The 56,380-nt window shown below is 65.9% G+C and carries 51 protein-coding genes and 1 tRNA gene (2 of these 52 only partly in view); 13 read left to right on the top strand and 39 right to left on the bottom strand.

What is annotated here, in order from left to right; translation table 11 throughout:
• The 7 genes from ACOQOU_RS00895 to ACOQOU_RS00865 form a co-directional block, all read right to left on the bottom strand.
• Positions 1-533, bottom strand: partial view of a TatD family hydrolase gene (locus tag ACOQOU_RS00895; RefSeq protein WP_306025590.1) — the 5' portion only. 265 nt of this gene lie to the left of the window's left edge; only the first 533 of its 798 coding nucleotides appear in the window; the start codon lies at positions 531-533; the stop codon falls past the left edge of the window.
• Positions 533-2,074: a methionine--tRNA ligase gene (gene metG, locus ACOQOU_RS00890; protein WP_306025589.1), complete on the bottom strand. Its 1,542-nt coding sequence runs from the start codon at positions 2,072-2,074 to the stop codon at positions 533-535. The genes ACOQOU_RS00895 and metG overlap by 1 nt, the downstream gene beginning before the upstream one ends.
• A gap of 93 nt (positions 2,075-2,167) precedes the next feature.
• Complete coding sequence (locus tag ACOQOU_RS00885; protein WP_306025588.1) at positions 2,168-3,214, bottom strand: DNA polymerase III subunit delta'; 1,047 nt, start codon at positions 3,212-3,214, stop codon at positions 2,168-2,170.
• Entirely contained in the window at positions 3,211-3,930 is a 720-nt protein-coding gene (gene tmk, locus ACOQOU_RS00880) for a dTMP kinase (RefSeq protein ID WP_306025587.1), read from the bottom strand. The genes ACOQOU_RS00885 and tmk overlap by 4 nt, the downstream gene beginning before the upstream one ends.
• Positions 3,915-5,042 carry a D-alanyl-D-alanine carboxypeptidase family protein gene (locus ACOQOU_RS00875; protein WP_306025586.1) on the bottom strand — a complete coding sequence of 376 codons (1,128 nt, stop codon included), beginning with the start codon at positions 5,040-5,042 and terminating at the stop codon, positions 3,915-3,917. The genes tmk and ACOQOU_RS00875 overlap by 16 nt, the downstream gene beginning before the upstream one ends.
• A gap of 158 nt (positions 5,043-5,200) precedes the next feature.
• Positions 5,201-6,151, bottom strand: a complete 951-nt coding sequence (locus ACOQOU_RS00870) for a septal ring lytic transglycosylase RlpA family protein (RefSeq protein WP_375567664.1) — start codon at positions 6,149-6,151, stop codon at positions 5,201-5,203.
• Between the two features lie 142 nt (positions 6,152-6,293).
• The gene (locus ACOQOU_RS00865) at positions 6,294-6,710 is read right to left on the bottom strand and encodes a hypothetical protein (RefSeq protein ID WP_245412730.1); all 417 of its coding nucleotides are present in this window, start codon (positions 6,708-6,710) and stop codon (positions 6,294-6,296) included.
• 189 nt (positions 6,711-6,899) lie between these two features.
• Here ACOQOU_RS00865 and ACOQOU_RS00860 point away from each other — a divergent pair.
• Positions 6,900-6,989: transfer RNA gene (locus ACOQOU_RS00860), tRNA-Ser, on the top strand.
• A 578-nt stretch (positions 6,990-7,567) separates the two neighbouring features.
• Positions 7,568-8,575: a sodium-dependent bicarbonate transport family permease gene (locus tag ACOQOU_RS00855; protein WP_306025585.1), complete on the top strand. Its 1,008-nt coding sequence runs from the start codon at positions 7,568-7,570 to the stop codon at positions 8,573-8,575.
• 16 nt (positions 8,576-8,591) lie between these two features.
• On the opposite strand, the gene ACOQOU_RS00850 is transcribed toward ACOQOU_RS00855, so the two are convergent.
• Positions 8,592-8,906 (bottom strand): P-II family nitrogen regulator, encoded by a 315-nt coding sequence (locus ACOQOU_RS00850; RefSeq protein WP_306025584.1) that lies wholly within the window; start codon positions 8,904-8,906, stop codon positions 8,592-8,594.
• 161 nt (positions 8,907-9,067) lie between these two features.
• On the opposite strand from ACOQOU_RS00850, the gene ACOQOU_RS00845 reads away from it, so the two are divergent.
• Complete coding sequence (locus ACOQOU_RS00845) at positions 9,068-10,303, top strand: glycosyltransferase family 87 protein (protein ID WP_306025583.1); 1,236 nt, start codon at positions 9,068-9,070, stop codon at positions 10,301-10,303.
• A 59-nt stretch (positions 10,304-10,362) separates the two neighbouring features.
• Here ACOQOU_RS00845 and ACOQOU_RS00840 read toward each other — a convergent pair whose 3' ends face one another.
• The 4 genes from ACOQOU_RS00840 to ACOQOU_RS00825 form a co-directional block, all read right to left on the bottom strand.
• Positions 10,363-11,433 carry a BMP family ABC transporter substrate-binding protein gene (locus tag ACOQOU_RS00840; RefSeq protein WP_109767137.1) on the bottom strand — a complete coding sequence of 357 codons (1,071 nt, stop codon included), beginning with the start codon at positions 11,431-11,433 and terminating at the stop codon, positions 10,363-10,365.
• An 86-nt stretch (positions 11,434-11,519) separates the two neighbouring features.
• Positions 11,520-12,446 carry an ABC transporter permease gene (locus ACOQOU_RS00835; RefSeq protein ID WP_109767138.1) on the bottom strand — a complete coding sequence of 309 codons (927 nt, stop codon included), beginning with the start codon at positions 12,444-12,446 and terminating at the stop codon, positions 11,520-11,522.
• Entirely contained in the window at positions 12,443-13,540 is a 1,098-nt protein-coding gene (locus tag ACOQOU_RS00830; RefSeq protein ID WP_306025582.1) for an ABC transporter permease, read from the bottom strand. The genes ACOQOU_RS00835 and ACOQOU_RS00830 overlap by 4 nt, the downstream gene beginning before the upstream one ends.
• Positions 13,537-15,123, bottom strand: a complete 1,587-nt coding sequence (locus ACOQOU_RS00825) for an ABC transporter ATP-binding protein (protein ID WP_306025581.1) — start codon at positions 15,121-15,123, stop codon at positions 13,537-13,539. Before ACOQOU_RS00825 ends, ACOQOU_RS00830 begins: the two co-directional genes overlap by 4 nt.
• A 183-nt stretch (positions 15,124-15,306) precedes the next feature.
• Here ACOQOU_RS00825 and ACOQOU_RS00820 point away from each other — a divergent pair, with 183 nt between their 5' ends.
• Complete coding sequence (locus ACOQOU_RS00820; RefSeq protein WP_306025580.1) at positions 15,307-16,542, top strand: UbiH/UbiF family hydroxylase; 1,236 nt, start codon at positions 15,307-15,309, stop codon at positions 16,540-16,542.
• On the opposite strand, the gene ACOQOU_RS00815 is transcribed toward ACOQOU_RS00820, so the two are convergent.
• On the bottom strand, positions 16,517-17,482 hold the full coding sequence (locus ACOQOU_RS00815; RefSeq protein WP_109767140.1) for an AEC family transporter: 966 nt from the start codon (positions 17,480-17,482) through the stop codon (positions 16,517-16,519). The genes ACOQOU_RS00820 and ACOQOU_RS00815 overlap by 26 nt on opposite strands.
• 136 nt (positions 17,483-17,618) lie before the next feature.
• Between ACOQOU_RS00815 and hspQ the strand changes: the two genes are divergently transcribed.
• On the top strand, positions 17,619-17,945 hold the full coding sequence (gene hspQ, locus ACOQOU_RS00810; RefSeq protein ID WP_109767141.1) for a heat shock protein HspQ: 327 nt from the start codon (positions 17,619-17,621) through the stop codon (positions 17,943-17,945).
• Between the two features lie 15 nt (positions 17,946-17,960).
• Here hspQ and ACOQOU_RS00805 read toward each other — a convergent pair whose 3' ends face one another.
• Together ACOQOU_RS00805 and ACOQOU_RS00800 are read right to left on the bottom strand one after the other, a co-directional pair.
• Positions 17,961-18,632, bottom strand: a complete 672-nt coding sequence (locus tag ACOQOU_RS00805) for a DsbA family oxidoreductase (RefSeq protein ID WP_420578763.1) — start codon at positions 18,630-18,632, stop codon at positions 17,961-17,963.
• 22 nt (positions 18,633-18,654) lie between these two features.
• Positions 18,655-20,463 (bottom strand): extracellular solute-binding protein, encoded by a 1,809-nt coding sequence (locus ACOQOU_RS00800; RefSeq protein ID WP_306025669.1) that lies wholly within the window; start codon positions 20,461-20,463, stop codon positions 18,655-18,657.
• A 229-nt stretch (positions 20,464-20,692) separates the two neighbouring features.
• Between ACOQOU_RS00800 and ACOQOU_RS00795 the strand changes: the two genes are divergently transcribed.
• On the top strand, positions 20,693-21,325 hold the full coding sequence (locus ACOQOU_RS00795; protein ID WP_306025578.1) for an invasion associated locus B family protein: 633 nt from the start codon (positions 20,693-20,695) through the stop codon (positions 21,323-21,325).
• 63 nt (positions 21,326-21,388) lie between these two features.
• Here ACOQOU_RS00795 and mfd read toward each other — a convergent pair whose 3' ends face one another.
• Together mfd and ACOQOU_RS00785 are read right to left on the bottom strand one after the other, a co-directional pair.
• Positions 21,389-24,895 carry a transcription-repair coupling factor gene (gene mfd, locus ACOQOU_RS00790; protein WP_306025577.1) on the bottom strand — a complete coding sequence of 1,169 codons (3,507 nt, stop codon included), beginning with the start codon at positions 24,893-24,895 and terminating at the stop codon, positions 21,389-21,391.
• A gap of 2 nt (positions 24,896-24,897) precedes the next feature.
• Entirely contained in the window at positions 24,898-25,173 is a 276-nt protein-coding gene (locus ACOQOU_RS00785; protein ID WP_306025576.1) for a succinate dehydrogenase assembly factor 2, read from the bottom strand.
• 101 nt (positions 25,174-25,274) lie between these two features.
• Here ACOQOU_RS00785 and recG point away from each other — a divergent pair, with 101 nt between their 5' ends.
• A complete protein-coding gene (gene recG, locus ACOQOU_RS00780) occupies positions 25,275-27,383 on the top strand; it encodes an ATP-dependent DNA helicase RecG (protein WP_306025575.1) in 2,109 nt (702 codons plus the stop codon).
• On the opposite strand, the gene glmU is transcribed toward recG, so the two are convergent.
• Positions 27,380-28,738 (bottom strand): bifunctional UDP-N-acetylglucosamine diphosphorylase/glucosamine-1-phosphate N-acetyltransferase GlmU, encoded by a 1,359-nt coding sequence (glmU, locus tag ACOQOU_RS00775; RefSeq protein ID WP_306025574.1) that lies wholly within the window; start codon positions 28,736-28,738, stop codon positions 27,380-27,382. The two genes, recG and glmU, sit on opposite strands and share 4 nt — an antisense overlap.
• A gap of 105 nt (positions 28,739-28,843) precedes the next feature.
• On the opposite strand from glmU, the gene ACOQOU_RS00770 reads away from it, so the two are divergent.
• Positions 28,844-29,773: a DMT family transporter gene (locus ACOQOU_RS00770; protein ID WP_306025573.1), complete on the top strand. Its 930-nt coding sequence runs from the start codon at positions 28,844-28,846 to the stop codon at positions 29,771-29,773.
• A gap of 6 nt (positions 29,774-29,779) precedes the next feature.
• On the opposite strand, the gene tgt is transcribed toward ACOQOU_RS00770, so the two are convergent.
• The 6 genes from tgt to ACOQOU_RS00740 all read right to left on the bottom strand — a co-directional run bounded on the left by tgt (position 29,780) and on the right by ACOQOU_RS00740 (position 34,203).
• The gene (gene tgt / locus ACOQOU_RS00765) at positions 29,780-30,907 is read right to left on the bottom strand and encodes a tRNA guanosine(34) transglycosylase Tgt (protein WP_306025572.1); all 1,128 of its coding nucleotides are present in this window, start codon (positions 30,905-30,907) and stop codon (positions 29,780-29,782) included.
• On the bottom strand, positions 30,900-31,979 hold the full coding sequence (gene queA, locus ACOQOU_RS00760) for a tRNA preQ1(34) S-adenosylmethionine ribosyltransferase-isomerase QueA (RefSeq protein ID WP_306025571.1): 1,080 nt from the start codon (positions 31,977-31,979) through the stop codon (positions 30,900-30,902). The genes tgt and queA overlap by 8 nt, the downstream gene beginning before the upstream one ends.
• 67 nt (positions 31,980-32,046) lie before the next feature.
• Entirely contained in the window at positions 32,047-32,553 is a 507-nt protein-coding gene (locus tag ACOQOU_RS00755) for a peptidylprolyl isomerase (protein WP_306025570.1), read from the bottom strand.
• Between the two features lie 29 nt (positions 32,554-32,582).
• A complete protein-coding gene (locus ACOQOU_RS00750; RefSeq protein WP_109767150.1) occupies positions 32,583-33,173 on the bottom strand; it encodes a peptidylprolyl isomerase in 591 nt (196 codons plus the stop codon).
• 30 nt (positions 33,174-33,203) lie between these two features.
• Positions 33,204-33,701 (bottom strand): pantetheine-phosphate adenylyltransferase, encoded by a 498-nt coding sequence (coaD, locus tag ACOQOU_RS00745; RefSeq protein WP_306025569.1) that lies wholly within the window; start codon positions 33,699-33,701, stop codon positions 33,204-33,206.
• An 85-nt stretch (positions 33,702-33,786) separates the two neighbouring features.
• A complete protein-coding gene (locus ACOQOU_RS00740; protein ID WP_420578762.1) occupies positions 33,787-34,203 on the bottom strand; it encodes a hypothetical protein in 417 nt (138 codons plus the stop codon).
• A gap of 337 nt (positions 34,204-34,540) precedes the next feature.
• On the opposite strand from ACOQOU_RS00740, the gene lexA reads away from it, so the two are divergent.
• The gene (gene lexA, locus ACOQOU_RS00735; RefSeq protein WP_109767213.1) at positions 34,541-35,263 is read left to right on the top strand and encodes a transcriptional repressor LexA; all 723 of its coding nucleotides are present in this window, start codon (positions 34,541-34,543) and stop codon (positions 35,261-35,263) included.
• 96 nt (positions 35,264-35,359) lie between these two features.
• Here lexA and ACOQOU_RS00730 read toward each other — a convergent pair whose 3' ends face one another.
• A complete protein-coding gene (locus tag ACOQOU_RS00730) occupies positions 35,360-37,798 on the bottom strand; it encodes a ComEC/Rec2 family competence protein (protein WP_306025567.1) in 2,439 nt (812 codons plus the stop codon).
• Positions 37,799-37,965: 167 nt separating this feature from the next.
• Between ACOQOU_RS00730 and gltX the strand changes: the two genes are divergently transcribed.
• Positions 37,966-39,390 (top strand): glutamate--tRNA ligase, encoded by a 1,425-nt coding sequence (gltX, locus tag ACOQOU_RS00725; protein WP_306025566.1) that lies wholly within the window; start codon positions 37,966-37,968, stop codon positions 39,388-39,390.
• Positions 39,391-39,558: 168 nt separating this feature from the next.
• A complete protein-coding gene (gene gltA, locus ACOQOU_RS00720; RefSeq protein ID WP_109767155.1) occupies positions 39,559-40,848 on the top strand; it encodes a citrate synthase in 1,290 nt (429 codons plus the stop codon).
• A 53-nt stretch (positions 40,849-40,901) separates the two neighbouring features.
• Here gltA and lpxB read toward each other — a convergent pair whose 3' ends face one another.
• From lpxB to ACOQOU_RS00650, 14 genes are all read right to left on the bottom strand, one after another.
• Positions 40,902-42,092 (bottom strand): lipid-A-disaccharide synthase, encoded by a 1,191-nt coding sequence (gene lpxB / locus ACOQOU_RS00715; protein WP_306025565.1) that lies wholly within the window; start codon positions 42,090-42,092, stop codon positions 40,902-40,904.
• Positions 42,089-42,985 carry an LpxI family protein gene (locus ACOQOU_RS00710; RefSeq protein ID WP_306025564.1) on the bottom strand — a complete coding sequence of 299 codons (897 nt, stop codon included), beginning with the start codon at positions 42,983-42,985 and terminating at the stop codon, positions 42,089-42,091. Before ACOQOU_RS00710 ends, lpxB begins: the two co-directional genes overlap by 4 nt.
• Before the next feature lie 3 nt (positions 42,986-42,988).
• Positions 42,989-43,828, bottom strand: coding sequence for an acyl-ACP--UDP-N-acetylglucosamine O-acyltransferase (lpxA, locus tag ACOQOU_RS00705; protein ID WP_306025563.1), 840 nt, complete (start codon positions 43,826-43,828; stop codon positions 42,989-42,991).
• 1 nt (position 43,829) lies between these two features.
• A complete protein-coding gene (gene fabZ / locus ACOQOU_RS00700; RefSeq protein WP_306025562.1) occupies positions 43,830-44,318 on the bottom strand; it encodes a 3-hydroxyacyl-ACP dehydratase FabZ in 489 nt (162 codons plus the stop codon).
• Between the two features lie 23 nt (positions 44,319-44,341).
• A complete protein-coding gene (gene lpxD, locus ACOQOU_RS00695; protein ID WP_306025561.1) occupies positions 44,342-45,412 on the bottom strand; it encodes a UDP-3-O-(3-hydroxymyristoyl)glucosamine N-acyltransferase in 1,071 nt (356 codons plus the stop codon).
• Positions 45,413-45,473: 61 nt separating this feature from the next.
• Positions 45,474-47,828, bottom strand: coding sequence for an outer membrane protein assembly factor BamA (bamA, locus tag ACOQOU_RS00690; protein WP_109767160.1), 2,355 nt, complete (start codon positions 47,826-47,828; stop codon positions 45,474-45,476).
• A 226-nt stretch (positions 47,829-48,054) separates the two neighbouring features.
• Positions 48,055-49,203 carry an RIP metalloprotease RseP gene (gene rseP, locus ACOQOU_RS00685; protein WP_109767161.1) on the bottom strand — a complete coding sequence of 383 codons (1,149 nt, stop codon included), beginning with the start codon at positions 49,201-49,203 and terminating at the stop codon, positions 48,055-48,057.
• 17 nt (positions 49,204-49,220) lie between these two features.
• Entirely contained in the window at positions 49,221-50,030 is an 810-nt protein-coding gene (locus ACOQOU_RS00680) for a phosphatidate cytidylyltransferase (RefSeq protein ID WP_109767162.1), read from the bottom strand.
• Positions 50,027-50,782: an isoprenyl transferase gene (locus tag ACOQOU_RS00675; RefSeq protein ID WP_420578761.1), complete on the bottom strand. Its 756-nt coding sequence runs from the start codon at positions 50,780-50,782 to the stop codon at positions 50,027-50,029. Before ACOQOU_RS00675 ends, ACOQOU_RS00680 begins: the two co-directional genes overlap by 4 nt.
• Positions 50,783-50,833: 51 nt before the next feature.
• Positions 50,834-51,391 (bottom strand): ribosome recycling factor, encoded by a 558-nt coding sequence (gene frr / locus ACOQOU_RS00670; protein WP_109767163.1) that lies wholly within the window; start codon positions 51,389-51,391, stop codon positions 50,834-50,836.
• 31 nt (positions 51,392-51,422) lie between these two features.
• The gene (pyrH, locus tag ACOQOU_RS00665; protein ID WP_109767164.1) at positions 51,423-52,145 is read right to left on the bottom strand and encodes a UMP kinase; all 723 of its coding nucleotides are present in this window, start codon (positions 52,143-52,145) and stop codon (positions 51,423-51,425) included.
• A gap of 120 nt (positions 52,146-52,265) precedes the next feature.
• Positions 52,266-53,189, bottom strand: a complete 924-nt coding sequence (gene tsf / locus ACOQOU_RS00660; protein WP_306025560.1) for a translation elongation factor Ts — start codon at positions 53,187-53,189, stop codon at positions 52,266-52,268.
• A 139-nt stretch (positions 53,190-53,328) separates the two neighbouring features.
• On the bottom strand, positions 53,329-54,174 hold the full coding sequence (rpsB, locus tag ACOQOU_RS00655; protein ID WP_109767165.1) for a 30S ribosomal protein S2: 846 nt from the start codon (positions 54,172-54,174) through the stop codon (positions 53,329-53,331).
• A 163-nt stretch (positions 54,175-54,337) separates the two neighbouring features.
• The gene (locus ACOQOU_RS00650; protein WP_109767166.1) at positions 54,338-55,159 is read right to left on the bottom strand and encodes a cell envelope integrity EipB family protein; all 822 of its coding nucleotides are present in this window, start codon (positions 55,157-55,159) and stop codon (positions 54,338-54,340) included.
• 92 nt (positions 55,160-55,251) lie between these two features.
• Between ACOQOU_RS00650 and ACOQOU_RS00645 the strand changes: the two genes are divergently transcribed.
• Together ACOQOU_RS00645 and ACOQOU_RS00640 are read left to right on the top strand one after the other, a co-directional pair.
• On the top strand, positions 55,252-55,716 hold the full coding sequence (locus tag ACOQOU_RS00645) for a RidA family protein (RefSeq protein WP_306025559.1): 465 nt from the start codon (positions 55,252-55,254) through the stop codon (positions 55,714-55,716).
• Positions 55,713-56,380, top strand: the 5' portion of a protein-coding gene (locus tag ACOQOU_RS00640; protein WP_306025558.1) for a glycerophosphodiester phosphodiesterase family protein. The gene runs 49 nt beyond the window's last position; the window shows 668 of its 717 coding nt (coding positions 1-668); its start codon is at positions 55,713-55,715; its stop codon lies off the right edge, out of view. The genes ACOQOU_RS00645 and ACOQOU_RS00640 overlap by 4 nt, the downstream gene beginning before the upstream one ends.

The following is a 56,380-nucleotide window of genomic DNA, read 5'->3' as shown; positions in this document are numbered from 1 at the left end:
GACACATAACCGCCCAGGGCTACACCGGTTTCGGCAAGGGCGCGGCCCGACGAAAAGCAGTGCAGCACGAATGGAAACGCCCCCTTCCCTTCGGTCTCTTCGGTCAGAATCTGTGCCATGTCGTCATCGGCGTCGCGCGAATGGATCACCAGCGGCAGTCCGGTCTCCCGCGCCGCGGCGATATGGCGGCGGAAGCCTTCGGCCTGCGCCTCACGCGGGCTGTTGTCGTAGAAATAGTCGAGCCCCGCCTCGCCGATCGCCATGACCTTCTCGTGGTCCGACAGCCGCACCAGATCGTCGGCGGTGACGTCCAGTTCCTTGTCGGCATGGTGCGGATGGGTGCCGACCGAGCAGAACACATCGTCATAGCGCTCGGCGATCGGCAGGATGCGCTCGGCAAACAGGTGCACTTTTGTCGAGATCGTCACCATGCGCACGAGTCCCGCCGCCCGCGCACGGTCGACGACGGCGTCCAGCTCCGGCGCGAACGTGTCGAAATCAAGATGGCAGTGGCTGTCGACGAGGGTCGGCATCAGGCGTCCTGCGCCTCGTCCTCCACATAGCGCGGAAACACGCCCTGCGGCTTGGGCAGTTCGGTGCCCGGCACCAGCCGCGCCTCGAAATCGGCAAATGTGCGCTTGCGGACGGGCACCGCGACGAGATCGAGCAGCCTGGCCGACGCATCGGGCATGAACGGCTGCGTCATCAGCGCGATGCGCCGCACGGTTTCGGCCATCGTGTAGAGCACCGCCTTCATGCGTTCGGGATCGGTCTTGCGCAGCGTCCAGGGCGCCTGGGCGTCGATATAGCGGTCGGCCTCGGCAACGACGGCGAAGATCGCTTCGAGCGCCTTGTGGATCGCCTGTTCGGCCATTGCCGTGCGCGCGGTCTCCAGCGCCGGGCCGGTCGCCGCGATCAGCGCCTCATCGTCGTCCGTCAGTCCGCCATTGTCGGGCACCCTGCCCTCGCAGTTCTTGGCGATCATCGACAGCGAGCGCTGCGCCAGGTTGCCAATCCCGTTGGCGAGATCGGCATTGGTGCGCGCGACGATAGCCTCGTGGCTGTAGCTGCCGTCATTGCCGAACGGCACCTCGCGCATGAAGAAGTAGCGCACCTGGTCGAGCCCGTACCGGTCGCGCAGCTCGAACGGGTCGACCACATTGCCGACCGACTTGGACATCTTCTCACCGCGATTGTTCAGAAAGCCGTGCGCGAACACCCGCTCGGGCAATGCGACGCCAGCCGACATCAGGAAAGCCGGCCAGTAGACGGCGTGGAAGCGGATGATGTCCTTGCCGATAATGTGCGTCGCCGGCCAGTAGCGCCATTCCTCGGCGCCGGTGTCGGGGAAACCGGCCGCCGTGATGTAGTTGGTCAGCGCGTCGACCCACACATACATCACATGGGCGTCGTTGCCGGGCACAGGGATGCCCCAGTCGAAGGTGGTGCGCGAAATCGACAGATCCTTGAGGCCGGATTTGACGAAGGAGATCACCTCGTTGCGCCGCTCATTGGGCGCGATGAAGCCGGGATTGTCCTCGTAATGGGCCAGCAGCCGGTCGCCATAGGCCGACAGGCGGAAATAATAGCTCTCCTCCTCGACCCATTCCACTTCCGAGCCCAGCGGCTCGCGCCGCACGCCATCGTCGCCGACTTCCGTCTCGCTCTCGTCGAAATAGGCTTCCTGGCGCACCGAGTACCAGCCGCCATAGGTGTCCAGATAGATGTCGCCATTGGCTTCCATGCGGCGCCACAGTTCCTGGCAGGCGGCGGCATGACGCGGCTCGGTGGTGCGGATGAAATCGTCGTTGGAGCAGCCAAACTCCTCCACCATCGACCGGAAGACCGCCGAGTTCTCGTCTGCCAGGGCGATCGGCGTGATGCCGCGCTCCTCGGCCGTGCGCTGCATCTTCTGGCCGTGCTCGTCCGTGCCGGTCAGGAAGAACACGTCCTTGCCGTCGATCCGCTGGAAGCGGGCCAGCACATCGGTGGCGATCGCCGTATAGGCATGGCCGATATGCGGCACGCCGTTGGGATAGAAGATCGGCGTGGTGATGTAGAAAGTGTCGCTCATGGGCGCCGGCAACCACTTGTTCGCAAATCGGGAAAGCGTGGCGTGCATGTATCCGATTTCCGGCGCATTTCAAACCGCCGGAGCAACGGTTTTTCAGCGTCCGGCGCCGCCCAGAACGTCGTGCATGCGCGCGCTGGCGACCAGCAGTTCCTGCTTGCGGTCGAGGCCGAACGCATCGGCCTCGGCGAAGCGCTGGGCCAGTTCGCGTTCGAAGGCAGCGAGCCGGTCGGCGCCGCGCAGATCGCCCGACAGCGCGGCGCTGCGCGCGCGGCTGCGGACGATGTCGACAGCCATTTCGCGCAGCAGCGTGTTGTGGGTGTCGTTGCCTTTGGCGCCGGCCACTTCGGCCAGCCTGTGCGCCAGCATCGTGTCGAAGCGCGGCGCGGCCAGCAGTTTTTCGAGGCTGTCGCGCAGTTCTGCTCCGCCGAAAAGCGCCAAAGTCAGTGCCAGGCGCGGACGACCGCCCGACAAAGCCGCCAGCCGGCCGGTATCCGATTCCGGGACGGCCCCCTGCCCGGCGAGCGTGATCACCTCTTCGACCTGGCTGTTCGGCAAGGGCGCAAACCGCACGATCTGGCAGCGCGAGCGAATGGTGGCCAGCAATCCGCCGCTGCCGTGTGATACAATCAAAAACAAAGTGTTAAACGGTGGTTCCTCAAGTGTTTTGAGAAGGGCATTGGCCGCCCCGCGCGGCATGTCGCCGACCGGATCGACGATGACGATGCGCGGCCGATCGACGCTCGCGGTCATCGACAGGAAATGCTGGACGCGCCGCACCTCGTCGATGGTGATCACGGTCTTGAAGCCGGTGCCGGTCGCAGCGCGCGGCCGGGTCAAATGAATGAGGTTGGGATGGGCGCCCTGCGCCACCTGCCGGACGCTCGCCGACGACGGGTTTGGCGCCGGCAGACGCTCGTCCTCGAGCGAAGCGCCATCCAGAAGCGCGTTCGCCAGATGGAATGCCGCCGTCGCCTTGCCGATCCCCTGTTCGCCGTCCAAGAGGATGGCATGGTGCCCCGAGCGCACGATGGACAGCATCTGCGCCACGGCCGTTTCATGACCCACAAGGCGTGTCGACGCGCTGGGCGGCGCGATCCCTTCCAGCGTGTCGTGATACTCCGGCGTCTGTTGATCGGTCATGAAACGTTTGCCCCACCGCTGTTGGCGGCGACGAGCGGCGCCACATGCGCCCAGATTGCCTCGCCGACGGTTTCCGGATCGCCAGCGGCATCGACGATGCGGCACCGGTCCGGTTCTGCCTCGGCGATGGCGCGAAACGCCTTGCGGCGTGCCTCGTGTACCGCGACCGTTTCCTTTTCGAACCGGTCCTGCGCAGTGTTCTCCGCACGCCGCGCATCGGCGCGCGCCAGCCCGGTTTCCGGGTCGAGGTCGAGAATGATGGTCAGGTCCGGCACCGTACCGTGGATCGCCACGCGCTCGAGGGCGGCGACGAAGCCCGGATCGAGATCGCCGCTGACACCCTGATAGACTCGGGTCGAGTCCATGAAACGATCGACAAGCACCGTTTCCCCGCGTGCAAGCGCCGGCCGGATCACCTGCTCCACATGGTCGCTGCGCGCGGCGGCAAACAGCAGCGCCTCGAGCGCCGGGCCGAAGCCTTCAAGCGCCGCCTCGTCCAGAAGCACATGCCGCACCGCCTCGGCGCCCGGTGTACCGCCGGGCTCGCGCGAGACCCGCACGGCATGGCCGCGCTCTGCAAGGCGGTCGGCGAGCAGACGGATCTGGGTGGACTTGCCGACCCCCTCACCGCCTTCAAATGTGATGAAAAGGCCGTCATGGCCGTGCGCGCGGGCCTTGCGGCCGGTCTCCGGCACGGCGTTTAGAAGCGTATCCATCCGATCGCCATTTCGAGAAGCGCATCGAGCGCCTGCCGGTGGATGGGCCCTTTGCCGACGGCCTGCGCCGCTTCGAGTTCGGCCTCATGGGCCAGTTCGTCACCGAAATAGATGTGCAGCCTGGCGATCGGATCGCCCGCTTCGACCGGCGCCGGCACCGGGCCGTCGAAGACGATCTGCGCGCGCATCGTGTCCCGCCCCGTCAGCGGCATCAATATGGTCAGAGGTTCGGCGAGCCTGACCGGTGCTGTCGCCGCCTCGCCGCCATAAAGCCGGACATTTCCGATCTCCTCGCCAGCATCGAACAGGCTGTGCGGCTCGAATGCCCTTATGCCCCAGTCGAGCATCTTGCGCGCTTCCTCGGCGCGCTGGCGCTCGGAGTCCAGCCCGCTCATCGCAACGATCATGCGTCGTCCCGAGCGCGCGACCGAACCGACGATCGCGTAGCCCGATGCCTCGGTGAAGCCGGTCTTCATCCCGTCGGCGCCGATGTCCATCCGCAGCAAGGGGTTGCGGTTGCGCTGGCGGATGCCGTTCCAGGTGAACTCGGTCTCGCTGTAGTAGCGGTAGAATTCGGGATAGGTGCGCTGCATGTGCTGTGTCAGCGTGACCAGATCCCGGATCGTCACGGTCTGTCCGTCGGCCGGCAGACCGGTCGAGTTGACGAAATTCGAGCCGGTCATGCCGATCGACCGGGCGCGGTCGTTCATCAGTTGGGCGAACGCCTCCTCCGAACCGGCAATGCCCTCGGCGATGATGATGCAGCCATCGTTGGCCGACTGGACGATGACGCCGCGGATCAGATCCTCGAGCGCGATCTCCGAATTGAGTTCGGCGAACATGGTCGATGTGCCGGACACCGCCCCGCCGGTGCGCCAGGCGTTCTCGCTGACCAGAAACCGGTCTTCCAGCGTCAGCCGGCCGGATTTGAGGGCGTGGAAGACCACTTCCATCGTCATCAGCTTGGCAAGCGAGGCGGGCGGGATGGGCGTATCGGTGTCCTTGGAGAACAGGATGGTGCCGGTGCCCACATCAAGGAGCATGGCGTGCCGGGCGGGCGTTTCGTAGAGCTGGGCGCGCGCGGGTCCGGCCGAAAGCAATACGGCTGCCATCAGCAAGAGGACAATCGTGATCGCCGGCCTTCCGAAGGTGCCGCGCGGCAAAGAGCGCATAAAAATCAAACTCATCGGCAACGGGATGGTGTCGCGACGAACCTAGAGCGTCCAGCGTCTCATGGGAAGCGGCAAGCCGGCATGATCGCCGGAAAAACTCAGCGGGCCTTCCAGCCTTCGGTGGGCAGGGCCGCCCAGGGCGCCGCGAATGCGGCCGCCACGCGCGCATCGGCATAGGCCGATGCATCGAGCCCGATCACCGGGCGTGCCGAGCGGCGCAGCAGCGATCCCGGCGCTTCCAGCGCCGGGGCAGCGGGACCGCCAAAGCGTTCGGCTGCGGGCTGCTGCCCGCTCGAGGCCAGCATCACGCCCGGCTGGCGCACGCCGGGCAGGTTGCGATCGCCGCCGCCGCGTGGCGTGCCCAGCGTCGGCGCACCGCGGAACGATGCGATCAGGAACTCGTCGTCCTGTCCGTGCAACGGTGCCGGGCCGAGATACTCCACCTGGACGTTGGCGGTGCCCGCGGAGATGTAGTCGAGCATGTAGGCGGCACGCTTGGACAGGTCGATCACGCGGTTGTTGGAAAAAGGGCCGCGATCGTTGACCCGCACGACAACCGAGCGGCCGTTGGCGCGGTTGGTCACCCGCGCATAGGACGGCAGCGGCATCGTCTTGTGCGCCGCCGTCAGGTGGTTCATGTCGTAGACTTCGCCGTTGGCGGTCTTGCGGCCGTGGAAGGCCTCGCCATACCACGACGCGCGGCCATGCTGGACGGCGGGCTGATTGGCGGTCGGAAAATAGCGCTGGCCGCGCACCGTGTAGGGTCGGCCGACCATCTGCCGGCCGCCGCCGCGCTGGATGCGCGTGCCCGAGGCGACGCGCGGGCTGGCCGCAACGCCATAGGCGGCGACGGAAAAGCTCTCTTCGCCGGAGGTCGCCGCATTTTGGGTGAAGACGGGGAGATTGGAAAGATTGACCACATCGCTGCTGGTGGCGACCACGCTCTCGGTGCCGCTGGTCAGCGCGACTTTCGGCGTCAGGTTCGAACCGCAGCCCGAAAGCGCAACGCCGACGGCGCCGAGTGCGCACAGACGCGCGAAACGTGTCAATGTGGATGTATTCCCCATAGGCAAAGGCGCTTACACCAAGCTGCTGCGCCTTGCCAGAGGGCGGCGGCGCGTAAAACGCCACCTTAGGTCATCTCGCTTATCGTTGTGTTAAATTGCGTGATGAACGGATCGTTGGCCGCGCTCAGCCCTCGATGCGTGCCCGGCCCGAATAGCCGTCGTCGCGGCGCCAGCGCAGCGTGGTCTCACCGGTCTTGCGCAAGGTAAAGCAACTCAGCTTGCCGCGATACCAGGTCGGGAACTGCTGGCAGAGCTGGTCGCCTTCCACAAACCAGCGCCCGGTCTCGCGCGGCGCGAAGTACTGGCCGAGACCGAGCGCGGTGCCGTCGCCGGTCACCTGGCCGTTACTCTTGTAATGCAAGGGAAATTCGCCGCCGAAAGGCGTGGCGAGATAGACGCGCTTGCCGTTGATCGTCTCCTTCAGGGCCTGACCGGAGAGCTGCTCGGCGGCAGCGGTTGCCGGCATTGCGGCAAAAACCGCCAGTGCGCCTGCGGCGATGGCGCGGGCGGCGGACATGCGGTTGAAGCGAGTACGGTTCATGGGCCAGTTCCCTCCTTTGAGCCTTTGCCGACAGATACGCTCCGGATCGGATTCCGGATCAGCTTTGCACACGGATAATTGCCGAGGCCGGACAAGGTTCCAACGACAAATGCCCGTTCGTCGCCCCGGTCCCGCCGCCCTGCCCGCGCCCTTGCGGGGCAGTTGGCGCTGTGCCATCTAACGGACGCCGGAGGGGTGGCAGAGTGGTCGATTGCGGCGGTCTTGAAAACCGTTGAGCGTGCGAGCGTTCCGTGGGTTCGAATCCCACCCCCTCCGCCATTGTTTGGCTCACGCCAAGCTCACTGCGTTCGCTGGCTCCGCGGGGGCGGCCTGACCGGCCGGCGCACGGTCGTGCGCTTGCGGAGACCGGTTCGAAGTTTCTCCCCGATTCTCCGCCATTATCCGCTGGCTGATTCACGTCCCCGGCTTCGCCTCGAACGATCAGGCCAGCATGGCTCCGGGTTCGAACTTCGTCCCTACCCGTCCGCCGTTTTTGCGGTTTATGCGCTGGCGGAGCCCGAACAGGCCGCCCAATTTCTGCGATCCGGCCACCCGCGCAACCGTCTTGGAACCCAAACGGGTCAGGAACGGCGGCGGCTGACAGCTGGCGCGGCCGCCCCTTTCGTCTGTGCGCAGCCCATGCGCGGACGTTCGGCCAGCTTCGCCGTCCGGTCAAGCGCGCTGCTGCCCGGGCCGACCGCGATCCCGTCAGCGGCAAGATCGTGCGCGTCGTGCCCTGCCGGACGCGATAGCCGTTATCGCAACCGCCCCCGGCCATCCGGTTCTGCTTGACGCACCGGCATCGGCGGTCGATACGGATGCCGAATATCCGACTTTTGGCCAATATGAGGACGGCGATGGAACTGCTGGTTGATTTTCTGACGCGTTTCGTCACCCAGTTCCAAACGCCCGCTCTGGCCTTTCTCGTCGGCGGCATGGCGCTGGCCGCGTTTGGCAGCAAGCTCGAAATTCCCGATGCGATCTACAAGTTCGCCGTCTTCATGCTGCTGATGCGGATCGGCATCAATGGCGGCATGGAGATCCGTGAGGCGAATTTGATGGAGATGCTGCTGCCGGCGGTCTTTTCGGCCGTGCTCGGCTGCGGCATCGTGTTTCTGGGCCGCATCACGCTGGCCAATCTGCCCGGCGTCAAGGTCGAGGACGGCATCGCCACGGCCGGCCTTTTCGGCGCGGTCAGCGCGTCGACGCTGGCTGCCGCGATGGTGATCCTTGAAGAGGAAGGTGTCGTCTACGAGGCCTGGGTGCCGGCGCTCTATCCGTTCATGGACATTCCGGCGCTTGTGCTGGCCATCGTTCTGGCGAACATCTATCTCAACCGGAAGAAGGACGGCGCCAACGCCAGGGTGAAGATCTGGCCGATCATCACGGAAAGCCTGCGCGGTTCGGCCCTTTCGGCGCTGCTGCTCGGTCTGGCGCTCGGCCTTCTCACCCGGCCCGACCGGGTCTTCGAGGGGTTTTACGATCCGCTGTTCCGCGGGCTGTTGTCGGTCTTGATGCTGATCATGGGGATGGAGGCCTATACGCGGCTCAACGAGTTGCGCAAGGTTGCCCACTGGTATGTCGTCTATGGCGTGGCCGCACCGCTCGTCCACGGGCTGATGGCGTTCGGCCTGGGCTACATCGCCCATCTCGTCACGGGGTTCAGCCCGGGCGGCGTGATCCTGCTGGCGGTGCTGGCCGGCTCCAGTTCGGATATTTCGGGTCCGCCCACGCTGCGTGCCGCGATCCCGACCGCCAATCCGTCATCCTATATCGGATCGTCGACCAGCATCGGCACGCCGGTCGCGATCGCCGTGGGCATTCCGCTCTATATCGCGCTGGGACAGGCTGTCTTCGGGTTCTGAGGCGTCGGCCGGCCGCTCAGAATTTGTGCGGCCGCAGGATCTCGACCTCTTCGAGATAGGTGATGCCCGAATAGTTCTCGAAGTAGCGCGCGGCGACCTTGTCGGCGATCTGTTCGGCCATGTCGCGGGTTGCCGTGATCACCTCGACCTTGACATTGGCGAAGGCATCGACGACCGCCGGGCGGCCGGACGAGCGCACCCCGCGGCTTCCCTTGCCGGCGGCCTGCACCATCGTGTAGCCGCTCGCGCCGGCCTCCTCGATGATCTTCGTCACGCCCTCGACGATGAGCTTTTCGGTGATGATGACGATCTTGGTCGCCTTGTGCGTCATGACGCGCCGTCTCCTCGCTGATCCCCGACTGGTAGCAGCCCCGCCGCGCAGGTCAAGCGGCGCCGGATCGGATGGAGCGCTTAACGCAATGTTCAACGCCGGCGCGCTATCTGGAGCCAACACCGGGCGGCGTCTGCCGCCACCGACCGAACGAGCGCATCATGGCCCATCTCTTCGCCGGCCTTTCGCTAGGCCTGTCGCAAGGCACGTGGATCACGCGGGACCGCATGGTCGCCTATCCGGCGATGATGCTTGTGCTGACCGTTGCGGCCACCGTGTTCGTTCTTTGGAGCAATGGCGGCGTCATGCCCAATGGCGCCCCGTTCGGCACGGATTTCGTCTCCTACTGGGTCGCCGCCCGCGAGGCCCTCGCCGGCAACCCGCTCGTTCCCTATGACAGGGCTCTGTTCGAGCCCGCCCAGCGCGCGCTGTTCCCGGATGCGGGCTATTTCGCCTTCTTCTATCCGCCGCATTTTCTCGCCTACATGCTGCCGTTTGGCGCGCTGCCCTTCCACGCCGCACTTGGCGCATGGATGGCCGTCAGCTTCGGGGCCTGCCTCTGGGTCCTGACCCGCATTTCCGGCAATGCGGTTCAGACGCTGGTTCTGGCACTGGCTTTTCCGGCGGCGTTCCTGACCATCGCGCATGGCCAGAACGCGTTCCTGAGCGCCGCCCTGTTCGGCGGCGGGCTGGCCCTTTTGCCAAAACGGCCGGTTCTGGCCGGCATCCTGTTCGGTCTGTTGACGTACAAGCCGCAGCTGGGCCTCCTCATCCCGCTTGCGCTGCTCGCCGCTGGCCAGTGGCGGGCGATCGCGGCCGCCGGCGCCACGCTCGGCTTGCTCGTTGCCGGTTCCGCGCTCTTGCTGGGTCCGCAGGTGTGGATTGCGTTTCTCGCCCAAAGCGATCAGGCGATGGAAGCGCTGACGCTCGGGCTGGTGGGATGGCAGAAGATGATCTCCGCCTATGCCGGATTGCGGCTGTCCGGCGTGCCCGACGGCGCGGCCATGGCCGCCCACGCCGCGCTGGCGATTGCGGTCGCTGCCTCCATCGTCTGGGCGTGGCTGCCGCAAAACGGCATCGCGCATGAGACCAAAGCCGCGCTGCTTCTGACGGGCGCACTGATCGCCACGCCGTTCGGGCTCAACTACGATCTCTATCTGCTGGCGCCGGCACTGGCGTTTCTTGCCGCGCGCGGCCTCACCGCCGGCTTTCTGCCGTATGAGAAAACCGTCATGGCACTGGCGTTTGCCGCACCGTTCCTGCTGCTTTCGGCGATGAGCGCGAAGCTGCCCATGGCGCCGTTCCTTGCGCCGGCCGTCTTTGTCCTTGCCCTGCGCCGCGCCTGGCGCGAGCGCGGCGCCATTGCGCCCGCATCCGCTATCCAGCCCGCCGAATGACAAGGGCGCCCGAGGCGGAAACCCCGGGCGCCCTGTTCGGCTGCGCGTGTGTGTGAGCCTTATTCGGGCAGTTGGTCGTCGACGCCCTGAACGTAGAAATTCATGCCCAGAAGCGCGCCGATATCGGCCGTCTCGCCCTCGGCCAGCCATTCGGTGCCGTCCTGCTTGGTGATCGGACCGGTGAACGGCTCGAGCACGCCGACCGTGATCGCCGTTGCGGTCTTCTTGGCCATGGCGGCGACCTCATAGGGCATGTTCCAGTAGGGCGCCATCGCCACATGGCCCTCGGCCATGCCGTCCCACACATCGTGGCTCTCCCAGGTGCCGTCCAGCACCGCCTGCACGCGCTCGACATAATACGGGCCCCAATCGTCGATGATCGAGGTGAGCTGGGTCTGCTCGCCGAAGGCGTACATGTCGGACGCCTGGCCGAACGCCTTGATGCCGCGCTCCTCGGCCACCTGCATGGGCGCGGTGGAATCGGTGTGCTGGGTGAGAATGTCGACGCCCTGGTCGATCAGCGCCTTGGCGGCGTCGGCTTCCTTGCCGGGATCGAACCAGGTGTTGACCCAGACCACCTTCAGCGAAAAGTCCGGATTGACCGACTGCGCGCCCAGGATGAACGAGTTGATGCCGCGCACCACTTCGGGGATCGGGAACGAGGCGATGTAGCCGGCGACGCCGGTCTCCGACACGCTGGCCGCGATCTGGCCCTGCACGTAGCGGCCCTGATAGAACTTCGAATTGTAGGTCGCAACGTTCGGCGACTCGCGTTTGTAGCCGGTCGCGTGTTCGAACTTCACGTCCGGGAACCTGGCCGCCACCTTGTTGGTCGCGTCCATATAGCCGAACGACGTCGTGAAGATGATGTCGCAGCCCGACCGTGCGAAACGCTCGATGGCGCGTTCGGCGTCGGCGCCTTCCGCCACGCTTTCGAGATAGGCGGTCTCGACCCGGTCGCCGAACGCCTTTTCCACGTCGAGCAGACCCTGGTGGTGCTGATAGGACCAGCCATAGTCGCCGATCGGTCCGACATAGATGAAGCACGCCTTGGCGTCGGCAGCCTGCGCCGCGCCGGTGATGGCCACGGCCGCTGCCGCCGCCAGAAGTGATGTTGCAAGTTTCTTCATGATCGCCTTTCCCCGAAACTCTCGATTGCCCAAACTCTTAGACGCGCTGTCGCGCGATCCCGCCCGTGATCGGCTTGTTGTTGTTGCTAGCGGTCCGGAACAAAGGGCTTGCCCAGCGACGCTGGCGTATTTCGCATCGTCATCCGTCTGTTGGATGAAATCAAGACAAGAACGACAATCGTCGCCAGATAGGGCAGCGCCGACAGCAATTGTGAGGGTATGGCGACGCCCTGCGCCTGCGCGTGGAACTGGGCGATGGTGACCGCGCCGAACAGATAGGCGCCGATGACGACCCGCAGCGGCAGCCATGAGGCGAAGACGACGAGCGCCAGCGCGATCCAGCCGCGGCCCGCCGTCATGTTCTCCACCCATTGCGGAATGTAGACCAGCGACAGGTGCGCGCCGGCCAGCCCGGCGCAGGCGCCGCCGAACATCACCGCCAGATAACGCACGCGCAGCACATTGATGCCCAGCGCATGGGCGGACCCATGGCTGTCGCCGACCGCGCGCAGGGTCAGGCCGGCGCGGGTGCGGAAGATGAACCACCAGACGCCGACCGCCAGACCGATGGACAGATAGAAGATCGGGTCCTGTCCGAACAGGAGCCGTCCGATCAGCGGAATATCGACGAGGAAAGGCACGTTGACGGCCTCGAGACGGACGCCCGGCAGGCCGACGAACTGTTCGCCGATCATGCCGGCAACGCCCAGCCCCAGAAGGGTCAGGGACAATCCGGTCGCAACCTGGTTGGTGGCCAGCGACAAAGTCAGGACGGCAAAGGGCAGCGAGAACAGCGCGCCGCAGATAATTGCCGCCAGAACGCCGGCCCAGGGCGAGCCGGTGATCTGCGCGGCGCCGAAGCCGGTGACCGCGCCGATGATCATCATGCCCTCGACGCCGAGATTGAGAACGCCGGAGCGTTCGACCACCAGTTCACCCATCGCCGCGATCAGAAGCGGCGTTGCGGCCGTGACGACCGTCAGGAGTATCGCCTGGATCACGTCGGGGCTCATCGGGCCGGCTCCGGTGCGGCTGCGGGGTGCGGGCGGACGATCCGGATCTGGTAGCGGATCAGCGTGTCGCAGGCGAGAACCGAGAACAGCAGCACGCCCTGGAAGACGTTGGCCACCTTGTCGGAGACGCCGAGCGATATCTGGGCCGCCTCGCCGCCCAGATATGAGAGCGCCAGGATCAGCCCGGCGGCGACGATGCCGAGCGGGTTGAGACGTCCCAGGAACGCCACGATGATCGCGGTGAAGCCATAGCCGGGCGAGATGGCGGGACGAAGCTGGCCAATCGCGCCGGACACTTCGATGATGCCCGCCAGCCCGGCAAGCGCGCCGGAAACGATGAAGGCAAAAAAGACCATGCGCCGGGCCGAAAAGCCGGCAAACCGCCCTGCCCTCGGGCTTTCGCCAAGCACCCGGATCTCATAGCCCTTGAGCGTGCGCGACAGCATGAACCAGACGACCAAGGCGGCAAGTATCGCAAAGACAAAGCCATAATGCGCCCGCCCCGACGCCGAGAGCATTTCGGGCAGGATGGCATCGGCATGGAAGGAGCGGGTTTCGGGGAAGTTGAAGCCTTCGGGATTTCGCCAAGGCCCGCGCACCAGCCAGTCGAGGAACAGTTCGGCGACATAGACCAGCATCAGCGAGGACAGGATCTCGTTGGTGCCGAACCGCGCCTTGAGGAATGCCGGGACCGTCGCCCAGGCCGCGCCGCCCGCCATCCCCATGACCAGCATCAGCGGCAGCACCATCGGCCCGGTGATGCCCGGATAGAGCACCGGCATGACCGATCCGGCGATCGCGCCCATGATGAACTGGCCTTCGGCGCCGATGTTCCAGTTGTTGGACAGGAAGCAGACCGAAAGCCCGACCGCGATGAGGATCAGCGGCGTCGCCTTGATGATCAGCTCGTGGATCGACCACACCTCGGTGAGCGGTTCGATGAAATAGGCATGGAGCCCGCCGATCGGCGACTTGCCCAGCATGGCGAACATGATGCCGCCGATCAGCGCGGTGATCAGCACGGCGATGAACGGCGACAGCACGCTGAACAGCGCCGAATGCTGCGGCCGGCGGACGAGTTCGATCCGCGTCATGCAGCGACCCCGTGATGCTTTTCGGGTTCGGCGCCGCCCATCAAAAGGCCGAGTTGCTCGCGGGTCACCGTGCGGGCATCGAGCGGCTCGGACATTTCGCCGTCGTGGATGACCGAGATCCGGTCGCACATTTCCAGCAGTTCATCGAGGTCCTGGCTGATGACCAGCGCGCCGGCGCCGGCGGTCGCCGCATCCATCAGTGCCTGGCGGATGCGTGCCGCGGCGCCCGCATCGACGCCCCAAGTGGGCTGGTTGACGATGAAAAGCCGCGGCCGCCGGTCGAATTCGCGGCCCAGGATCAGCTTTTGCAGATTGCCGCCCGACAGCGTTCCCGCGTCGGGGTTCTCGCCGGACTTGCGCACATCCATCGCATCGACCACGCGGGCGAGCGTCCGCCCCAGCGCCGAGCGGCGCAACATACCCAGCCGCCCGCCGGACTGGTAGGCGCTGGCGTCCGATGCGTGCCGGCTCAAAAGGATATTCTCGGTCAGCGGCATGGTGGCGACGGCGGCATGGCCGAACCGCTCTTCGGGCGCGAACGCCGCGCCCAGCCGCCGGCGTCCGTTCGGACCGAGCCGCCCGGCCGGCGCGCCGCCGATGGTGACGGCGTTGGGATTGTCCTGGAGCTGTTCGCCCGACAAGGCCTCGAACAGTTCCGACTGGCCGTTGCCGGCAACGCCCGCAATGCCGAACACTTCGCCCGCATGGACGTTCATGTGGATTGCGCGCAGCGGCGTTGAGAACGGCCCGAGCGGCGGCTGATCGAGATTGCGCACACCGAGCACGACATCGCGCCCGGCTTCGCCGTCGGCCGGCGCGTCATGGGTCCGGCGAACCGCCTGCACCTCCTCGCCGACCATCATGGCCGCAAGGCTCTTGGCGGTTTCGGCGCGCGGATCGCAATGGGCGACCACCTTGCCGTGGCGCAGCACGGTCGCCCGATCACAAAGCCATTTCACCTCGTCGAGCTTGTGCGAAATGTAGAGGATCGACTTTCCCTCGACCTTGAGCTTGTCGAGCGTCTCGAACAGCCGTTCCGCCTCCTGCGGCGTCAGCACCGATGTCGGCTCGTCGAGGATGATCAGGCTGGGCTCCTGCAACAGGCAGCGGATGATCTCCACCCGCTGGCGCTCGCCAACGGACAGATCGCCGGCCAGCGCCTCGGGGTTGAGCGTCAGGCCGTACACCTCGCCGAGGCGGCGCGCCTCGTCCGCCACCGTCGAAAGCGGCACATCGTCCTCCAGCGACAGGGCGATGTTCTCGGCGACGGTCAGCGAGTCAAACAGCGAAAAATGCTGGAAAACCATGCCGATGCCAAGATGTCTTGCTGCGGAAGGATTGGCGATCGAGACCTGTTCGCCGTTCCAGACGATCCGTCCGCCGTCGGGCATCAGCGACCCGAACAGCATCTTCACCAGCGTCGACTTGCCGGCTCCGTTCTCGCCCAGAAGCGCGTGGATTTCGCCCGCTAGAATGTCGAAATCGACCGCATCGTTGGCGACGAGGTCGCCAAACCGCTTGGTGATGCCCTCGACCGCCAGAAGCGGCGTCGGATCGGGTTTTTCGGACGCGCTGGCGGTCATCGGCACCGGTCAATCTGTTGCGCAACGGTTTGAGCGTATGCGCCGACCGCGCCGCTGTGCAACGCAAAACGTCTCGCGTGCCGGCTTTTCTCCCCACAATGTCGCGGCCCGTGCGGCAATTGGCGGCTGGACAGCACCGTTCGCGCGCGCCAAATGGATGGCAATGAAATAGAGGCGTTCGCCATGACCAAACCCGCCGACATCGTCATTTCCGGCGCCGGGCCGACCGGCATGGCCGCCGCGCTCGAGGCCGCCGCCTGCGGCTACCGCACCGTGCTCGCCGCGCCGTCGGGTACATTTCTCGACGATGATTCCCGCACCACGGCGCTGATGCAGCCGGCAATACACATGCTGCGCGACTATGGCGTCTTCAGCGACTGCGAAGAGGCGGCTGCGCCGCTCAAGGTGCTGCGCATGGTCGATGCGACCGGACGCCTGTTTCGCGCGCCGACGGTCAGCTTCCGCGCGGCCGAGGCCGGCTATGAGGAGTTCGGCTTCAACATTCCCAACCAGGCGCTGAACACGGCGCTCGAAAAGGCCGTCAAGGCCCATGATCTGATCGAAACGGTCGACGCGATGGTGTCGGCGGTCGCCTTCAACGATGATGCGGCGTTCGTCACGCTCTCCAATGGCGATACCTACGAAACCCGGCTTGTGGTCGGAGCCGACGGCGTTCATTCGCTGGTCCGGCAGGCCGCCGATATCGGACAGCGCACATGGAGCTATCCGCAGACCGCGCTCGTTGCCGCCTTCGACCATGAGCGCCACCACGAGTTCATCTCGACCGAGTTCCACACGCAGGAAGGCCCGTTCACGCAGGTTCCCCTGCCCGGAAACCGGTCGAGCCTTGTCTGGGTGATGCGGCCCGAGCGGGTCGAGACAGTCATGGCGATGGAGCCCGATGCGCTGGCGCGCGCGATCGAGGACAATCTGCAATCGACGCTGGGCAAGGTCTCCAACGTGACGAAACCTCAAGGCTGGCCGCTGTCGAGCCTCGTCGCCCACACGTTCGGCAAGGCGCGCGTCATGCTGATCGGGCAGGCCGCGCATGCCTTCCCGCCAATCGGGGCGCAGGGCCTCAATCTGGGCTTTCGCGATGTCGCCGATCTGGCCGCCGTTCTGGCCAAGGCGGGCGAAGACCCCGGCGCGGCGGCGGTGGCGCGGCGCTACGACATGCGCCGCCGCGCCGATGTCTACATGCGTACCGGCGGCGTCGATGTGCTCAACCGGTCGCTCCTGACCGACTTCCTGCCGGTGCAGATGGGCCGTGCGGCCTTCCTGTCCGTGCTGCGCAACATCAGCCCTTTGCGCGGCCTGGTGATGCGCGAGGGGATCGAGCCGGGCGGCGGGCTGAAAGCCATGGCAGGCCCGTTCCGGGGCAAAGACGCCGATGTCAGAACAGATCGGGCGGCAGGATAGAATTGGTCATCAGGTAGAGCAGCAGCGTGACGGTGGCGACCGAGCCCACCGTGGTCAGCAGCACCATGGCCGAGGCGCGCTCGACCCACACACCATATTGCTGGGCGATGACGAAGACGTTGGTGGCGCTCGGCAGCGCCGCCAGCAGCATGGCCGAGTAGACCCAGACCGGCGGAAAATCGCCGATATACGAGACCAGCACATAGGCGATGACCGGATGCACGATCAGCTTGATCGGCACGATGAACGCGGTCTCCGCGGGGATGCGCCGGAGCGGGCGCAACGCCAGCGTGACGCCCATGGCGAACAGCGCACAGGGTGCGGCCGCGCCGGCCAGATAGTCCAGCAGCGTCTGCGCGGCCGCCGGCGGGCGGAAGCCGGCAATGGCGGCGGTGATCCCGACAATCGTCGCCAGGATGAACGGGTGCAGCAGGATGCGCCTTGCGACATCGAGCGCCAGCTTCCACGCCGGCGGACGGTCCGGCGAATCGTCGGCCAGCGCCATCATCAGCGGCGCGATGACGAAGTGCAGCGTGTTGTCGAAGCAGAACACCAGCGCGACCGGCACGACGGCCGCTTCGCCGAACGCCAGAAGCGCCAGCCCCGGCCCCATATAGCCGATGTTGCCGTAGGCGCCGGCGAGCCCCATCACCGTGCTCTCGTCCACCCGGCCGCGCGTGCGGAAAATCCCGATGACGAACATCAGCGCGAAGACGGCGAATGTGGACAGCGTGGTGCCGACGATGAACCGCCACTGGGTCAGTTCCTCGACCGGTGTTTTGGCCAGTAGATTGAAGAACAGCGCCGGTAGCGCGACATAGATGATGAACGTGTTCATCCAGCCCAGCGCTTCGAGCGGCTGGCGCGTCACGCGGGCGGTCACGAACCCCAGGGCAATCAGCCCGAAGAACGGCAGGACCAGGCCGAAGACGCTTGCCATGAACTCCCCACGAAGGCCGCACGACAGCACACCCGCCGCTGCCCATGGCGTACCGGCTTGGCGCCGGACCGGTCAAGGCCTTGAAACGACCCGATTATCGCATCAAATTAGGGCCATGAGATATTCTGATGCAAAAATGGTCAGCGCGCGGTTCGGGATCGGCGACATCGTCCGGCACCGCATGTTCCCGTTTCGCGGGGTGATCTTCGACATCGACCCCGAATTCGACAACACCGAGGAATGGTACGAGGCGATCCCGGCGGAGATCCGGCCGCGCCGCGACCAGCCCTTCTATCACCTGCTCGCCGAGAACGAGGACACCGAATATGTGGCCTATGTCTCCGAGCAGAACCTGTTGCCGGACGAGACGGGCGAGCCGGTGCGGCACCCCCAGGTCGGCGACATGTTCGACTGGAGCGCCGACCACGGGCGCTATGTCGTGCGCGACGTGATGGCCCACTAAGCGAACGCGCCGCCCTCAGTTCGGCTGCGCTTCCTGCGCGGTCTGGCGCATGGCCATGAACAGCGTTTCGGGATCGTGCGCGCCGGTCACCGCGACGCGCCTGCCGAAGATGAAGCATGGCACGCCCGTGACGCCGATCTGCGCGGCGCGGGCGGCTTCGGCTTGCGTTTCGGCCGCATCCCGGTCGCTTTCGAGCCATTGGCGCACTTCGGCGCCATCCATGCCCGCTTCGCCGGCGGCCTCCACCAGAACGCCATGATCGCCGACATTTTCGCCATGCAGGAAGAAGCGGGCGAACAATTGCTCGACGACAGCCGCTTGCATGGTCGGGCTGGCATCGCCGGCCCAGCGGACGACACGGTGCGCGTCGAGCGTGTTGGGCGAAATGGCAATGGCGTCGAAATTGAAGTCGATCCCCTCGCCCGCCCCGGCCGCCTCGATCCGGCTGTAGATCTCCTGCGCCCGCTCCGGCCCGCCGAACTTGTTCTCAAGATAGGTCTTGCGGTCCATGCCGCCGGGCGGAATGGTCGCGTCAAGCTGATAGGGCCGCCAATGGACCGTCAGATCGAACTCGCCCTCGGCCATCTCGGCTGCGCGCTCCAGCCGGCGCTTGCCGATGTAACACCACGGACACATCACGTCGGAGATCACATCGACGCTCATCGGTTTGGGCATATCGGCCATCATGGTCCTTTCGCGGTCTGTCGGCTCATTCGGTCCTGGTCGACCACCAAACGGGCAACTGGTAGCCATAGAGCGGCGGTTCGGGCGGATGTTCGATATGGCTCCAATGGGCGACCCAGTCCTCGCCCAGATGATAGAGCGGCACCACATAGTGGCCTGAGATGAGCACGCGATCGAGCGCCCGCACGGCAGCGGCGAAGTCCTCGCGTTCGCGCGCATCGACCATGGCCGCGATCATCGCGTCTATCGCCGGATCGGCGGCGCCCGCATAGTTGAAGGTGCCTTCCGGATCGCGCGATTCCGAGCCCCAGCGCCACACCTGCTCGCCGCCCGGCGACAGCGACGCCGACAGGCTGCCGGCCACCATGTCGTAATCCCAGGTCTGGCGGCGCTGCTGGAACTGGGCGTCATCGACGCCGCGCACGGCGATATCGACGCCGATCAGCCCGGCGGTCGTCTGGTAGGACAGCGCCATGCGCTCGATCTCGTTCTGCGAGGCGCCCGGCACGGTCCCCAGAAGGATCTCGAAGGACAGCGGTTCGCCGTCCCTGACCATCCGGCCGTCCTCGATCGCATAGCCCGCCTCTCCTAGCTTCTGGACGACGCGGCGCAACACGGCGCGGTCGCGGCCCGACCCGTCCGTCACGACCGGCGCATAGCTGCCGTCCATCACCGAGGGTTGGACGGCATCGGCGAACGGGGCGAGCAGCGCCTGTTCGCGCTCATCGGCCGGCCGGCCCAGCGCCGACAGTTCGTCCGAGTTCTGCCAGAACGAGCCGGTGCGCGTGTAGCGCCCTGAAAAAAGGTTGGCATTCACCCATTCGAAATCGAACAGCATGGCCAGCGACTCGCGCACCCGGGCATCGGCGAACACCTCGCGGCGCGTGTTGAAGAAGAAGCCCAGCATGCGCTGGGGTCGGCCGGTGCCGAACGTCTGCTTGACGATCCGCCCGTCGGTCACGGCCGGGAAATCATAGGCCGTTTCCCACTTGATCGGATCGCTTTCGGGATAGATGTCGAAAACGCCCTTCTTGAACGCCTCGAACCGCGCCGTCGTGTCGCGAAAATACTCGACCGTGATCTGCTCGTAATTGTCGAAGCCCCGCTTGGCGGGGATGTTCCGGCCCCAATAGTCGGGGTTGCGGCGATAGGCGATGCGGGCGCCCGGCTCGACGCTTTCGACCAGATACGGCCCGCTGCCGACGGGCGGGTCCAGCGTCGCCCCCTCGAAATTATCGACATCGGTGGCGTGGGCCGGCAGGACCGGCGTCAAGGCCAGCAACAGCGGAAACTCTCGGTCGGCCTGATCGTTGAGATAGAACTTGACCGAGCGCTCGCCCGTCTTTTCGATGCGCTCGATGCGCGCCATGCGCCGGTTGAAGGGCGGACGGCCTTTCTCGGTCAAAATTTCGTAGGTGAAGATCACGTCTTCCGGTGTCACCGGCACACCGTCCGACCAGCGCGCGTCCGCGTTCAGCGTGAACTCGACCCAGGTCCGTTCATCGTCGGTCTCGATCGTTTCGGCGAGCAGGCCGTACATGGTGAAAGGCTCGTCGCGCGAGCGCACCATGAGCGACTCAAACACCAGATTGCCGAATTCGGGGTCCCAGATGCCGCGCGCGGTGGTCCGCATTGATTTGAGAACGAACGGGTTGAGGCTGTCGAACGTGCCGACGACGCCATAGGTGACCGAGCCGTCCTGCGGCGCGTCGGGATTGGCATAGGGGAAATGGGTGTAGCCGGCCGGCAATGCCGGTTCGCCATGCATGGCGATCCCGTGCATCGGTTCGGCCCTGGCAGCGGTCGCAGCAAAGGCGAGCGCGGCGGCGATCATGATCAGGCGTATCACGGGACGTTTCTCTCCCTTGGGCGATTCCGACCGATGTTAGCATGCGGATCGAACGTTGATACAGCGGGCACGAAGGGCGCAGCGGGGGTGGAAACCGGCGCCAAGACTGTGTATCAGGCGCCACGCGACGGGCGTCACGGTGCGGCCTCATTTCAGGGTCAGGGCTGCGGCCAGCCTTCTCGAAGACATCAAGCGACAAAGGACAATCATCACGATGGGATCGAAATCCGCATCTCTGGCAGCGGCGTTCGGGGCGCTCGCGCTGACCGCGATGGCCGGCCAGGCCCAGGCGCAGAACGCGCCGCCCCAGAACCAGTGGTTCAAGGTCTGCACCAAGCAGGCCGACAACGACATCTGCAACGTGCAGAATGTGCGCACGGCGCAGACCGGTCAGCTTCTGACGGCAGTCAACCTCATCCAGATCACCGGCAAACAGAACCGCGCGCTGTTCCAGATCGCCGTTCCGACCGGCCGCGTCATTCCCGCCGGCATCGGCATGCAGATCGACGACGGCGAAACCCGCCGCATCCCCTATTCGATCTGCCTGCCCGACCGCTGCATCGCCGAAACGCCGCTGACCGAGGAATTGGTCGCCTCGCTGAAGGCCGGCGGCGGCATGACGCTGACCACCGTGAACTTCCAGAACCAGCCCAACCCGATCGAGGTGACGCTGCAGGGCTTTACGGCGGCTTTCGATGGCGACCCGATCCAGCAGTCCGAGGTCGAGGAACGCCAGCAGCAGCTGCAGGCCGAGATCGAGCGGCGGCGCGAGGAATTCCAGGAGCGGCTGAAGGCCGAGCAGGAACGCGCCAAGGAAGAAGGCGCGACGGAAGGCACAACCGAGTAAGCCGCGTCCGCATCCGAACGACGATCGAGCCGCCGGTGCCATGCGCCGGCGGTTTTTCGTTGGTCAGGCGGCGGCCTTGTGCGCTTTGGCCAGGTTGGCGAGCTTGGTCATCAGCACCGCAGCGCCCGCGAGCCTTTTTTCCGGCGTCGGCCAGTTGCGCGAGAACACGACGGACTGGTCCGGCCTGATCTTCGCCAGCGCGCCCTGCTCGGCAATCCACTGGACGAGCCCCGCCGGATCGGCGAATTGCTGGCCGCGGAACTGGACGACCGCTCCCTTGGGGCCGGCATCGAGCTTTTCGACATTTGCCTGCCTGCACAGCGCCTTGATGTAGACGATCTTCAGCAGGTGCTCGACTTCCTCGGGCAGCGGGCCGAACCGGTCGATCAGCTCGGCGCCGAAGCCGTCGATCTCCTCGACGCTCTCGAATCCACCGAGCCGGCGATAGAGCGACAGGCGCAGCGACAGGTCCGGCACATAGCTCTCCGGGATCATCACCGGTGTGCCGACGGTGATCTGCGGCGACCATTCGCCATGGTCCGCATCGTCCTCGCCCTTGAGTTCGGCGACCGCTTCCTCGAGCATTTGCTGATAAAGCTCGAAGCCCACTTCCTTGATATGGCCGGACTGCTCCTCGCCCAGAAGATTGCCGGCGCCGCGGATATCGAGATCGTGGCTGGCAAGCTGGAATCCGGCGCCGAGCGTGTCGAGCGATTGCAGCACTTTCAGCCGCCGTTCGGCGGTCTTGGTCAGCGGCTTGTTGGCCGGCAGCGTGAAAAGCGCATAGGCGCGCAGCTTCGACCGGCCGACACGGCCGCGCAACTGGTAGAGCTGGGCCAGGCCGAACATGTCCGCCCGGTGCACGACGAGGGTGTTGGCCGACGGGATGTCCAGCCCGCTTTCGACGATCGTCGTCGACAGCAGCACATCGTAGGAGCCGTCATAGAATGCATTCATGATGTCTTCGAGTTCACCCGGCGCCATCTGGCCATGGGCGACGGCGACCTTCAGTTCGGGCACGTTCTCGTCGAGATAGGCCTTGACGTCACCAAGGTCGGAGATGCGCGGCACGACGTAAAAGCTCTGGCCGCCGCGATAGCGCTCACGCAGCAGCGTCTCGCGGATCACCAGCGGGTCGAACGGGGCGATGAACGTGCGCACCGCGAGGCGATCCACCGGCGCGGTGGTGATCAGCGACAGTTCGCGCACGCCCGTCAGCGCCAGTTGCAGCGTGCGCGGGATCGGCGTTGCCGAAAGCGTCAGCACATGCACGTCCGATTTGAGCTCCTTGAGCCGTTCCTTGTGCTTGACGCCGAAATGCTGCTCCTCGTCGACGATCAGAAGGCCGAGCTGCTTGAAGCGGATGCCCTGCCCCAGAAGCGCGTGCGTGCCGATGACGATATCGACGCTGCCATCGGCGATGCCTTTCTTGGCGTCGGCCAGCGCCTTGGGGCCGGCCAGCCGCGAGGCATGGGCGAGATTGACGGGAAGCCCGGCAAAGCGATCAGAGAAAGATTTGAAATGCTGTCGCGCCAGAAGCGTTGTCGGCACGACCACGGCGACCTGAAGACCGTTCATGGCGGCAAGGAACGCGGCGCGCAGCGCAACCTCGGTCTTGCCGAAGCCGACATCGCCGCAGATCAGCCGGTCCATCGGCCGGCCTTTTGCCAGATCGTCCTCGACCGCGTCGATCGCCGTCAGCTGGTCCTCGGTCTCGTCATAGGGAAAGCGCGCGGCGAACTCGTCGTAGATGCCCTCGGGCGCACGCAGTTCGGGCGCCGAGCGCATCTGCCGGGCGGCGGCGATGGCGATCAGATCGCCCGCCATGTCGAGCAACCGCTTCTTCAGCCTGGCCTTGCGCGCCTGCCATGCGCCACCGCCGAGCCGGTCGAGCTGCGCTTCGGCGCTGTCGGAGCCGTAGCGCGACAAAAGCTCGATGTTTTCGACCGGCAGGAACAGCCGGTCGTCGCCGTGGTAGCGGATTTCCAGACAATCATGCGGCGCGCCGGCGGCCTCGATCGTCTTCAGGCCGGCAAAGCGCCCGATGCCGTGATCGACATGGACGACCAGATCGTCCGGGTTGAGGGCGGCGACCTCGGAGATGAAGTCGGCACCGCGTTTTTTCGAGCGCCGCCGCACCAGACGGTCGCCCAGAATGTCCTGCTCGCCGATGACGAGCGTCTTCGACCATTCGAAACCGTGTTCGATGTTCAGGATCGCCGTGGCGACGACGTTCTGCGGCGCGCGCGCCAGTGCCGCGGCGTCCGGCGCGATGCCGGAAAAGCCCTCGAGGCCGTGTTCCTCGAGGATCTGGACGAGCCGCGTCAGCGAACCCTCCGACCAGCCGGCGAGCACGACCCTGCGGCCCTCGCCACGCGCATCGGCAATGAACCGCGCCGCGATCTCAAAGACGTTGACGTCCTTTTGCGCGCGTTCGGCGGAAAAGTTGCGCCCGGCGCGGCCATCGAGCGCGATGATCGCGGTGCCGGCGCTTTCGGGCCGGTCGAACGGGGACAGATGCACCGCCGTCCGCGCCGCCAGCATCGCGTCGAACCCGGCCTTGTCGAGATACAGGAGCTCCGGCGCGACCGGCTTGTAGGGTGCAGCTTCCCCCATCGCCTTGCCTGCGAGCTGGTCGGTGCGCGCCTTGTAATATTCGTCGATCTGGTCGGCCCGCTCGGCGACGGCGTTCATGGCCAGCGGCTCGATTACCACCGGCGCGTCCGGCAGAGCATCGAACAGCGTCTCAAGCCGTTCGGCGAAGAAGGGTAGCCAGTGCTCCATGCCGGCAAACCGCGTCTGCGCGACGATCGAGGCGTAAAGCGCGTCGTCCCTCGCCGGCGCTCCGAAGGTTTCGATGTAGCGCGTGCGAAACCGCGTTACCGAGGCCGCATCGAGCACGACTTCGCTCATCGGCTGCAGGCTGAACGCCTTGCGCTGGTCCGTGGTGCGCTGGGTCGCGGGGTCGAATCCGCGCACCGTCTCCAGCGTGTCGCCGAAGAAATCGAGCCGCACCGGCCCTTCCGAGCCCGGCGCGAACACGTCAAGAATGCCGCCGCGCACGGCATACTCGCCGACTTCGCGCACCGTCGGCACGCGCAAGAAGCCGTTGCCGGTGAGCGTGCCGACCAGTTGCTCCATCGCAATCACTTGACCGGGGCGCACATCGATGGCCTGCGCGGCGATGGTTTCGGGCGGCAGCACACGCTGGAGGACCGCGTTGGCGCTGGTCAGCACGATCGCCCGGCGCGGATTGGCGGCGAGCGCGGCAATGCGTGTCAGCGCCGCAAGGCGCTGCGCGGTGACCTCGGCGCTCGGCGAGACGCGGTCATAGGGCAGACAGTCCCAGGCCGGAAGCTGGATGATGTCGAGCCCTGGCGCTGCAAACGACAGCACCTGCGCGATATCGGCCATGCGGCCCGCATCGCGCGCGATATGGATCAAGGGCGCGTCACTCTGGCCGGCAAGCCCGGCCAGCACAAAGCCTTCCATGCCGTCGGCGACACCGGTCAGGGCGACCTGACCCGCATCGGACGGCACGTGCGGGATGTCGAAGAGCGGATCGGCCATTGTCAGGTGAGCTCGATCTTGTGGTGCGCGCAGATCGCGCGGAACAGCGGCGTGTCGTGCTCGGCGGGCACCGGACCCTCCCCGGTGAACCACTTGAACAGGTCGCGGTCGAGGTTCTCCATCAGCGCCTCGAACGTGGCGAGTTCGTCGGCATCCATCTGCGCGACATGGGCATCGGCATAGCCGCCCAGCACAATGTCCATCTCCTTCATGCCGCGATGCCAGGCGCGAAAGCGCGCGCGGCGGCGGCGTGCATCAAGGGTCTGCGGGTCGGTCATGGCGCGCGAAGGTCCGGTTGGGATGGTGTCGGGCGCATATAGCGAGCGGCAGCCATCATGTCAGCCTTGATCTTGTCTGGCGCGGCAAACATAAACCGCTGATGCGCCCCTCCGTTCTCGATCCGCTGTTTGCGCCGGTGACCACGCTTGAAGGCGTCGGTGCAAAGGTCGGCGGCCTGATCGCGCTGGCGCTGGGCCGCGGCGGCGATCGGGGCGAACCGCATGTCGGCGCGCTGTTGTTCCATCTGCCCCATTCGGTGATCGACCGCAGCGCCCGGCCGACCATCATGGCGGCGGTCCCCGGCACGATCGTCACGCTGACGCTGCATGTCGACCGGCATCAGGCGCCGCCGCGCGGCAACCGGCGGGTGCCCTACCGCGTTTTCTGCCACGACGAATCGGGCGAGATCGCACTGACCTTCTTCCGCGCCCATGGCCAATGGCTGGAGCGCACCCTTCCCGTCGGCGAAACGGTGCTCGTGTCCGGCAAGGTGGAATGGTTCAACGGCCGCGCCTCGATGGTGCATCCCGACCATATGGTGACCGAAGACGAGGCCGACAGCCTGCCGCTGATCGAACCGGTCTATCCGATGACCGCGGGGCTGTCGGGCAAGGTGCTGCGCCGGGCGATCCTGCAGGCGCTCGACCGGATGCCGGACCTGCCCGAATGGCTCGACGCGGCGCTTCTTGCGCGCGAGCGCTGGCCCGCCATGGCCGGGGCACTCGCGGCTATCCATCATCCGCAATCGGCCGCCGATATCGGCCTTGAGACCGTCAATCGCCGGCGGCTCGCCTATGACGAGTTGCTGGCAGGGCAATTGGCGCTCGCGCTTGTGCGCGCAAGGGCCAAACGCACCGCCGGCCGCTCGCTGTCGGGCGACGGCAGTCTGGTTGCCGCCGTCACATTGGCTTTCGGCCATCCGCTGACGGGCGCGCAGCAGCGTTCCTTCGATGAGATTGCTGCCGACATGGCCGCGCCCGACCGCATGCTGCGGCTTCTTCAGGGCGATGTGGGCTCCGGCAAGACGATCGTCGCGCTGATGGCGCTGGCGCGCGTGGTCGAAGCCGGCATGCAGGGCGCGCTGATGGCGCCGACCGAAGTGCTCGCCCGCCAGCACATGGCGACCATCGGCCCGCTGGCTGAAAAGGCCGGGCTGCGCGTCGCCATCCTGACCGGGCGCGACAAGGGCGCCCGCCGCGCCGAGACCCTGACTGCGCTGGAAGCCGGCGACATCGACATTCTGGTCGGCACCCATGCCCTCTTCCAGGAAGGCGTCACCTTCGCCGATCTTGGTCTGGCCGTGATCGACGAGCAGCACCGGTTCGGCGTGCACCAGAGGTTGCTGCTGGCGCAAAAGGGCGGCGGCGCCGACATGCTGGTGATGACCGCCACACCGATCCCGCGCACGCTGGTGCTGACCGCCTACGGCGACATGGATGTCTCAAAGCTCGACGAAAAGCCCGCCGGCCGCAAGCCGGTCGCCACCGTCGCCATGCCGATCGCGCGCCTGGACGAGCTTCTGAACCGCATCCGCACGGCAGTCGACGAGGGGCGCAAGATCTACTGGATCTGCCCGCTGGTCGAGGACAGCGAGGAGGTGCCCGTCATGTCGGCCGAGGCACGCCATGGCGAACTGGCGGGCCTTTTCGGCGACAGCGTGGGTCTGGTGCATGGCCGCATGGCCGGGCCGGAAAAGGACGCCGCGATGGCCGCCTTCAAGGCCGGCGAGACACGTCTTTTGGTCGCGACGACCGTCATAGAAGTCGGCGTCGACGTGCCGGACGCGACGATCATGGTGATCGAACATGCCGAACGGTTCGGCCTGTCGCAGCTGCACCAGTTGCGCGGACGGGTCGGGCGCGGCGCGGACGCTTCGTCCTGCATCCTGCTCTATGGCGAACCTTTGGGCGAAACCGCCCGCGCCCGGCTCGACGTCATGCGGCGCACGGAAGACGGGTTCGTGATCGCCGAGGAGGATCTGCGGCTGCGCGGCGAAGGCGAACTGCTTGGCACCCGCCAGTCCGGCACGCCGGGATTCACGCTGGCGCGGCTCGAAGCCCATGGCGACCTGTTACCGGTGGCGCGCGACGATGCGCGGCTGGTGCTCGAAACCGATCCCGAGCTTGTCTCCGAGCGCGGCAAGGCGCTGCGCATCCTTCTTTACCTGTTCGAGCGCGACGCGGCGGTTCGGCTTTTGGGGGCAGGTTAGCCCGCCGACTTGGCCGCCTTTGCCTTGGCCAACTTCGCGCGCAGGCGCGCGGCGAGCCCGTCCTTGTTGACTTGGCGCGAACGGCCGATGGCCAGCGCGTCGGCGGGCACGTCGTCGGTGACCACGCTGCCCGAGCCGACATAGGCGCCCTCGCCCACCGTCACGGGCGCCACGAGCGCCGAATTCGAGCCGATGAACGCGCCCGCGCCGATCTCCGTATGGTGCTTGCCGAACCCGTCATAGTTGCAGGTGATCGTGCCCGCGCCGATATTGGCGCCCGCGCCGATCGCCGCATCGCCGATATAGGTCAGATGGTTGACCTTCGCCCCTTCTGCCACGGTCGCATTCTTGATCTCGCAGAAATTGCCGACCTTGGCCTTCTCCGACAGCATCGTGCCCGGACGAAGCCGCGCGAACGGGCCGATCTCGGCATTGGGGCCGATGGACGCGCCTTCAATGTGGCTGAACGCCCGAATGCGCGCGCCGGCATCGACGCGTACGCCGGGGCCGAACCAGATATTGGGTTCGAGCGCGGCGCCGGGCGCGATCTGCGTGTCGTGGCTGAGATGGACGGTGTCGGGGGCGGCCATGGCAACGCCCTCCAGCATCAGCGCGCGGCGCCGGCGCTCCTGCCAGATCGCTTCCACTTCGGCCAGTTCGGCGAGCGTGTTGACGCCGATCACATCCTCGACCGGCGCTTCGATGGCGCGCACGTCGAGCCCCTGCCCGCGGGCGATCTCCACCGCATCGGTCAGATAGAACTCGCCCTTGGCATTGTCGTTGCCGATGGCCTTGAGCAGGTTGGCCAGTTTGTCGCCGGCAAACGCCATCAGCCCGCCATTGCAAAAGCCGATCTGCCGTTCGGCTTCGCTTGCGTCCTTGTGCTCGCGGATCGCCACCAGTTGCCCGCCCTGCTCGATCAGCCGGCCATAGCCGTGCGGATCGTCGGGCCGGAAGCCGACGACCACCAGATCGGCCCCGTCCGCCAGCCCGGCGCGCGCCGCTGTGAGCGTTTCGGTCGTGATCAGCGGCGTGTCGCCGAACAGGACCAGCACATCGTCATGGCCCGCTTCGATGGCCGGCATCGCGGCCATGACCGCATCGGCCGTGCCAAGCTGCCGTTCCTGCGTGAAGAACTGCGCGTCGCCCTCGATGGCGCCCAGCTCGGTGCGCACCGCATCGGCGCCATGGCCGACGACGACGGCCAGATCGCCGCTGCCCGCCGCGCGTGCGCGCTGCGTCACATGGCCGACCATCGGCAGGCCGGCGACCTTGTGCAGAACCTTGGGCAGGTCGGACTTCATGCGCGTGCCCGCGCCGGCGGCGAGGACGATGGTCAGGCAGGTGCGCGGCATGGATGGCTCCCCGGTTTGCGGCCGTTGTCGCGCCCGTCTATCCGCAAAGGCGCGCCATTTCCAGACGGCGCTTGCCGGCGGCGGGCTTCACGGTTACTCGGGGCCATGTCACAGCAAACCGCATCGCCGCCCCAGGCCCTTCCCTATGCGGTGATGCTGGCAACGCCGCTTTTCTTTTCGACCAACATCATTTTCGGGCGTTACGTCGCGGGCGATACGGCACCCTTCGTGCTGGCTTTTCTGCGCTGGGCCTCGGTCGCCGCGATCCTGCTGCCGTTTGCGCTGGTCCGCCAAGGCGCCGCGGTGCGCGCCGTTCTGGCCGACCATTGGCGCCTGCTGCTGACGCTGGGGTTTCTTGGCATGGGCCTTTCGGGCGGTGTCGTCTATCTCGGCCTGAGCCTGACGACGGCCACCAACGCCACGCTGATCTATTCGACCGCGCCGATCCTGATCATCCTGCTCGAGCGGCTGTTTCGCGGCCGCGCCATCGGCCTGCGCGAGACGGCCGGCATCGCGCTGGGCTTTGCCGGCGTTGCGATCATCGTCCTGCGCGGCGATCTGACGACGCTGGCCCGGCTGACCTTCAATCCCGGCGACCTGCTGATCGCCATGGCCTCTCTCTCCTGGGCCGGTTATTCGATCCTCTATCGCGCCGAGGGTCTCCGGCGGCTCGACAATATGAGCCTGTTCGCGCTGGTTGCCGGCTTCGGCGCGCTGGTCAATCTACCGTTCGCCGCCGTCGATCTGGTATCGGCCGAGGGCCTGCCGGCGACGCGCGAGGCCTGGTACGCCACGGGCGGGATCGTGCTCATCTCGTCGCTGCTGGCGTTTTCGGGCTTCCAGTATGGCGTGCGTGCGCTCGGCGCCTCGGTCGCCGGCATGTTCATGTATCTGATGACGCCCTATGGCGTGCTGATGGCGATCGTCTTTCTGGGCGAGCGGCTCGAACCGTTCCATCTGGCGGGCATCGTGCTGGTGATGACCGGGATCGGCATTGCGACGCTGCCGGCGAAACTGTTCCGGCGCCGCCGCTAACGGCGGCTACAAGGCCGCGATGTCGCCGGCCTCCCACATCGCCTCGGTCTCGGCGGCGAAGGCGGCAAAGCGCCCCTCCTCGATGGCGTTGCGCATCTCACGCATAAGCCACTGATAATAAAACGTGTTGTGCCAGCTCAGCAGCATCATGCCGAGCATTTCGCCCGACCGGATCAGATGATGCAGATAGGCGCGCGAATAGTCCCGCGAGGCCGGGCAATCCATCTGATCGTCGAGCGGCCGGTGGTCCTCGGCGTGGCGGGCGTTCTTCAGGTTGACGCGGCCGCGCCGCGTGAAAGCGAGACCGTGCCGGCCCGAACGGGTGGGCATGACGCAATCGAACATGTCGACCCCGCGCGCGACCGAGCGCAACAGGTCCTGGGGCGTGCCGACGCCCATCAGATAGCGCGGCTTGTCCGCCGGCAGGATCGGGCAGACCACGTCCAGCATGGCCAGCATTACGGCCTGCGGTTCGCCGACCGCCAGACCGCCGATCGAGTAGCCTTTCAGATCCATCGCGGTGAGCGCTCTGGCGGATTGCTCGCGCAGGCTCTCGTCGTCGCCACCCTGCACGATGCCGAACATCGCCTTGCCCGGCTTGTCGCCGAACGCGACACGGCAGCGCTCGGCCCAGCGCAGCGACAGTTCCATCGCCGCCTTCATCGTGTCCGCTTCGGCGGGCAGCGCGACGCACTCGTCGAGCTGCATCTGGATGTCGGAGCCGAGCAGTCCCTGTATCTCGATCGAGCGTTCCGGGCTCATCTCGTGGATGGCGCCGTCGACATGGCTCTTGAAGGTGACGCCCTCTTCGCTCATCTGGCGCAGCGCCGACAGGCTCATCACCTGAAAACCGCCCGAATCGGTCAGGATCGGCCTGTCCCACCCGATGAAGCGGTGCAGGCCGCCGAGCCGGTCGATCCGCTCGGCGCCCGGGCGCAGCATCAGGTGATAGGTGTTGCCCAAGATGATGTCAGCACCGGCGTCCCTGACCTGATCAAGATAGAGCCCCTTGACCGTCCCGGCGGTGCCGACTGGCATGAAGGCGGGCGTTGCGATGGCGCCGCGCCCGGTCGTCACGGTGCCGCGCCGTGCGCCGCCGTCGGTCGCATGGAGGGCAAAGCCGAACTCAGCCATCGGGATCGTTCCGGAACAGTAGGCTGGAATCGCCATAGGAATAGAAGCGGTAGCCGGTCTCGATCGCATGGGCATACGCGGCCCGCATGGTCTCGAGCCCGGCAAAGGCCGACACCAGCATCATCAGCGTCGAGCGCGGCAGGTGGAAGTTGGTCATCAGCACATCGACGCAGCGGAACCGGTAGCCGGGCGTGATGAAGATGTCGGTCGCGCCGGCGAAGGAATGGACGGTGCCCGCCTCATCGGCGGCGCTTTCGAGCAGCCGCAGCGAGGTCGTGCCGACCGAGACGATCCGGCCGCCCCGCGCCCGGGTCTGATTGATCAGCGCGGCGGTCGCTTTGGACACATGGCCGATCTCGGCGTGCATCCTGTGGTCGTCGGTATCGTCGGCCTTGACCGGAAGGAACGTGCCGGCGCCGACATGCAGCGTGACGAAGGCACGGTTGACGCCGGCCGCATCGAGCTTGTCGAACAGCCGGTCGGTGAAGTGCAGGCCGGCCGTGGGCGCGGCCACCGCGCCGTCCTCGCGGGCATAGACGGTCTGATAATCGGTGCGGTCGCGTTCGTCGTCGGCGCGTTTGGACGCGATATAGGGCGGCAGCGGAATGTGGCCGGCCAGGGCGATCGCGGCGTCAAGGTCGGGACCGGCCAGATCGAAGGCGAGCGTCACCTCGCCGCCCTCGGCCTTCTCGGCGACCGTCGCGTCGAGCGCGCCGGCAAGGCAGGCTTCTGCGGTTTCGCCGAACCGGATGCGGTCGCCGACACGCAGCTTCTTGGCGCCGCGCACGAACGCCTTCCACCGGTCGGGGCCCTCGCGCATGTGCAGCGTCGCGCCTACGGACGCGATCTGGCCGTCACGCTCGCGGGTCCCTTCGAGCTGGGCCGGGATGACGCGCGTGTCGTTGAACACCATCAGGTCGCCCGCCGACAGGAAGGACGGCAGGTCCATGACGCCCGCGTCGGTCAGGCCGGTATCGCGCACCACAAGCATGCGCGCCGCATCGCGCGGCTCGGCCGGGCGCAGCGCGATCCGTTCCTCGGGCAGGTCAAAATCGAACTCATCGACGCGCACGATCGATCCCCAAAATGAAAACAGGACGCCGCGGCGCGGCGCCCTGCAAGACGCATGACGGCCGCTATCAGAGGTCTGCCGCGACCTTCATCGAGACGATCGAATCAGGATCCTGCACCGGCTCGCCGCGCTTGATCCGGTCGACATTGTCCATGCCTTCGATCACCTCGCCCCAGACCGTGTACTGATTGTCGAGGAACGAGGCGTCCTCGAAACAGATGAAGAATTGCGAGTTCGCCGAATTGGGGTTTTGGGCGCGGGCCATCGAGCAGGTGCCGCGGCCATGGTTGGCGCCGGAGAATTCGGCCTTGAGATCGGGCTTGGACGAGCCGCCCATGCCGGCGCGGCCGGGATCGAAATGGGCGCCGCCCTTCTTGCCGAAACGCACATCGCCGGTCTGCGCCATGAAGCCGTCAATGACGCGGTGGAAGACCACGCCGTCATAGTCGCCCGCGCGCGCCAGTTCCTTGATGCGCGCGACATGACCGGGGGCCAGATCGGGCTTCATCTCGATCACGACTTCGCCCTTGGTGGTTTCCATGACGAGCGTGTTCTCGGGGTCCTTGTAAGCCAATGGGATATCCTCTCCTTGAAATCGTGTGACTACTGATCGGCCATCTCGACCTTGATCATGCGGTCGGGGTCGGCGACGGCGCCGTTCTGCGCCTGCGAGCCGCGCGTGATGTTGTCGACATATTCCATGCCGCTGACGACGCTGCCGACGACCGTGTACTGGCCGTCGAGAAAACGGCCCTCGTCGAACATGATGAAGAACTGGGAATTGGCCGAGTTCGGGCTCTGCGAGCGTGCCATGCCGACGACGCCGCGCATGAAGGGCTCGCCCGAGAACTCGGCCGGAAGGTCCGGCAGGTCGGAGCCGCCGGTGCCGGCGCGGCGCAGGCTGAACCCGTCTTCCATGTCGCCGAACTGGACGTCGCCGGTCTGCGCCATGAAGCCGTCGATGACGCGGTGAAAGGCGACATTGTCGTAGGCGCCCTGGCGCACCAGCGTCTTGATCTGTTCGACATGCTTCGGCGCCAGATCGGGCCTGAGCGCGACGCGCACCTCGCCGTCCTTGAGCGTGATGACCATCGTGTCCGATGGATCGGCCTCGGCCATCGATATCGAAACCGTCGCGCCGGTCAGGCCGAGCGCGGCGGTGGCGGCCAGCACAATTCGTCGTGTCAAACGCATGAAGGAGCCTCTTTTCGTGTCAGCTTTCGATCAGCCGGCAAACCGCGCCTTGAGCGCCTTTTCCACCGGGCCGGGAACGAAGGGCGACACATCGCCGCCCATGGCCGCGATCTGGCGCACCAATGTGGCGGCGATGGGACGGGTTTCGGCCGCCGCGGGCACGAACACGGTCTCGATGTCCGGCGCCATGGCCGTGTTCATGCCGGCCATCTGCATCTCATAGGCATAATCGGTGGAATCGCGCAGGCCGCGCAGCATGGCGACCGCGCCCGCCGCGCGCGCCGCATCGACCACCAGCCCGTCGAACGCGGTTACCGACACCCGGTCGCCGGCAAGGCCCGCCTCGTCCAGCGCGGCGCGGATCAGGCTTTCGCGCTCATCGAAAGCGAACAGGCCTTTCTTGCCGGCATGGGTGCCGATGGCGACCGTCACGCGGTCGAACAGCGCGAGACCGGCCCGCAGCACGGACAGGTGCCCGTTGGTCAACGGGTCGAAGGAGCCCGCATAGATGGCCGAACGTTTGCTCATCGGGTGCGTGTAGGAAAAAAGCGGCGCGCCTGCAAAGCCTTTTCGGCGGGCAGCAAGCCTTCATGATCGGCGACGACGGCGCGCGTCAGCCGGTTTCGCAGGTCACCGCATAGGCGCCCTGTCCGACGATCCGCAAAATTCCGGCTTCCGCGCCGGCCTTGTCCTCGAACGCGCGCTCGAGACGCAGCGTGATCAGGATCTCCTCGACATTGGGATCGGTGAAATCCGCCCAAAGGCGCTCGGAACTCGTATAGCCCTGCCCGAACAGGATCGTTTCGGCATCCTCGCCCTCCGGCGGATTGGTCGCATAGACCGTGCCGTCCGCTTCGATAACCGCATTGACCACAGCCAGCACCGGCACACGTCCAAGCGTCAGCAGAACGGACGTTCCGGGATCGTCGACACCGGTGCAGGCGACGCTTGCCGTCGCCGACGCCGCGCCGGTCAGCCCCAGCGTGGCAAGCGCGGTTGCGCATAACAATCGCCCCGGACCGGCCATCATCCACTCCCTCGAACCGTGAAAACGCATCGCCGTGTGCAACCTATCACATCGCCCGCGCGTTTTCACCGGCACAAACACAGTCATTGTGCCTGTTGGGAGAACCGTCATGATCACGATCTACGCCATCGCCACCGCCGTCACCGTGCTGACCGGCGCCACCGCCCTGTCGTTCGGCCTGATGGTGCGCCCGCGCGACTGACATCGCCGCTGCGCCGCCGGCGTTCGACACGACTGCACGCAGCATTGCAGGCGTTAACCGGATTTTATCCCTTGCGGAACACAAATGGAACAGTTAACGTCTGTTCGACATTTGTTTTCGTTTGTTTCCGGATTCGCCATGCTGACACGCAAACAACTCGACCTCCTGATGTTCATCAATGAACGGCTCAAGGAGACCGGCGTCCCGCCATCCTTCGACGAAATGAAGGAGGCGCTGGATTTGGCGTCGAAGTCCGGCATCCACCGGCTGATCACCGCGCTCGAGGAGCGCGGCTTCATCCGCCGCCTGCCCAACCGGGCGCGGGCGCTGGAAGTGATCAAGCTGCCCGAGGCGATGCAGCCGATCAACCAGGTGCGCCAGCGCTTTTCGCCGAGCGTGGTCGAGGGCGGCCTTGGCCGGCCCGCCGCCCCGTCCGTTCCCGCCGCTCCGCCGCGCGAGGCGCCCGATGGCGCCAATGACGATTTCAGCGTTCCGGTGATGGGCAAGATCGCCGCCGGTGTTCCGATTTCCGCGATCGAGAACCAGACGCGGTCGCTGGTCGTGCCGCCCGACATGATGGGCAAGGGCGAACACTACGCGCTCGATGTCGAGGGCGATTCGATGATCCATGCCGGCATTCTCGATGGCGACACGGTGGTGATCAAACGCACCGACACGGCCAATCCCGGCGAGATCGTCGTCGCTCTGGTCGATGACGAGGAAGCCACCCTCAAACGTTTCCGCCGCAAGGGCGCCTCGATTGCGCTGGAAGCGGCCAACCCAGCCTATGAGACCCGCATTTTCGGGCCCGACCGGGTGCGGATACAGGGGCGGCTGGTCGGTCTCGTCCGGCGCTACTGAGGGTCAGGCGCTAAAGCGGATCAGGAACCGGTCCGATCTGGCGGGTGGTTGGGCGATGTGGCTATTGTCGGCACGCAGCGTGCCGGGCCAGCGCGTTTAATTCCTTTCGGCGAGGTTGCGGGCCGCCCGGCTCCATCGACGGTGATCGTGCCAGGGCCGCAAGGATGCGCCGATCGCATGACGTGCCGTCAGTTTCGGTTCGCCTGAAGCATCGGTTCGGACTGCGATTTCCGCGCTGCCTTGCAGGGCAAGCGTCTGCGCCGTCAGCACCAGCGTGCCGTCGTTGCAGTGCGCAGTTGATGGCGCATAGGCCAGCACGATCAGATCGAATCGCCGGCACAGTTCACCTCCGCTCAACGGTCCGTCCGCCGGTTCCGTGAGGATCGCGATATCGACCGAAGCGCCAGATGCGTGGCGCACATTTGCCATGCAAACCGTCCCGTTGCAGCGCATCGCGCTTTCCCGTCCAGTGCCGTCAGGAGCCTCGGTGAATGGATCATCGACGGAGACGGGCCTGGTCACCGTCCGCGCCGCATAGGCCATCTGCCATTGTTCGAGGATGAACCCGTTCGGCCGCGCACGGTTGACGCGCAGCGTGCCATCGTCGCCGATCATCGCCATCTGCCTGCCGTCCTCGGAGATGACAGCGATCGGCAGTTCGCCCTGCCGGGCAAGCACGATCGCGACGCATGCGGGCAGGATCGCCGCCCAGCGCAGCCAAGTGCGGAACAGGCACAGCCAGGCCAGCGCCACCGTCGCCGCCAGCATGGTGCCCGCGGACATGGCGCCGACCATCCCGTCGGGAGACCGTTCGGCGACCCATTGCGCGATGGACAGGATCCAGCCGGCGCTCGCTGCCATCGCCGCATAGATCGGCCCGTCGATGCCGAACGGGATGGCGAGCGTTGCCAATATCGCCAGCGGCATGGTCAGGAACGAGACGATCGGCATCGCGGCCAGATTGGTCACCAGGCCGAGGACAGCCACGCGCTGGAAATGATAGGCCGCATAAAGCCCGCTGGCGGCGCCTGCGACGATCGAAGTGGCCGCAAGGGCTGCCACGAACCGCCAAGCGTTGGCCGCGGCCGCCGCGGTCCCGCTTTGGATTGGCGTATCGCCGCGCTGCCGTGCCCGTGCAATCCGGGCGCGGTTCCAGCCGTCATAAAGCGCTATCAGCGCCAGCGTCGCGGCAAACGACATGTGAAAGCTCGGCCCGACGACGCTGGCCGGCGCGACGGCGATGACGATGATCGCGGCGATGGCGAGGTTGCGCTTGCTGATCGCCGTCCTGTCGAGCATCAGCGCGCCGAGCATCACCGCCAGCATGACGAATGAGCGTTGCGTGGCAACGCCCGCGCCGGCCAGAAACAGATAGACGAAGATCGCCGCAAAGGCCGCGCTCGCCGCATATTTCTTCACCGCATGGGCCGAAGCCACCGGGCCCGACAGGGCAAGAATCGCGCGGAGCGTCATCATCACCGTGCCGGCGACCAGCGCCATGTGCAGCCCGGAAATCGTCAATATGTGCGCAAGCCCCGAGACGCGCAGCGCCTCGTTGACAGGCTCCGGAATGCCCGACTTGTCGCCATTGACGAGCGCGGCGGACACGGAGCCTGCCTCGCCCGGCGCGGCGGACCGGATGCGGTCGCCGAGCCACAAGCGCGCATTTTGCAGACGGCCGGCGAGGTGAGCCCGCACGCCGTCAGGAGCTTCGACGGCCACCCGATCCGGCGCGCCATAGAAGAAGCCGTTGGCGCCATGGCCGGCGAAATAGCCGTGAAAGGCGAAATCATAACCGCCCGGCCGCGCCGGTCCCGACAGCGGAAAAAGCCGCGCCACGCCCGTCAGCCCGTCGCCGACGCGTACATTGCCTGCAGGGCTGCGGGTGGTGACGCGCAGACGGTCCGGCACATGGCGCAATGCGGGGCGTGCCGTCTCCAGCACATCGAGCGTATAGCGCACCGATCCGTTGGCGCGGGTTTCGATGCGCACGATCCGGCCGGTCAGATGAGTGGTGACGGCGGAGCCGAGCATCTGCGTGCCGCGCGCCATGGTGTGCCACTGCGCGGTCGCCATGCCGACCAGCACGATGAGCGCGGCCAGACAAATCCGGGCCGCCATCCGCGACCGCCGGCCAGCCAGCCACCACAGCAGCGCCGCAAGACCCAGCGCCAGCGGCAGATTGTGGGGTGCCGGTTCCGCCGGAAGCGCGAAATAGGCGGCCGCGCCGGCCAGCAGCAAGACCGGCACGAAGAGGAACGGCGTGCCGAACTCGGTCTCCTCGGCCAGTGCCGCCGGAAACCTCTCCTTCAGCGCCTTCAGGGCAAGGTGCGTCGGGTTGGCTCGACGTATCGTCGGCGGTTGATCCGGATCGCGCTCGACCGGGAACGGCGGCGCTGCGGTTTGGCTTTCGGCTGCCGGCGGTGCGCGCAGTTCGTCCGGCGCCAAGGGCGCGAAGTCAAAGGCGCGGCGCTCGTCCCTTTCGGACGTTTCGCCCCGTCGGTGCCGTGCGCCTGCCTCACCCGAACCCGTCACGCGCTCACCCTTGCGGAGGTGCCTTGACCGCCGTCGGCGCCGAGTGTGCGGCGGCGGCGGCGCGCTTGCAAGTTGGCGATTGTGTGGTACGAGAACGCACGCCCCGCGCGGCGCACCCAGGGCCGCCGCAATCGCGCGGCCAAAAGCCACCATGACCGGAGCTTTCCATGACGAGCGGCGTTGTCACGCGCTTTGCCCCCTCGCCCACCGGCTTCCTGCATATTGGCGGGGCGCGCACGGCGCTGTTCAACTGGCTTTACGCGCAGCACACCGGCGGCACGATGCTGTTGCGGATCGAGGATACCGACCGAGCCCGCTCGACGCCCGAGGCCGTCGATGCGATCATCGACGGGCTGACCTGGCTCGGACTTGACTGGCAGGGCGAACCTGTCTCCCAGTTCGCGCGCGCCGGCCGGCACGCGGAGATCGCCGACCAGCTTCTCGCCGAAGGCCACGCCTATCGCTGCTATGCCAGCCCGGAAGAATTGACGCAGATGCGCGAGACCGCCCGCGCCGAAGGCCGCCCGCCGCGTTATGACGGCCGCTGGCGCGACCGCGATCCCTCCGAGGCGCCCGCAGGCGTCGATCCGGTCATCCGCATCAAGGCGCCGCGCGACGGCGAAACCATCGTGCGCGACCAAGTGCAGGGCGATGTGCGCTTTCCCAACGCCGATCTCGACGATTTCGTCATTTTGCGCTCGGACGGCACGCCGACCTACATGCTCGCCGTCGTTGTGGACGATCACGACATGGGCGTCACCCACGTCATTCGCGGCGACGACCATCTGACCAACGCGGCCCGCCAGCAGATCATCTACGGTCACATGGGCTGGGACGTGCCGGTCATGGCGCACATTCCGCTGATCCACGGTCCCGACGGCGCCAAACTCTCCAAGCGCCACGGCGCGCTGGGCGCCGAAGCCTATCGCGCGATGGGCTATCTGCCCGAGGCGCTGCGCAACTATCTGGCGCGCCTGGGCTGGAGCCATGGCGACGACGAGATCATGTCGACCGAACAGATGATCGAATGGTTCGACATCGCCGACGTCAACAAGGGCGCGGCGCGGTTCGACATTGCCAAGCTCGAGGCGCTCAACGGCCACCATATCCGCCATGCGGACGACGTCCACCTGCTCGAACAGATCGGTGTGCTGCTGCCGCATATCGAGGGCGGGGCCGACCTGATCGCCAAGCTCGCCGACGAGGGCCGGCGCGCGCAGCTTCTTGCCGCCATGCCGGGACTGAAGGAGCGCGCCAGGACGCTGGTGCAGCTCGTCGACAGCGCCGCCTATCTTTTCGATGCCCGGCCGCTTTCGTTCGACGACAAGGCGGCCGGCATTCTCGACGCCGATGCGCGCGCGCTTCTCACCGGTGCCCATGCGGCGCTGTCGGCCGTCGACGACTGGCAGGCCGATACGCTCGATGCGGCGGTGCGCACCTTTGCCGAAAGCCGCGAACTGAAGCTTGGCAAGGTCGCCCAGCCGTTGCGCGCGGCGCTCACGGGCCGCGCCACCTCGCCGGGCGTGTTCGACGTGCTCGCCGTTCTGGGGCGCGAGGAATCACTGGCGCGGATCGCCGACGTGATGGCGTGACGCACCGACGCGAATGTGACTTGTGCAATGCACAAATAGGGCTTTGGGCTAGCTTGGCACTCCGGGGCAAATGGGCTAGCTAGGCCGCAACGATCCGCCCGAACCGGTTTTGATGCAACGCAAAATCGGGCCCGGGTTTCTAGACGAGAAGCGATTGAAGGAGAGGCCATGACCGACAAGAGTGCAACCCTGAACGTTGAAGGCACCGACCACTCCTTTGAAGTCCGCTCGGGCTCTGTGGGGCCCGATGTCGTCGATATCTCAAGGCTCTACGCCGAGACCGGCAAGTTCACCTACGATCCGGGCTTCACCTCGACCGCATCGTGCGAATCCAAGATCACCTTCATCGACGGTGACGAGGGCGTGCTGCTGCATCGCGGCTATCCGATCGACCAGCTCGCCGAGCATGGCGACTTTCTGGAAACCTGTTACCTGCTGCTCTACGGCGATCTGCCGACGAAGGTGCAGAAGGAAGACTTCGACTTCCGCGTGACGCACCACACCATGGTCCATGAGCAGATGAACCGGTTCTTCACCGGATTCCGCCGCGATGCGCATCCGATGGCCATCATGTGCGGCGTGGTCGGCGCCCTGTCGGCCTTCTATCATGACTCCACCGACATTTCCGACGAGCATCAACGCATGGTCGCAAGCCTGCGCATGATCGCCAAGATGCCGACGATCGCGGCCATGGCCTACAAGTACTCGATCGGCCAGCCCTTCGTTTATCCCAAGAACGATCTGGACTATGCGTCCAACTTCCTGCGCATGTGCTTCGCCGTGCCTTGCGAGGAGTATCAGGTCAACCCGGTGCTGGCCCGCGCGATGGACCGCATCTTCATCCTGCACGCCGACCATGAGCAGAACGCATCGACCTCGACCGTGCGGCTCGCCGGCTCGTCCGGCGCCAACCCGTTCGCCTGCATCGCGGCGGGCATTGCCTGCCTCTGGGGTCCGGCCCATGGCGGCGCGAACGAAGCGGCGCTGAACATGCTGGCCGAGATCGGCAGCGCCGACCGCATTCCGGAATTCGTCGCCCGCGCCAAGGACAAGGACGATCCGTTCCGCCTGATGGGCTTCGGCCACCGCGTCTACAAGAATTACGATCCGCGCGCCAAGATCATGCAGAAGACCACGCACGAGGTTCTGGGCGAACTGGGCATCAAGGACGACCCGATGCTCGAGGTTGCCATGGAGCTTGAACAAATGGCGCTGACCGACGAATATTTCATCGAAAAGAAGCTTTATCCGAACATCGATTTCTATTCGGGCATCACGCTCAAGGCGCTCGGCTTCCCCACCAATATGTTCACCGTCCTTTTCGCGCTCGCGCGCACTGTCGGCTGGATCGCCCAGTGGAAGGAGATGATCGAGGATCCGGGCCAGAAGATCGGCCGGCCGCGTCAGCTCTACACCGGCGAAGTCCAGCGCGATTACGTGCCGCTCTCCAAGCGCTGAACGCCGGCAAGACGTTGTTGCCAGCCCGCGGCGTCATTCGTCGCGGGCTTTTTTTATGCCGCGCCGCGCTCATCGAGCATGCCGGCAACGATGGCCGCGGCCCTGGCGCTCGGCGGTTCGTCGACCCGCATCCGGTCGCGCACCGTGCGATAGCCTTCCATGACCAGGGCCCTGCGCGCGCCGGCCGGCTCGGCCAGTTCCTCGGCCAGCCGCGCCAGCATGCCGGGGTGGATCATCTCGTCATAATATTCGTTGATCACCGGCCGGTCGGCGATGACGTTGGGCAGCGCGGCCGACCATGTCGTCAACAACCGCTCGGCGACGCGGCGGATCAGCGGATCGGAGCGATAACAGGAGATCGCCGGCACGCCGGCCAACGCCAGTTCGAGCAGCACGGTGCCGGACGCCGCAATCGCCACATCGGCCGTCCCGTACGCCTCGATCTGGGCGTCGCGCCCGGTCGTGACCCGGACGACATCGGGCCAACCCAGCACATGATCGCGCACCTGCCGCTCCAGATGCGGCAATGTGGGCAGCGTGATCGACAGCGCATTGCCGCGCTCGCGCATGATGTCGACCGCCTGGCGAAAGTCATCGAGCAGCGCGCGCACCTCCGACCGGCGCGATCCCGGCAGCAGCAGCAGATTGACCGTTGAGCCATCGGCGCGCGCGGTTCGCGCCGTGTTGGCTTCCCAGCAGCGCTGCAGCGCGTCGTCCGCCATCAGCCGGTGGCCGACATAGTGGGTTTCCGGCCCGCCGAGTTCGGCCATGACGGCCGGCTCGAACGGCAGAATCGACAGGACGTGGTCCACATAGGAACGCATCGCCGGGGCCCTGCCCGGCCGCCATGCCCAGACCGTCGGCGCGACATATTTGACGACCGGCAGGTCCGGCAGGCGCTTCTTGACCCGCTTTGCGACCCTCAACGAAAAGTCCGGGCTGTCGACGACGATCAGGCAGTCGGGCCGAGCGGCGATCAGCGCGTTTGCGGTCTGCCCGATACGGCGGGCGAGACGCGGAAGGGCGCGGACCACACTGGTCAGCCCCATCAGCGCGATCTCGTCCGGGTCGAAAAGCGATGTGAGCCCATGGGTTTGGAGTGGCGGGCCGCCGACACCGACCAGGCGCACGGGCGTACCCAGCCGCGCGTTTAGCGCGGCGATCAGGTCGGCCGCGAGAAGCTGGCCGGACGGTTCGCCGGCCACGATGCCGATCAGCGGGCCGTTGCGCTTGTCATGGCTCACCGCGTGTGCTCCCCGGTCCATGTCCGTTCGACGGCGTGCGGATCGAGACCGACCAGAAAGAGACCGGCGGCGTCGGCATCCGCTATCGTTGTCTGGCGGTCCATCACCAGCGTGTTTTCGCCATGCACCGCAATGCCGGCAAGGCCGGCGGACGCGGCGCCGGCGACCGTGTTGCGTCCGATTGTCGGCATGTCGACACGGATGTCCTGGCCGGGCTTGCGCAGTTTGACGAGCACGCCGCCCTTGCGCCGGCCCAGCCGGCCGATGGCGCGCAGGTCCGCAACCCGTTGCAGCATCGCATCGGTGCCCTCGGCGCCTTCGAGCGCGACCACCCGGGTTCCAAGCACGACGACCGCCTGCCCGGCATCGAGCGCGCCAAGCGCATTGGCGGCGACGATTCCGGCCTCGATGGCGGCTTTCTGGCTCTTGGGCACGGAAACCTTTCCAAGCCGGGCGGCGGGCGCCAGCAGATCGGGCTCGATCTCGTGCGCGCCGACCACCGTCAGTCCGCCATCCTCCATCATCGCCACAACCGCGCGCAGCAGCGCATCGTCGCCCTTGCCGAGCGCGCGCACGATCCGTGCGATCAGGCGCAGCGTCGTCCAGTCGGGGCGGAACAGGCCGATGTCGGGCCGGCCCTTCACCGTGCCGACCAAAGTGACCTTTTCGACCCCACGATCGAGCATGTAGCGCTTGAATCGGCTCAGTTCGGCGGTGTTGACGGCGATATGCTCGTATTCGGCCAGCGCCGGATCCGCGTCGCCTTCGAGCATGACGACAACGAATGGAACGTTCTTGTCCGACAGCGATCGGGCCAGATGCAGCGGAACCTGCCCGCCCCCGGCGATGATGGCAAGGGGCGCACCGGACCCATCCTGCGGAGCCCGGACCATGTCTTATCCCGCGTGGTTTTCCGCGCGGCGCGCATCGGCGCCGCTCAGCGGCGTCGTCAGATGCCGCTTGGCGCCGTCGAGCACGAAGCGCGCCATCTGCTGCACCGGTTCGATGCCGGCATAGGCATCGACCAGCCCCTCGGCGTTTTCCCTGACCGAGCGGCCATTGTCCGCAAACAGGTCGCGATAGGCATGGCGGATGGCCGTGATGTCGGCCCGGTCCATGCCCGAGCGTTTGAGCCCGACAAGATTGAGGCCGCTCAGATAGGCCCGGCTGCCCATCGCAAGACCGTAGGGAATGACGTCGTGGGCGACCCCCGTCAGCCCGCCGATGAAGGCGTTGTTGCCGATGGTGCAGAACTGGTGGATGGCACCGCCGCCGCCGACGATCACATGATCGCCGATCGTCACATGGCCGCCGATCATCACATTGTTGGCGAACGTCACGCGCTGCCCGATGACGCAGTCATGGGCGACGTGAGAATAGGCCAGGAACATGCAATCGTCGCCGACGACGGTCTCGCCGCGCGCATTGCCGGTGCCGCGGTGCATGGTCACACCTTCGCGGATCGTGACGTTCCTGCCGATGACCAGCTTGGTCGGTTCGCCCTTATAGGCGGTGTTTTGCGGCGCACCGCCGAGCACCGCCTGGGGATGCACGGTGCATCCGGCGCCCAGCACGGTCGGGCCGGTGACCGATACATGGCTCATCAGAGCGACATCGTCGCCGAGCGTGACCTCCGAGCCGACGTGGCAGAACGGGCCGATGCGCACGTTTGCGCCCAGGGTCGCCCCGGTCTCGACCAGTGCGGTGGGGTGAACGAATGTCGATTGCGCGTCCATCTCAGAGCCCGCCTCCGCGCTTGGCATCGTTCGGCGAGAGCATGGCCGTCAGTTCGGCTTCGGCAACCATGTCGCCGGCGACCTTCGCGATGCACTCATAGCGGCAGATCGAGCCGCGCCGCTTGATCAGCCGGACATGGTATTCCAGCACATCGCCCGGCACGACGGGTTTTCGGAACTTGGCCTTGTCGATCGACATGAAGTAGACGAGCGCCGGCTTGTCCATGCCCAGGCTCTTGATGCCGATCGCGCCGGCGGTCTGGGCCAGGCCCTCGATGATCAGGACGCCCGGCATGATCGGATTGCCGGGGAAGTGGCCCATGAAATGGGGCTCGTTGTAGGTGACGTTCTTGATGCCGACCGCCGAATCCAGTCCGTCAATGTTGACGATACGGTCGACCAGCAGCATCGGATAGCGATGCGGCAGCGCCTTTAGAATGTCGGCGAGATCGGCGGTGTCGAGCGCCTCGTCCACGGAGGTGTGTGTCATGCCAAGAAGCGGAAGCCCTTGCGTTAATCGGATTGAGCCGACCTCTTACGGTCATTGGCAAGCCGGCGCAATGCCAGCACTTCGCGCAGTGCGTCTCTGGCCGGCTTGGCGGGAGAACCGCCCCAGCGCTCGCCCGACGGAATGTTGTCCATCACGCCGGCGCCGCCCGCAATCTGAACCCGGTCGCCGATGACGATCTGGTCGGCGACGCCGACACCGCCGCCCAGCATGCACTGGTCGCCGATGGTCACGCTGCCCGAAATGCCGCAGTGGCCGGCGATCACCGTGTGCATGCCGATCCGCACATTGTGGGCGATCTGCACCAGATTGTCGATTTTCGTGCCCTGCCCGATCACCGTGTCGCCCAGCGTGCCCCGGTCGATCGCCGTGTTTGCGCCGATCTCGACATCGTCCTGTATGACGACACGGCCGAGCTGCGGCATCTTGCGCAGGCCGTCGGCGCGCGGCACATAGCCGAACCCGTCCTGGCCGATCGCCGCGCCAGGCAGTATCTGCACCCGGTCGCCAAGCAAGGCGTATTGCAGGCTCGCGCCCGCACCGATGTGGCCGTTGCGGCCGATGCGGCACCCGCGCGCAATGACCGCATTGGCGCCGACGATCGTGCCCGCACCGATCTCCACATCGTCACCGATGACGGCACCCGGCGCCAGGATCACGCCGTCCTCGAGGCGCGCTGTGGGCGAAACGGTCGCGCCCGATGAGGGGTGGAGCGCCGTGGCCGGATCGGCGATGGCCACCGCGTCGCCAATGCTGTCCGCAAAAAGCGCCAGCGCAATATCCTGAAAGGCGTGCCGCGGCGCATTGGCCGCAAGATGGACGGGGCCCTCGGGCAAAAGTCCGGCCAGATCGGCGGGTCCGATCACGGCGCTGCACAGGCCGAGCGCATCAAGCGCGACGTTGCGGGCGCTCTCGATGAAGACCAGGCTTCCCGTCACGGGCGCCGAGGCGGGCGCAAGCGTGGTGACCACGGCCCGCCCGGCGCCGCCGTCCGGCAACACGAGATCGCCGCGCCCGGCAACGATATCGAGCGGAAGCGGAAGGTCGGAACGGTGAAAATGCGGATCAATTGCCAAAATCGGCACCAATCAGGACGCCCGGCGCTTGGTCCTGTCCTCGTACCGGGCGATCACATCGTCAGAAGGCGGACGACACCGAGAAGCTGAAGCGCTGCTCCTTGTCGTGCGCCTGTTTGGCCAGCGGCCAGGCATAGTCGAAGCGCAGCGGCGCAAACGGCGATTGCCAGATCACGCTGAGACCGGCCGACGCACGCCATTCCATGTTGGTGTTCATGGCGCCGGCTACGTCGGAGCCGAACAGGGTTGCCGCATCGGCAAACAGGGCGCCCTTGAAGCCAAGATCGCGCGGGAATGCCGGCAGCGGGAACTGAACTTCAGCGGTGGCGTTGAAATAGGTCTTTCCGCCGATGAAGTTGCCCGCCGCATCGGTCGGGCCGATACCGTTATAGGAGAAGCCGCGAATGCGCCGCTGACCCAATTGGAACTGGTCGAACCCCTCGACCGTCCGACCAATGCCCGTAACGTTGCCAGCGCCGGCACTCAAAAGGCCGACGACTTCGGCATCTTCGGACACGGTCACATAATAGGATGCATCAACCGTCGAGCGGACGAAGCGGGCGTCGCCGCCAAGACCGGCCACTTCCTGGATCGCCCGGACAAAGAGACCGCTGCGCGGATCGTTGCGGTCGTCGATCGTGTTGTAGATCAGGCCGTAGGAGACCGACGACTTGATCCGGTCACGACCGCTGGCGATCCGCGTCTGAACATAGCCGGGCGCGCTACAGTTGGCGTCCGGATCCCCCGGCAAATCGGTACAATCGGCACCGTCCGCATTGAAGGCGGTCTGCGAGTAGGAATAGCCGGCAGTGGCCGTCAGATCGTCTGTCAGGGGCAGGCCAAAGCTCACCGAACCGCCTGTGGCCACCTCTTCATAGTCTCCGAAGTCGCGCCGGTTCTGGAACACGTTGCCGGTTGCAGCCACGCGATAGCCCAGAAAATAGGGCTCGGTGAAAGAGATGTTGTAGGTGCGCGAGTTCTGGCTGCCGCCGATGCCGATGCGAATGGCCTGGCCGCGGCCAAGGAAGTTGCGTTCGGTAATCGAACCTTCCAGATTGACGCCCTCGTCCTGGCCGCCGGTGGTGTATCCGACACCTGCGCCGAACTCGCCGGTCGGCTTTTCCTCGACCTGTACGACGACAATGACGCGGTCGGGCGACGAGCCGGGACGTGTGCTTATCGACACGGTCGAGAAGAAGTCCAAAGCCTCCAGCCGGCGCTGCGCCCTGCGAATCAGGATCTGGTTGAAGGCATCGCCTTCGGCCAGGTCGAATTCGCGGCGGATGACATAGTCGCGCGTGCGCGTGTTGCCGGCGATCTCGATGCGCTCGATGAAGGCGCGCTGACCCTGATCGACGATGTAGGTGACATCGATCGTGCGATTGTCGAAATTGCGGTTGCCGACCGGCGTGACCTCGGCGAACGGGAAGCCCGCGCCAGCCAATCGCTCGGACATGTCGATCAGCGTATCCTCGACATCGACGGCGCTGTAGACGCGACCCGAACGGGTCTGGATCGTGCTCGTCAGCGATTGCGGATCGACGCCGGTGACGGTGCTGTCGATCTCGATGTTGCCGAACGTGTAGCGGTCGCCCTCATCCACCTCGATGTTGATGACGATGTTGCCGGATGACGGATCGACATCGGCGGACGAGGAGATGACCCGGAAGTCGGCATAGCCGCGGTTGAAGTAAAAGCGCCGCAGGCGCTCTTCGTCGGCAGCCAGACGCTGATCGTCATAGACATCGTTGCGCGTCAGGAAAGACAGCGGGTTGGACTGCTTGGTCGTGATGACGGCCTGCAGGCGCCGGTCTCCGAAAGCGTTGTTGCCGGTGAAGTTGATGCGCGAGATCTTCGTGCGGTCGCCCTCGACAACCTGAAAGATGACGTTGACGCGGTTCTCACCCAGATCGACGACGCTGGCATCGACCGTGATGTCGCTCCGTCCGGTGCGGCTGTACGCTTCCACGATCGCTTCGACATCGGCGTCCAGCGTGTCCTGATCGAATCGCGCGCGGGGGGCGAGTTGCACCACGCCGCGCAGACGGTCATCGTCGAGACGCCGATTGCCCTGGAAAAGAACCTGGTTGACGGTGGCGAATTCCTCCACCGTTACGACGAGCGTCGAGCCCGAGCGCACGACCGAGACGTTCGAGAACAGTCCCGAACGGAACAGCGCCCGCACCGCGTCGTTGACATCGGAATCAGTGAAGTTCCTGCCGGGCTGATATCCGACGAAATCGGCAATCGTCTGCTCGGCGACACGCTGGTTTCCGCGAACCGAAATCGCGTTCACCACAGCTGCCTGCGCGCTTGCCATCGTCAGCGTCTGCACGGCGATCGCACCGCCGACGGCCGGCGTCAAAGCCAGCGCGGCAGCCGACACGGCGCTCAAAAATCTAGGAGCCGCTTTCATGCGGTATTGTCCCCAATCTGCTTGGGTCCGAGCCAGACCAGATAGTTCACTCAAAGCGTCGAAATCCGTATTGCAGGCTTTTGTCCCACACGCAAGCAGTAGGGTTAAAAAGCGTTTAGCTTGTGCCGTTTAGTGACGTTTTCGCAACGCACGACCGCCTCACATGGTAAACGAAATGCCCTCATCGCGCGGGTCAAGCATGCGGCATGGCGATACGCGTAACGTTCTAGCCATTTCCGAAAAGAATCGTGATGTCGTTCCAGGTCGCAAACACCATCAGGCCCAGAACGAGCGCGAATCCGATCCGATAGCCATATTCCTGAGCCACCTCCGACAGCGGCTTTCCGCGCACCGCCTCATAGGCATAGAACATCAGGTGCCCGCCATCGAGCACCGGCACAGGCAAAAGGTTCAACAGCCCGATCGAGACCGACAGAATCGCCGTCAGGTTCAAAAGGGCGATGAAGCCGAGTGTCGCCACCTGCCCCGACACCTGCGCCACGCGAATCGGGCCGCCGATCTGGTCGGCGCTCTCGCGCCCGGTGATGACGCCGGCCAGATATCCGCCGGTACGCGAGATCACATAACCGGTCTCCTGAACGCCCAGCCAGACGGCCTGCAGCGGCGGATAGGTTTCGGTGCGATACCGTCCCGCCTCGGGGTTGTTGACGACACCGATCACACCCTGCTCGATCCTGTTGCCGAACCGGTCCTCGATCTCGAGCCGTTCGGGTGTGATGGTCAGGTCGATGGACTGGCCGTCGCGATCGACGACCATGGCGATCGGGCTGCCGGCGCGGGGCGCCACATAACGCTGCACGTCGGAGAAACTCGCAACGGGCTGGCCGTCGAGACTGACGAAGCGGTCGCCGGCTTCAAGGCCCGCGGCTTCGGCCGCGCTGCCGGCACGAACCTCGGCCACCACAGGATCGGCGACGACGCGTCCGAACACGGCCAGGACGAATGCGAAGATGACGATTGCAAGGATGAAGTTGGCGGCCGGACCGGCAAACACGGTCGCCGCGCGGCGCCAGACGCTCTTGGTGTGGAAGGCCCGGGCCCGTTCCGCTTCGGTCAGCGCGTCATCCATCGTCGCCGACGCCGAGGCCGCGTTCATGTCTCCGACGAACTTCACATAACCGCCGAGCGGGATCGCTGACAGCCGCCAGCGTGTTCCGTGGCGATCGTCAAAGCCGAAAAGTTCGGGGCCGAAGCCGACCGAGAACACCTTGGCGCCGATTCCGCACCAGCGGCCGACGAGATAGTGGCCCAGTTCGTGAAAGAAGATGACGACCGTCAGAACGAACAGGAACGGCACGGCAATGCCGATGATGAAGCCGTCCGTCGCGACGAGTCCGGTCAGGAAGTCAAACATCGGGTCTCCGCTGTCGGTCAGAAAAAGGCAAGGGCGGGCTGGTCGATGCCGGCGCGCAGCGCACTGGCAAACCATAGGCCAATCGCGGCGAAAACAAGACCATCGACTCGATCCATGACGCCGCCATGGCCGGGGATCACGCGGCCTGAGTCCTTGACGCCGGCGCGCCGCTTGATCCACGATTCAAACAGGTCGCCGGCCTGCGACAGGGTCGACAGGACCAGCGCCAGTCCGATTGCCGCCCAAAAGCTGCTGACGCCGAACAGCGCATCGACCAAGAGCGCTGCGGCAACGGCCGAGGCGAGCCCGCCGAGCGCGCCGGAGATCGTCTTGTTGGGTGAGACGCGCGGCGCCAGCTTCGGCCCGCCTACCCGGCGTCCGACGAAATAGGCGCCGATATCGGTGGCCCAGACCACGGCGACCAGGAAGATGATGGCCGCCAAGCCCGGCTCGAAGCCCCAATCGCCCCGCAAAAGGCCCAGACTGGTCAGAAGCAGCGCCGCATAGACGAACCCGCCAATCGCTCGTCTGTCCTTGAGGCCGACGGCCGCAACGGCGAACAAGGCCAAAACGGCGAGCAGAAGCAGTGTCTTGGCAGCCGGCGGCGCAAACAGGATGACGACCGCCAGTGCGATCAAGCCCAGAATGCCAACCGGTTGCAGCCGGTCGTCGCTGCCGGGCATCTTCATGTCGGTCCATTCGACCCAGAAGATGGCGGCGATCAGCGTGATGAACATCACGAAAGGCGTTCCGCCGGCAATCGTGACGGCGATGAAGATCGCTCCCAGCACCACGCCGGACCAGACCCGGGCGGCGAGGTTGCTCATAGGGCGACGTCGCGCGCCGGCGTCACCGCGCCGTAACGGCGTTCCCGGCCGCGATATTCCTCGAGCGCCTGCACAAGCTGGTCTTCGTCGAAATCGGGCCACATGCAGTCGAGGAACACCAATTCGGCATAGGCCGCCTGCCAGAGCAGGAAATTGGACAGCCGCATTTCGCCGCTGGTGCGGATGATCAGATCCGGATCGGGCAGTCCGGCCGTGTCGAGCGCGCCGCTGACATCGGCGCTCGTCAGGCGCCGCTCGCAATCGGGCGTCAGGCGCGCCGTGTCGATCAGCTTTTGCGCCGCGCGCAGCAATTCGTCGCGCGCACCATAGTTGAAGGCGATGTTGAGGTTGAGCCGGACATTGCCGCGCGTGCGCGATTCGGCACGTTCGATCAGGTCGAGAATGTCGGGCTTGAGCCCTTCACGGCTGCCGATGATGCGGATGCAAACCCCGTTTGCCGCCAGCTCCGCCAGGTCGCGGTGGATGTAAAGCCGCAGCAGACCCAGAAGATCGCGCACCTCTTCAGGCGGCCGCGACCAGTTCTCCGACGAAAACGCGTAGAGCGTCAGGTGCCGGATGCCGTGCCTGGGCGCGGCGCGCACCGTGCGGCGCACCGCTTCCACGCCTGCCCTGTGGCCGAAAGTACGCGGCATGGAGCGCGCGGTGGCCCAGCGGCCGTTGCCGTCCATGATGATGGCGACATGTTCGGGACCGAGGATCGTGTCAGCGGGCGCTTTGGACAGCACGTACATCTCCTTTGGGGACGCCGGGCGCCCGATTCGTTGCGCCTGCGGCCGCGGCGGTTACACCTGAAGGATTTCGGCTTCTTTCTCGGCCAGCAACTCGTCGATACGCGTGATGTATGTGTCGGTCTGCTTCTGCACGGCGTCCGATTCCGACCGTCCCTCGTCCTGACCGATCTCGCCGTCTTTTTCGAGCTTTTTCAAGGTGTCCATGCCGTCGCGGCGCACGTGGCGCACAGCTATCCGGGCGTTTTCCGCATATTGGTGGGCAACCTTGACCAGTTCGCGCCGCCGCTCCTCGTTCAGTTCGGGCAGCGGGACGCGCACGGTGGTGCCGTCGGTCATCGGGTTGAGGCCGAGGCTCGACTCGCGGATCGCCTTTTCGACGGCCCCGACCATGGACTTGTCCCAAACATTGACCGCCAGCATGCGCGGCTCGGGCACGGTGACGTTGGCGACCTGGTTGATCGGCATCGCGCTGCCATAGGCTTCCACAGTGATGGGGTCGAGCAGCGAGGCCGAAGCGCGGCCGGTGCGCAGACCGCCAAGATCGCTTTTGAACGATGTGATCGCGCCTTCCATGCGGCGGGTCAGATCGGCAAGATCATACTCACTCATGACACTGCTTCCTCCGGAACGGGCAGATGAACTATTGCTCGCGGACAACGGTCGAACGGCCGCGTCCCTTGACGATGGCGGCCAGGCCGCCCTTTTCGTGAATCGAAAACACGACGATGGGAATCCGGTTCTCGCGGGTCAGCGCAACCGCCGCTATGTCCATGACATTCAAGCCCTTTTCAATGACCTGCGCATGCGTCAGACATTCATAGCGCTCGGCCGCCGGATCGAGCTTGGGATCGGCCGAATAGATGCCGTCCACCTGCGTGCCCTTCAACAGCGCGTCCGCGCCGATTTCGGCGGCCCTGAGCGCCGCGGCCGAATCGGTCGTGAAATAGGGATTTCCCGTGCCCCCCGCAAAGACAACCACCCTGCCCTGTTCGATGTTCCACATCGCCTTGCGTTGCGAGAAGCTTTCGCACAATTGCGGCATCGCAATGGCTGACAACACCACGGCATCCAGTCCGCTCTTGACCAGCGAAGTGCGCAGCGCCAGCGAATTGATGACGGTTGCCAGCATGCCCATATGGTCGCCGGTCACCCGGTCGCCGCCGCGCGAGGCCACCGCGACCCCGCGGAAGATGTTGCCGCCGCCGATCACGATGGCGACCTGCACGCCCATGTCGACCGCCTGCTTGACGTCGCTGGCGATCCGGTCGGCAACTTCGACATCGATGCCAAAGCCCTGATTGCCCATCAGCGCCTCGCCGGACACTTTCAGCAGGACACGCTTGTAGGCAAGGTCTTCGGACATGGGCAGATTTTCGGGATCAGCAGCAGGATTCGGTTGGGCCCCGATACAACACGGGCACCGCCTTGTCACGCGGTGCCCGTCTCGTGTGGACCGATTTCGATCCGAAGGCTCAAGGGCCGGTCAGCCCTTGGCGGCGGCGGCGACTTCGGCGGCGAAGTCGCTCTCTTCCTTCTCGACGCCCTCACCGAGCGCGAACCGCTCGAAAGCGGTCACTTTCGCCTCAGCGCCAATTTCCTTTTCGGCTTCCTTGAGCGCCTGCTCGACCGTCAGGTCGGGATTGATCACGAAGCTCTGCTTGAGAAGGCAGACTTCCTCGTAGAACTTGCGCAAGCGGCCCTCGACCATCTTCTCGATGATGTTTTCGGGCTTGCCGGATGCCTTGGCCTGCTCGGAAAAGATCGCCTTCTCGCGCTCGATGGCGGCCGGGTCCAGATCGGCCACATCGATGGCCAGCGGATTGGTCGCCGCCACATGCATGGCGATCTGCCGGCCGATCGCCGACGCCGCAGCGGCATCGCCGCCGGTTTCGATGGCGACCAGCACGCCCAGCTTGCCCAGATCGGTCTTGACCGCATTGTGGACATAGGTCGCGACCGTGCCGCTGCCGACGCTCAGCTTGGCCGAACGGCGCAGGTTCATGTTCTCGCCGATGGTCGCGACGGCGTCCTTGATGGTTTCCTCAACGCTCTTGTCGCTGCCCGGATAGGTGGCCGCGGCAACCGCCTCGACCGAACCGTCGGTGCCGAGCGCGACCTGCGCGACATCGCCGACGAGCGTCTGGAACGCGTCGTTGCGGGCGACGAAATCCGTTTCCGAGTTGACCTCGACCACGACGGCGTCGGCGCCCGAAGCGGCAACGCCGATCAGACCCTCGGCGGCGGTGCGGCCGGATTTCTTCTCGGCCTTGGCGATGCCCTTGGTGCGCAGCCAGTCGACCGCCGCATCCAGGTCACCATCGGTTTCGGTGAGCGCCTTCTTGCAGTCCATCATGCCCGCGCCTGTCAGGTCGCGCAGCTGTTTCACCAATGCGGCTGTAATGGTCATTGTCGTGCCTTTCGTCATGCCGGCCCGGAGCTCTCCGGGACGCGGCGTGTCATCCAATTGTCGTTGTGGAACCGGCCCTGCCCGGTCCGTGTGACGCGCCGATGAAGGGACGCCCCCGCGGGCGTCCGATCGCGCTGCGTCAGGCCTGGGCCGGCTGTTCTTCGGCCGGTGCGGCTTCCTCGGCAGCCGGTGCAGGCTCTTCGGCGACCGCCGCCGGCTCTTCAGCCGGAGCCTCCTCGATGGCCGGCTCGGCCGGTGCTTCGGCCTGCGCGCCGACATCGACGCCCGAAGCGCCCTGCTGGCGTTCGATGCCGTCGATCGCCGCCCGTGCGATCAGGTCGCAATAGAGCGAGATGGCGCGCGCCGCATCGTCATTGCCCGGGATCGGATGGTCGACCACGTCCGGATCGCAGTTGGAATCGATGATCGCGACGACCGGAATGCCGAGACGATGCGCTTCCTGGATGGCGATGGCTTCCTTGTTGGTGTCGATCACGAACATCAGGTCGGGAATGCCGCCCATGTCCTTGATGCCGCCCAGCGCGCGGTCGAGCTTTTCGCGCTCGCGCTCAAGGTTCAGCCGTTCCTTCTTGGTGAAGCCCTCGGCCTCGCCGCCCAAAAGCTCCTCGAGCTTGCGCAGGCGCGCGATCGAGTTGGAGATCGTCTTCCAGTTGGTCAGCATGCCGCCGAGCCAGCGGGCGTTGACGTAGTACTGCGCCGACCGCTTGGCCGCGTCGGCGACGATTTCAGAAGCCTGGCGCTTGGTGCCCACGAACAGCACGCGGCCGCCGCCGGCCACCGTGTCGGACACTTTCTTGAGCGCCTGCTCGAGCAGCGGCACCGTCTGCGACAGGTCGATGATGTGGACATTGTTGCGGTCGCCAAAGATGTACCGCGCCATCTTCGGGTTCCAGCGGTGTGTCTGGTGGCCGAAGTGAACGCCAGCTTCAAGCAGCTGGCGCATGGAATAGTCTGGCATTGCCATGCGTATGGTCCTTTCCGGTTCTGCCTCCACGGCGCGTCAGCGGTTGCCCGCCACCGGTGGCCCCGCCGGATGTCTCCCGGTCGTCAGCCTGCACCGTGTGTGGAATGATCGGGCGCTTAGCCCAAAGCCCGCCTCTTGGCAAGAGACCTGTCAGATGGGGTTCTCAGGAGCAGTCTTCAACCTCGAACAGTTCCAGTTCCTCCATCGTGCCCGACAGCATGAAGTCGCCATAGTCCATCTCCAGCGACCTTGTGATGCCATTGTCGTGCATCTTGAAGGCGATCCGGTATTCGGGCAGCCCCTCGCCCTCGGTCACCTCGTCGAAATAGGCAACCGAGATGTTGCGGAACGGCGCATCGGCGACCGCGCCGATCGCATCGGGATCGTCCTCGTCCTCGGTCTTTTCGGGACCGATGATCACCGTTGTGGTCAGCACCCGGTCGGCATCGTCCGACCCGTCGAAGATCTTTTTTTCGTAGAAGCGCTCGCCGGCGGCGGCCCGCTCGATCAGATCGATCATGTGCGCGGTGGGAAACGCGGCCGGGTCGAGCCGGATCTCGGTTTCCTCCGGTTCGCTGAGCGTGACGATCGTCGCATCGTCCTCGACGGCCGCCACGCCTTCGATCGTGCGGTCGGGCCGCTGGTCGACGAAGGTGCGGGTCAGGAAGCGGAAGGACGAGCCGTCGGCTTCCTCGAAGGTCGTCGTCTGCTGGTCGGTAACGCGGCCGCCGGCGCGCGCGGCGATTTGCGTGACGAAGCGGAAATTGGTCGTATAGCCCTCGCAGGCCGATCCCCGGAACTCGTAGACGATACGGCCGCGCATGCCGGTGATGCCGCTGCGGTCCGACGCCTCTTCCAGTTCGACCGCGTAGACAGCCCGGTGCGGCGCCAGTTGGACGCCGGCGGCCTCGGCGGGCGCGGGCATCGTTGCAACGGCGACCAGAAGGCCGGCTGAAACGGCAAGGGTTTTTCGGCGGATTGGCATCGTGAATCGCTTTCCTTTTTGGCGCCACTATAGGAAACGTCTTGTCAGAAGCGAGGCAAAATCCGCCCCGCGCCAAAGGGGGACCGACACGCATGACCGATCAGATCGAAACCAGGCTCGCCGAAATGGGCATCACGGTGCCGGACGTTGCCGCGCCGGCGGCGAACTATCTGCCCTATGTGCGCAGCGGCCATCTGGTGTTCACCTCCGGGCAGTTGCCGTTCATGGACGGCGCACTGCGCGCGACGGGTCTGGTCGGCGCCGATGTCAGCCTTGAAGACGGCCAGGACGCGGCCAAATGGTGCGCGGTCAACATTCTGGCGGTGGCGAAAAGCGCGCTCGGCAGCCTCGAGGCCATCGAAAAGATCGTCAAGATCTCCGTGTTCGTGGCGTCCGCGCCCGGATTCACCGAGCAGCATCTGGTCGCCAATGGCGCATCGGACCTTCTGGCCGAAGCGCTGGGCGACAGGGGAAGGCACGCGCGCGCGGCGGTCGGCATGGCCAGCCTGCCGCTCAACGCCGCCGTCGAGATCGAGGCGATCATCGAGGGCCGATGACCGACATCGCCTCTCTGACCGCGCGGCCCATCGCCCATCGCGGCCTGCACGACGACAACCGGACGCGGTGGGAGAACACCGCGTCCGCGTTCCGGGCAGCGATCGCCGACGGGTTCGGCATCGAACTGGACGTGCAACTGTCGGCCGATAGCGTTGCGATGGTCTTCCACGATGCGGAGCTGGATCGTCTGACCGGCGCGACGGGCCCTATCGCGGACCGCTGTGCGGATGAACTGCGCGATCTCGCCGTCGGGGGCACCGAAGACCGGATCATGACGCTCGTCGAAACGCTTGATCTGGTCGATGGGACCGTGCCTGTCATCATCGAGATGAAGGACAATGGCGCCCGCAACGGCGATCTGGCGCGCGCCGTCGCGCGCGATGTTGCGGGCTATCGCGGGCCAGTCGCCATCATGTCGTTCGAGCACGCGCTTCTGGACGCGTTTCGCGCCATGGAAACGGGCGTGCCGCTGGGCCTGACCGCGTCGGGCATCAGCAATGCGGCGCTGGCCGAACACAGGCCACAGCTCGAAGCGGGGATCGATTTCGTCTCTTATCAGGTCGCCGCCCTGCCCAATGCCTTCGTCGCCGAGGTGCGAGCGCGCGGCCTGCCGGTCATCACCTGGACGGTCCGGACGCCCGAACAGGTTGCGCTGACCCGTGC

The sequence above is a fragment of the Oceaniradius stylonematis genome (assembly GCF_965223445.1).
In the GTDB taxonomy this organism is placed as follows: Bacteria; Pseudomonadota; Alphaproteobacteria; order Rhizobiales; family Rhizobiaceae; genus Roseitalea; species Roseitalea stylonematis.
The sequence above is the reverse complement of the archived record's forward strand: the minus strand, read 5'-3'. Positions and strand labels throughout refer to the sequence as shown.

What these genes read in the sequence shown, in the direction of transcription:
- metG (WP_306025589.1), bottom strand. Translation starts at nt 2,074, where the DNA reads ATGAGCGACACTTTCTACATCACCACGCCGATCTTCTATCCCAACGGC.
- ACOQOU_RS00885 (WP_306025588.1), bottom strand. Translation starts at nt 3,214, where the DNA reads ATGACCGATCAACAGACGCCGGAGTATCACGACACGCTGGAAGGGATC.
- tmk (WP_306025587.1), bottom strand. Translation starts at nt 3,930, where the DNA reads ATGGATACGCTTCTAAACGCCGTGCCGGAGACCGGCCGCAAGGCCCGC.
- ACOQOU_RS00875 (WP_306025586.1), bottom strand. Translation starts at nt 5,042, where the DNA reads ATGGCAGCCGTATTGCTTTCGGCCGGACCCGCGCGCGCCCAGCTCTAC.
- ACOQOU_RS00865 (WP_245412730.1), bottom strand. Translation starts at nt 6,710, where the DNA reads ATGAACCGTACTCGCTTCAACCGCATGTCCGCCGCCCGCGCCATCGCC.
- ACOQOU_RS00855 (WP_306025585.1), top strand. Translation starts at nt 7,568, where the DNA reads ATGGAACTGCTGGTTGATTTTCTGACGCGTTTCGTCACCCAGTTCCAA.
- ACOQOU_RS00850 (WP_306025584.1), bottom strand. Translation starts at nt 8,906, where the DNA reads ATGACGCACAAGGCGACCAAGATCGTCATCATCACCGAAAAGCTCATC.
- ACOQOU_RS00845 (WP_306025583.1), top strand. Translation starts at nt 9,068, where the DNA reads ATGGCCCATCTCTTCGCCGGCCTTTCGCTAGGCCTGTCGCAAGGCACG.
- ACOQOU_RS00840 (WP_109767137.1), bottom strand. Translation starts at nt 11,433, where the DNA reads ATGAAGAAACTTGCAACATCACTTCTGGCGGCGGCAGCGGCCGTGGCC.
- ACOQOU_RS00835 (WP_109767138.1), bottom strand. Translation starts at nt 12,446, where the DNA reads ATGAGCCCCGACGTGATCCAGGCGATACTCCTGACGGTCGTCACGGCC.
- ACOQOU_RS00830 (WP_306025582.1), bottom strand. Translation starts at nt 13,540, where the DNA reads ATGACGCGGATCGAACTCGTCCGCCGGCCGCAGCATTCGGCGCTGTTC.
- ACOQOU_RS00825 (WP_306025581.1), bottom strand. Translation starts at nt 15,123, where the DNA reads ATGACCGCCAGCGCGTCCGAAAAACCCGATCCGACGCCGCTTCTGGCG.
- ACOQOU_RS00820 (WP_306025580.1), top strand. Translation starts at nt 15,307, where the DNA reads ATGACCAAACCCGCCGACATCGTCATTTCCGGCGCCGGGCCGACCGGC.
- ACOQOU_RS00815 (WP_109767140.1), bottom strand. Translation starts at nt 17,482, where the DNA reads ATGGCAAGCGTCTTCGGCCTGGTCCTGCCGTTCTTCGGGCTGATTGCC.
- hspQ (WP_109767141.1), top strand. Translation starts at nt 17,619, where the DNA reads ATGGTCAGCGCGCGGTTCGGGATCGGCGACATCGTCCGGCACCGCATG.
- ACOQOU_RS00805 (WP_420578763.1), bottom strand. Translation starts at nt 18,632, where the DNA reads ATGATGGCCGATATGCCCAAACCGATGAGCGTCGATGTGATCTCCGAC.
- ACOQOU_RS00800 (WP_306025669.1), bottom strand. Translation starts at nt 20,463, where the DNA reads ATGATCGCCGCCGCGCTCGCCTTTGCTGCGACCGCTGCCAGGGCCGAA.
- ACOQOU_RS00795 (WP_306025578.1), top strand. Translation starts at nt 20,693, where the DNA reads ATGGGATCGAAATCCGCATCTCTGGCAGCGGCGTTCGGGGCGCTCGCG.
- mfd (WP_306025577.1), bottom strand. Translation starts at nt 24,895, where the DNA reads ATGGCCGATCCGCTCTTCGACATCCCGCACGTGCCGTCCGATGCGGGT.
- ACOQOU_RS00785 (WP_306025576.1), bottom strand. Translation starts at nt 25,173, where the DNA reads ATGACCGACCCGCAGACCCTTGATGCACGCCGCCGCCGCGCGCGCTTT.
- recG (WP_306025575.1), top strand. Translation starts at nt 25,275, where the DNA reads ATGCGCCCCTCCGTTCTCGATCCGCTGTTTGCGCCGGTGACCACGCTT.
- glmU (WP_306025574.1), bottom strand. Translation starts at nt 28,738, where the DNA reads ATGCCGCGCACCTGCCTGACCATCGTCCTCGCCGCCGGCGCGGGCACG.
- ACOQOU_RS00770 (WP_306025573.1), top strand. Translation starts at nt 28,844, where the DNA reads ATGTCACAGCAAACCGCATCGCCGCCCCAGGCCCTTCCCTATGCGGTG.
- tgt (WP_306025572.1), bottom strand. Translation starts at nt 30,907, where the DNA reads ATGGCTGAGTTCGGCTTTGCCCTCCATGCGACCGACGGCGGCGCACGG.
- ACOQOU_RS00750 (WP_109767150.1), bottom strand. Translation starts at nt 33,173, where the DNA reads ATGCGTTTGACACGACGAATTGTGCTGGCCGCCACCGCCGCGCTCGGC.
- coaD (WP_306025569.1), bottom strand. Translation starts at nt 33,701, where the DNA reads ATGAGCAAACGTTCGGCCATCTATGCGGGCTCCTTCGACCCGTTGACC.
- ACOQOU_RS00740 (WP_420578762.1), bottom strand. Translation starts at nt 34,203, where the DNA reads ATGATGGCCGGTCCGGGGCGATTGTTATGCGCAACCGCGCTTGCCACG.
- lexA (WP_109767213.1), top strand. Translation starts at nt 34,541, where the DNA reads ATGCTGACACGCAAACAACTCGACCTCCTGATGTTCATCAATGAACGG.
- gltX (WP_306025566.1), top strand. Translation starts at nt 37,966, where the DNA reads ATGACGAGCGGCGTTGTCACGCGCTTTGCCCCCTCGCCCACCGGCTTC.
- gltA (WP_109767155.1), top strand. Translation starts at nt 39,559, where the DNA reads ATGACCGACAAGAGTGCAACCCTGAACGTTGAAGGCACCGACCACTCC.
- ACOQOU_RS00710 (WP_306025564.1), bottom strand. Translation starts at nt 42,985, where the DNA reads ATGGTCCGGGCTCCGCAGGATGGGTCCGGTGCGCCCCTTGCCATCATC.
- lpxA (WP_306025563.1), bottom strand. Translation starts at nt 43,828, where the DNA reads ATGGACGCGCAATCGACATTCGTTCACCCCACCGCACTGGTCGAGACC.
- fabZ (WP_306025562.1), bottom strand. Translation starts at nt 44,318, where the DNA reads ATGACACACACCTCCGTGGACGAGGCGCTCGACACCGCCGATCTCGCC.
- bamA (WP_109767160.1), bottom strand. Translation starts at nt 47,828, where the DNA reads ATGAAAGCGGCTCCTAGATTTTTGAGCGCCGTGTCGGCTGCCGCGCTG.
- rseP (WP_109767161.1), bottom strand. Translation starts at nt 49,203, where the DNA reads ATGTTTGACTTCCTGACCGGACTCGTCGCGACGGACGGCTTCATCATC.
- ACOQOU_RS00680 (WP_109767162.1), bottom strand. Translation starts at nt 50,030, where the DNA reads ATGAGCAACCTCGCCGCCCGGGTCTGGTCCGGCGTGGTGCTGGGAGCG.
- ACOQOU_RS00675 (WP_420578761.1), bottom strand. Translation starts at nt 50,782, where the DNA reads ATGTACGTGCTGTCCAAAGCGCCCGCTGACACGATCCTCGGTCCCGAA.
- frr (WP_109767163.1), bottom strand. Translation starts at nt 51,391, where the DNA reads ATGAGTGAGTATGATCTTGCCGATCTGACCCGCCGCATGGAAGGCGCG.
- pyrH (WP_109767164.1), bottom strand. Translation starts at nt 52,145, where the DNA reads ATGTCCGAAGACCTTGCCTACAAGCGTGTCCTGCTGAAAGTGTCCGGC.
- tsf (WP_306025560.1), bottom strand. Translation starts at nt 53,189, where the DNA reads ATGACCATTACAGCCGCATTGGTGAAACAGCTGCGCGACCTGACAGGC.
- rpsB (WP_109767165.1), bottom strand. Translation starts at nt 54,174, where the DNA reads ATGGCAATGCCAGACTATTCCATGCGCCAGCTGCTTGAAGCTGGCGTT.
- ACOQOU_RS00650 (WP_109767166.1), bottom strand. Translation starts at nt 55,159, where the DNA reads ATGCCAATCCGCCGAAAAACCCTTGCCGTTTCAGCCGGCCTTCTGGTC.
- ACOQOU_RS00645 (WP_306025559.1), top strand. Translation starts at nt 55,252, where the DNA reads ATGACCGATCAGATCGAAACCAGGCTCGCCGAAATGGGCATCACGGTG.